This window comes from Caulobacter sp. 10L414 (assembly GCF_056395525.1).
Map to the genome: position 1 here is coordinate 1 of NZ_JBFTJR010000033.1, position 54597 is coordinate 54597.

The 54597-nt window shown below is 68.0% G+C and carries 59 protein-coding genes and 2 pseudogenes (1 of these 61 only partly in view); 12 read left to right on the plus strand and 49 right to left on the minus strand.

Annotated elements, in window-relative coordinates; all coding sequences use genetic code 11:
• Positions 1 to 137: 137 nt before the first annotated feature.
• Positions 138 to 1127, minus strand: a complete 990-nt coding sequence (locus AC1DCG_RS14280; protein ID WP_165262890.1) for an RluA family pseudouridine synthase — start codon at positions 1125 to 1127, stop codon at positions 138 to 140.
• A complete protein-coding gene (gene crcB, locus AC1DCG_RS14285; RefSeq protein WP_477030621.1) occupies positions 1124 to 1507 on the minus strand; it encodes a fluoride efflux transporter CrcB in 384 nt (127 codons plus the stop codon). Before crcB ends, AC1DCG_RS14280 begins: the two co-directional genes overlap by 4 nt.
• A 256-nt stretch (positions 1508 to 1763) precedes the next feature.
• On the opposite strand from crcB, the gene AC1DCG_RS14290 reads away from it, so the two are divergent.
• Positions 1764 to 2996 carry a hypothetical protein gene (locus AC1DCG_RS14290; RefSeq protein WP_165262886.1) on the plus strand — a complete coding sequence of 411 codons (1233 nt, stop codon included), beginning with the start codon at positions 1764 to 1766 and terminating at the stop codon, positions 2994 to 2996.
• Positions 2997 to 3167: 171 nt separating this feature from the next.
• On the opposite strand, the gene AC1DCG_RS14295 is transcribed toward AC1DCG_RS14290, so the two are convergent.
• The 5 genes from AC1DCG_RS14295 to AC1DCG_RS14315 all read right to left on the minus strand — a co-directional run bounded on the left by AC1DCG_RS14295 (position 3168) and on the right by AC1DCG_RS14315 (position 8668).
• Positions 3168 to 3665, minus strand: coding sequence for a CC0125/CC1285 family lipoprotein (locus AC1DCG_RS14295; protein WP_165262884.1), 498 nt, complete (start codon positions 3663 to 3665; stop codon positions 3168 to 3170).
• Positions 3666 to 3703: 38 nt separating this feature from the next.
• A complete protein-coding gene (locus AC1DCG_RS14300; RefSeq protein WP_477036802.1) occupies positions 3704 to 4489 on the minus strand; it encodes an RluA family pseudouridine synthase in 786 nt (261 codons plus the stop codon).
• Between the two features lie 5 nt (positions 4490 to 4494).
• Complete coding sequence (locus tag AC1DCG_RS14305; RefSeq protein WP_477030625.1) at positions 4495 to 5796, minus strand: replication-associated recombination protein A; 1302 nt, start codon at positions 5794 to 5796, stop codon at positions 4495 to 4497.
• Positions 5797 to 5863: 67 nt separating this feature from the next.
• Positions 5864 to 7300, minus strand: coding sequence for a Do family serine endopeptidase (locus tag AC1DCG_RS14310; RefSeq protein WP_165262878.1), 1437 nt, complete (start codon positions 7298 to 7300; stop codon positions 5864 to 5866).
• 102 nt (positions 7301 to 7402) lie between these two features.
• A complete protein-coding gene (locus AC1DCG_RS14315) occupies positions 7403 to 8668 on the minus strand; it encodes a TCR/Tet family MFS transporter (RefSeq protein ID WP_477030627.1) in 1266 nt (421 codons plus the stop codon).
• A 41-nt stretch (positions 8669 to 8709) separates the two neighbouring features.
• Between AC1DCG_RS14315 and AC1DCG_RS14320 the strand changes: the two are divergent.
• A pseudogene (locus AC1DCG_RS14320) lies at positions 8710 to 8830 on the plus strand (hypothetical protein); the annotation flags it as partial.
• Between the two features lie 4 nt (positions 8831 to 8834).
• Here the strand turns inward: AC1DCG_RS14320 and AC1DCG_RS14325 are convergent.
• The 5 genes from AC1DCG_RS14325 to AC1DCG_RS14345 all read right to left on the minus strand — a co-directional run bounded on the left by AC1DCG_RS14325 (position 8835) and on the right by AC1DCG_RS14345 (position 11777).
• A complete protein-coding gene (locus AC1DCG_RS14325) occupies positions 8835 to 9305 on the minus strand; it encodes an SRPBCC domain-containing protein (RefSeq protein ID WP_477036804.1) in 471 nt (156 codons plus the stop codon).
• Positions 9302 to 9625: an ArsR/SmtB family transcription factor gene (locus AC1DCG_RS14330; protein ID WP_477030629.1), complete on the minus strand. Its 324-nt coding sequence runs from the start codon at positions 9623 to 9625 to the stop codon at positions 9302 to 9304. The genes AC1DCG_RS14325 and AC1DCG_RS14330 overlap by 4 nt, the downstream gene beginning before the upstream one ends.
• Positions 9622 to 9963, minus strand: a complete 342-nt coding sequence (locus tag AC1DCG_RS14335) for an MmcQ/YjbR family DNA-binding protein (protein WP_165262870.1) — start codon at positions 9961 to 9963, stop codon at positions 9622 to 9624. The genes AC1DCG_RS14330 and AC1DCG_RS14335 overlap by 4 nt, the downstream gene beginning before the upstream one ends.
• Positions 9960 to 10403: a VOC family protein gene (locus tag AC1DCG_RS14340; protein ID WP_477030630.1), complete on the minus strand. Its 444-nt coding sequence runs from the start codon at positions 10401 to 10403 to the stop codon at positions 9960 to 9962. Before AC1DCG_RS14340 ends, AC1DCG_RS14335 begins: the two co-directional genes overlap by 4 nt.
• 99 nt (positions 10404 to 10502) lie before the next feature.
• The gene (locus tag AC1DCG_RS14345; RefSeq protein ID WP_477030631.1) at positions 10503 to 11777 is read right to left on the minus strand and encodes an alkaline phosphatase family protein; all 1275 of its coding nucleotides are present in this window, start codon (positions 11775 to 11777) and stop codon (positions 10503 to 10505) included.
• Between the two features lie 160 nt (positions 11778 to 11937).
• Between AC1DCG_RS14345 and AC1DCG_RS14350 the strand changes: the two genes are divergently transcribed.
• From AC1DCG_RS14350 to AC1DCG_RS14365, 4 genes and pseudogenes are all read left to right on the plus strand, one after another.
• On the plus strand, positions 11938 to 12840 hold the full coding sequence (locus AC1DCG_RS14350) for an ABC transporter ATP-binding protein (RefSeq protein ID WP_477030632.1): 903 nt from the start codon (positions 11938 to 11940) through the stop codon (positions 12838 to 12840).
• The gene (locus AC1DCG_RS14355; protein ID WP_477036805.1) at positions 12830 to 13639 is read left to right on the plus strand and encodes an ABC-2 transporter permease; all 810 of its coding nucleotides are present in this window, start codon (positions 12830 to 12832) and stop codon (positions 13637 to 13639) included. The genes AC1DCG_RS14350 and AC1DCG_RS14355 overlap by 11 nt, the downstream gene beginning before the upstream one ends.
• Positions 13636 to 14304: a hypothetical protein gene (locus tag AC1DCG_RS14360; protein WP_477030634.1), complete on the plus strand. Its 669-nt coding sequence runs from the start codon at positions 13636 to 13638 to the stop codon at positions 14302 to 14304. Before AC1DCG_RS14355 ends, AC1DCG_RS14360 begins: the two co-directional genes overlap by 4 nt.
• Positions 14305 to 14316: 12 nt before the next feature.
• Positions 14317 to 14454, plus strand: a pseudogene (locus AC1DCG_RS14365) (hypothetical protein); the annotation flags it as partial.
• A 63-nt stretch (positions 14455 to 14517) separates the two neighbouring features.
• Here the strand turns inward: AC1DCG_RS14365 and rplQ are convergent.
• From rplQ to rpsJ, 27 genes are all read right to left on the minus strand, one after another.
• A complete protein-coding gene (gene rplQ / locus AC1DCG_RS14370; RefSeq protein ID WP_101715823.1) occupies positions 14518 to 14931 on the minus strand; it encodes a 50S ribosomal protein L17 in 414 nt (137 codons plus the stop codon).
• A gap of 195 nt (positions 14932 to 15126) precedes the next feature.
• Positions 15127 to 16143 (minus strand): DNA-directed RNA polymerase subunit alpha, encoded by a 1017-nt coding sequence (locus AC1DCG_RS14375; protein ID WP_058348454.1) that lies wholly within the window; start codon positions 16141 to 16143, stop codon positions 15127 to 15129.
• Positions 16144 to 16216: 73 nt separating this feature from the next.
• Positions 16217 to 16606, minus strand: a complete 390-nt coding sequence (gene rpsK / locus AC1DCG_RS14380; protein ID WP_058348453.1) for a 30S ribosomal protein S11 — start codon at positions 16604 to 16606, stop codon at positions 16217 to 16219.
• Between the two features lie 13 nt (positions 16607 to 16619).
• On the minus strand, positions 16620 to 16988 hold the full coding sequence (rpsM, locus tag AC1DCG_RS14385) for a 30S ribosomal protein S13 (protein ID WP_165262858.1): 369 nt from the start codon (positions 16986 to 16988) through the stop codon (positions 16620 to 16622).
• Between the two features lie 172 nt (positions 16989 to 17160).
• Positions 17161 to 17730 carry an adenylate kinase gene (locus AC1DCG_RS14390; protein ID WP_058348451.1) on the minus strand — a complete coding sequence of 190 codons (570 nt, stop codon included), beginning with the start codon at positions 17728 to 17730 and terminating at the stop codon, positions 17161 to 17163.
• A 123-nt stretch (positions 17731 to 17853) separates the two neighbouring features.
• Positions 17854 to 19212 carry a preprotein translocase subunit SecY gene (secY, locus tag AC1DCG_RS14395; RefSeq protein ID WP_165262856.1) on the minus strand — a complete coding sequence of 453 codons (1359 nt, stop codon included), beginning with the start codon at positions 19210 to 19212 and terminating at the stop codon, positions 17854 to 17856.
• 299 nt (positions 19213 to 19511) lie between these two features.
• Positions 19512 to 19997: a 50S ribosomal protein L15 gene (gene rplO, locus AC1DCG_RS14400; RefSeq protein ID WP_477030637.1), complete on the minus strand. Its 486-nt coding sequence runs from the start codon at positions 19995 to 19997 to the stop codon at positions 19512 to 19514.
• A 129-nt stretch (positions 19998 to 20126) separates the two neighbouring features.
• Complete coding sequence (rpmD, locus tag AC1DCG_RS14405) at positions 20127 to 20312, minus strand: 50S ribosomal protein L30 (RefSeq protein ID WP_441946964.1); 186 nt, start codon at positions 20310 to 20312, stop codon at positions 20127 to 20129.
• 3 nt (positions 20313 to 20315) lie between these two features.
• Entirely contained in the window at positions 20316 to 20921 is a 606-nt protein-coding gene (rpsE, locus tag AC1DCG_RS14410) for a 30S ribosomal protein S5 (protein ID WP_058348447.1), read from the minus strand.
• A gap of 10 nt (positions 20922 to 20931) precedes the next feature.
• Complete coding sequence (gene rplR, locus AC1DCG_RS14415) at positions 20932 to 21282, minus strand: 50S ribosomal protein L18 (protein WP_477030638.1); 351 nt, start codon at positions 21280 to 21282, stop codon at positions 20932 to 20934.
• 3 nt (positions 21283 to 21285) lie between these two features.
• Complete coding sequence (gene rplF / locus AC1DCG_RS14420; protein ID WP_165262850.1) at positions 21286 to 21819, minus strand: 50S ribosomal protein L6; 534 nt, start codon at positions 21817 to 21819, stop codon at positions 21286 to 21288.
• A gap of 18 nt (positions 21820 to 21837) precedes the next feature.
• Positions 21838 to 22236, minus strand: a complete 399-nt coding sequence (rpsH, locus tag AC1DCG_RS14425) for a 30S ribosomal protein S8 (protein WP_058348444.1) — start codon at positions 22234 to 22236, stop codon at positions 21838 to 21840.
• A gap of 10 nt (positions 22237 to 22246) precedes the next feature.
• Positions 22247 to 22552: a 30S ribosomal protein S14 gene (gene rpsN, locus AC1DCG_RS14430; protein WP_058348443.1), complete on the minus strand. Its 306-nt coding sequence runs from the start codon at positions 22550 to 22552 to the stop codon at positions 22247 to 22249.
• A 23-nt stretch (positions 22553 to 22575) separates the two neighbouring features.
• A complete protein-coding gene (gene rplE / locus AC1DCG_RS14435) occupies positions 22576 to 23133 on the minus strand; it encodes a 50S ribosomal protein L5 (RefSeq protein WP_109455089.1) in 558 nt (185 codons plus the stop codon).
• Positions 23126 to 23440 (minus strand): 50S ribosomal protein L24, encoded by a 315-nt coding sequence (gene rplX, locus AC1DCG_RS14440; RefSeq protein WP_101719241.1) that lies wholly within the window; start codon positions 23438 to 23440, stop codon positions 23126 to 23128. Before rplX ends, rplE begins: the two co-directional genes overlap by 8 nt.
• Positions 23440 to 23808 carry a 50S ribosomal protein L14 gene (rplN, locus tag AC1DCG_RS14445; protein WP_058348440.1) on the minus strand — a complete coding sequence of 123 codons (369 nt, stop codon included), beginning with the start codon at positions 23806 to 23808 and terminating at the stop codon, positions 23440 to 23442. Before rplN ends, rplX begins: the two co-directional genes overlap by 1 nt.
• A gap of 18 nt (positions 23809 to 23826) precedes the next feature.
• Positions 23827 to 24066, minus strand: a complete 240-nt coding sequence (gene rpsQ / locus AC1DCG_RS14450; protein WP_101715813.1) for a 30S ribosomal protein S17 — start codon at positions 24064 to 24066, stop codon at positions 23827 to 23829.
• Between the two features lie 10 nt (positions 24067 to 24076).
• Positions 24077 to 24268: a 50S ribosomal protein L29 gene (gene rpmC / locus AC1DCG_RS14455; RefSeq protein ID WP_101715812.1), complete on the minus strand. Its 192-nt coding sequence runs from the start codon at positions 24266 to 24268 to the stop codon at positions 24077 to 24079.
• A 5-nt stretch (positions 24269 to 24273) separates the two neighbouring features.
• Positions 24274 to 24705 carry a 50S ribosomal protein L16 gene (gene rplP, locus AC1DCG_RS14460; RefSeq protein ID WP_058348437.1) on the minus strand — a complete coding sequence of 144 codons (432 nt, stop codon included), beginning with the start codon at positions 24703 to 24705 and terminating at the stop codon, positions 24274 to 24276.
• Positions 24706 to 24717: 12 nt separating this feature from the next.
• Positions 24718 to 25467, minus strand: coding sequence for a 30S ribosomal protein S3 (gene rpsC / locus AC1DCG_RS14465; protein WP_058348436.1), 750 nt, complete (start codon positions 25465 to 25467; stop codon positions 24718 to 24720).
• Complete coding sequence (gene rplV, locus AC1DCG_RS14470) at positions 25467 to 25847, minus strand: 50S ribosomal protein L22 (RefSeq protein ID WP_116489696.1); 381 nt, start codon at positions 25845 to 25847, stop codon at positions 25467 to 25469. The genes rpsC and rplV overlap by 1 nt, the downstream gene beginning before the upstream one ends.
• 2 nt (positions 25848 to 25849) lie before the next feature.
• Positions 25850 to 26128, minus strand: coding sequence for a 30S ribosomal protein S19 (gene rpsS / locus AC1DCG_RS14475; protein ID WP_029912294.1), 279 nt, complete (start codon positions 26126 to 26128; stop codon positions 25850 to 25852).
• A gap of 3 nt (positions 26129 to 26131) precedes the next feature.
• On the minus strand, positions 26132 to 26968 hold the full coding sequence (rplB, locus tag AC1DCG_RS14480; protein WP_058348434.1) for a 50S ribosomal protein L2: 837 nt from the start codon (positions 26966 to 26968) through the stop codon (positions 26132 to 26134).
• A 3-nt stretch (positions 26969 to 26971) separates the two neighbouring features.
• Positions 26972 to 27268 (minus strand): 50S ribosomal protein L23, encoded by a 297-nt coding sequence (locus tag AC1DCG_RS14485; RefSeq protein ID WP_058348433.1) that lies wholly within the window; start codon positions 27266 to 27268, stop codon positions 26972 to 26974.
• Positions 27268 to 27906 (minus strand): 50S ribosomal protein L4, encoded by a 639-nt coding sequence (rplD, locus tag AC1DCG_RS14490; RefSeq protein WP_165262846.1) that lies wholly within the window; start codon positions 27904 to 27906, stop codon positions 27268 to 27270. Before rplD ends, AC1DCG_RS14485 begins: the two co-directional genes overlap by 1 nt.
• The gene (gene rplC, locus AC1DCG_RS14495) at positions 27906 to 28670 is read right to left on the minus strand and encodes a 50S ribosomal protein L3 (protein ID WP_165262844.1); all 765 of its coding nucleotides are present in this window, start codon (positions 28668 to 28670) and stop codon (positions 27906 to 27908) included. Before rplC ends, rplD begins: the two co-directional genes overlap by 1 nt.
• Positions 28671 to 28684: 14 nt before the next feature.
• Entirely contained in the window at positions 28685 to 28993 is a 309-nt protein-coding gene (gene rpsJ / locus AC1DCG_RS14500) for a 30S ribosomal protein S10 (protein WP_004616952.1), read from the minus strand.
• 625 nt (positions 28994 to 29618) lie between these two features.
• Between rpsJ and AC1DCG_RS14505 the strand changes: the two genes are divergently transcribed.
• Positions 29619 to 30374, plus strand: coding sequence for a hypothetical protein (locus AC1DCG_RS14505; RefSeq protein WP_165262842.1), 756 nt, complete (start codon positions 29619 to 29621; stop codon positions 30372 to 30374).
• 169 nt (positions 30375 to 30543) lie between these two features.
• Here AC1DCG_RS14505 and AC1DCG_RS14510 read toward each other — a convergent pair whose 3' ends face one another.
• From AC1DCG_RS14510 to fdhD, 5 genes are all read right to left on the minus strand, one after another.
• The gene (locus AC1DCG_RS14510; RefSeq protein WP_477030641.1) at positions 30544 to 31386 is read right to left on the minus strand and encodes a GIN domain-containing protein; all 843 of its coding nucleotides are present in this window, start codon (positions 31384 to 31386) and stop codon (positions 30544 to 30546) included.
• Between the two features lie 103 nt (positions 31387 to 31489).
• A complete protein-coding gene (locus AC1DCG_RS14515) occupies positions 31490 to 32395 on the minus strand; it encodes a transcriptional regulator (protein WP_477036806.1) in 906 nt (301 codons plus the stop codon).
• A 16-nt stretch (positions 32396 to 32411) separates the two neighbouring features.
• Entirely contained in the window at positions 32412 to 33560 is a 1149-nt protein-coding gene (locus AC1DCG_RS14520) for a GNAT family N-acetyltransferase (RefSeq protein ID WP_477036807.1), read from the minus strand.
• Between the two features lie 65 nt (positions 33561 to 33625).
• Positions 33626 to 35935 (minus strand): FdhF/YdeP family oxidoreductase, encoded by a 2310-nt coding sequence (locus AC1DCG_RS14525; protein ID WP_477036808.1) that lies wholly within the window; start codon positions 35933 to 35935, stop codon positions 33626 to 33628.
• Positions 35935 to 36750 (minus strand): formate dehydrogenase accessory sulfurtransferase FdhD, encoded by an 816-nt coding sequence (gene fdhD / locus AC1DCG_RS14530; RefSeq protein WP_477030645.1) that lies wholly within the window; start codon positions 36748 to 36750, stop codon positions 35935 to 35937. Before fdhD ends, AC1DCG_RS14525 begins: the two co-directional genes overlap by 1 nt.
• Positions 36751 to 37095: 345 nt before the next feature.
• Between fdhD and AC1DCG_RS14535 the strand changes: the two genes are divergently transcribed.
• Positions 37096 to 39954, plus strand: a complete 2859-nt coding sequence (locus tag AC1DCG_RS14535; protein WP_165262832.1) for a TonB-dependent receptor plug domain-containing protein — start codon at positions 37096 to 37098, stop codon at positions 39952 to 39954.
• Positions 39955 to 40127: 173 nt separating this feature from the next.
• Here AC1DCG_RS14535 and AC1DCG_RS14540 read toward each other — a convergent pair whose 3' ends face one another.
• From AC1DCG_RS14540 to AC1DCG_RS14560, 5 genes are all read right to left on the minus strand, one after another.
• Entirely contained in the window at positions 40128 to 42203 is a 2076-nt protein-coding gene (locus AC1DCG_RS14540) for a prolyl oligopeptidase family serine peptidase (protein ID WP_477030646.1), read from the minus strand.
• 250 nt (positions 42204 to 42453) lie between these two features.
• Positions 42454 to 44967, minus strand: a complete 2514-nt coding sequence (gene galA / locus AC1DCG_RS14545) for a beta-galactosidase GalA (protein ID WP_477037138.1) — start codon at positions 44965 to 44967, stop codon at positions 42454 to 42456.
• A gap of 132 nt (positions 44968 to 45099) precedes the next feature.
• Positions 45100 to 47808, minus strand: a complete 2709-nt coding sequence (locus tag AC1DCG_RS14550; RefSeq protein ID WP_477037139.1) for a TonB-dependent receptor — start codon at positions 47806 to 47808, stop codon at positions 45100 to 45102.
• Positions 47809 to 48015: 207 nt separating this feature from the next.
• Positions 48016 to 49389 (minus strand): glycoside hydrolase family 53 protein, encoded by a 1374-nt coding sequence (locus tag AC1DCG_RS14555; RefSeq protein ID WP_477041532.1) that lies wholly within the window; start codon positions 49387 to 49389, stop codon positions 48016 to 48018.
• Positions 49390 to 49470: 81 nt separating this feature from the next.
• On the minus strand, positions 49471 to 50361 hold the full coding sequence (locus AC1DCG_RS14560; protein ID WP_477030650.1) for a LysR family transcriptional regulator: 891 nt from the start codon (positions 50359 to 50361) through the stop codon (positions 49471 to 49473).
• A 75-nt stretch (positions 50362 to 50436) separates the two neighbouring features.
• Here AC1DCG_RS14560 and AC1DCG_RS14565 point away from each other — a divergent pair, with 75 nt between their 5' ends.
• From AC1DCG_RS14565 to AC1DCG_RS14580, 4 genes are all read left to right on the plus strand, one after another.
• Complete coding sequence (locus AC1DCG_RS14565; protein WP_477030651.1) at positions 50437 to 51645, plus strand: MFS transporter; 1209 nt, start codon at positions 50437 to 50439, stop codon at positions 51643 to 51645.
• Positions 51642 to 52343 carry an alpha/beta fold hydrolase gene (locus AC1DCG_RS14570; protein WP_477030652.1) on the plus strand — a complete coding sequence of 234 codons (702 nt, stop codon included), beginning with the start codon at positions 51642 to 51644 and terminating at the stop codon, positions 52341 to 52343. The genes AC1DCG_RS14565 and AC1DCG_RS14570 overlap by 4 nt, the downstream gene beginning before the upstream one ends.
• A complete protein-coding gene (locus AC1DCG_RS14575; RefSeq protein WP_477030653.1) occupies positions 52344 to 53054 on the plus strand; it encodes a gamma-glutamylcyclotransferase in 711 nt (236 codons plus the stop codon).
• A gap of 180 nt (positions 53055 to 53234) precedes the next feature.
• Positions 53235 to 54597, plus strand: partial view of an MFS transporter gene (locus AC1DCG_RS14580; RefSeq protein WP_477041533.1) — the 5' portion only. The gene runs 308 nt beyond the window's last position; only the first 1363 of its 1671 coding nucleotides appear in the window; it begins with the start codon at positions 53235 to 53237; the stop codon falls past the right edge of the window.

Genomic DNA, 54597 nt, shown 5'->3' on the forward strand with positions numbered 1-54597 from the left:
CGTCAGCGCGGCGGCGTGCGCCACCAGCAGGCCGGGCATGGCGGTCGGCCGCGCCGCGGCGGCGGCCGTCAGGGCGATCGCCTGCTCGGCCTGGCCCTTGCCGACCAGATCCCAGGCCTGCTGGACGAGGCCTTGGTTCATCGCCGCTTGGTCTGGCGGCGGGCGAACGGGTTCTGTTCGGCCTCGTCCTCGGAGAAGCCGAACTTGGCGAAACCGGCCTGCATCTCGGGGCTGAGCGGCGCTTCGATGTGCAGCATGCCGGCGCTGGGGTGCGGCAACAGGATCGAACGGGCGTGCAGCTGCAGCTTCAGCCCCTCGGACAGCGGCGCGGACTTGTCGTCGCCGTACTTGGGATCGCCCAGGATCGGGTGGCCGATGGCCTTCATGTGGGCGCGCAGCTGGTGGGTGCGGCCGGTGTGCGGACGCAGCGCCATCCACGAGGCGCGCGGGCCCGCGCGGCTGATGGTGACGAACTCGGTCTCGGCCGGCGAGGCGTCCTTGTCCTTGGGATCGGCGGGCACGACGATCTCGCGATCGTTGACGCCGCGCTTGGCCAGGTGCAGCTCGATCACGCCTTCGGTCGGGTGCGGGTTGCCCACGACGATGGCCCAATAGGTCTTCTGCGCCTTGCGCTTGGCGAAGGCGCCCGACAGCTTGGCCGCCGCGCTGGGGCTCTTGCCCAGCAGCAGCACGCCGGAGGTGTCGCGGTCGAGGCGGTGCACCAGGCGCGGGCGATCGACGCCCTCGCCCCAGGCGCTGAGCAGCTTGTCGATGTGCTTGGTGGTCTTGGTGCCGCCCTGCACGGCCAGGCCCGCCGGCTTGTTCAGCGCCAGGACGTCCTCGTCTTCATAGAGCACCAGCGAGCGGGCGTAGGCGATGTCGCGCGGCGACAGCTTGCCCTTGTCGGCCGGATCGGGCGCGTCGGGCAGCGGCGGCACGCGGATCTGGCTGCCGGCGGCCAGCTTGGTGTCGGCCTTGGCGCGCGAGCCGTCGACCCGGACCTGGCCCGAGCGGAACAGCTTGTTGAGCTGGACGTGGTTCAGGTGCGGCCAGCGGCGCTTGAACCAGCGGTCGAGGCGGACCCCGTCCTCGCCCCCGTCGACGTACAGGGTGCGAACTTCCTTCATGCGAACATCCTGCGGGCAAGCATGAGGCCCGCGAAAAGGGCCGACAGCGCGAGGATCACGCTGAGGGCGGTGTAGGTCAGGGCCGAGCCGTAGGCGCGCTTCTCGATCATCAGCGCGGTCTCCAGCGCAAAGGCCGAAAAGGTGGTGAAGCCCCCGAGCACGCCGGTGGCCAGCAGCACGCGGAAGGTCTCCTGCTGGCCGGCCGAACGGAACGCCAGCCAGCCGGTGACGGCTCCCATCAGGAAACCGCCGACGATGTTGACGGTCAGCGTGCCCCAGGGCCAGCCCGGACCGATCCAGCGCAGCGCGGCCATGCCCACCAGATAGCGGGCGACGGAGCCGGCGGCGCCGCCCACGGCGACGAGAAGCACCTTGTTCATGGGCCCCTTATGCGCCGAGCGGCGCCGAACGCCAAGGCCGGGGCGAGCCGGGCGGTCGATGCGTCGCAAGGGCGATGCGCCCGCGCCCGCTCCTCACGATGCCGCAACGCAAAAAATTAACGCCCCGAAACCAGAAAGAGTCTTGCCCGACAAGGTTTTGCCGAAAGGGTAAAGGTCACCTCAACCCTGTTCCTGCACGGCGGGTTAACGGCGGCGGGCGCAACCTATGGGCTCCACTCGCGAATCCCACGGTCAGATGCCCGCCTCCCTGCCCCCCAAGGACGACACGACCGAACGCCTGGCCCTGCCGCCGGCGATGCTGAACCGCCTGGCCGGATCCGATCTGGTCGGCCGCGGCGCGGTCAACGTCATCAGCATCAAGGCCATCCGCCGCTGGGCCGGCGACTGGTGGGACCAGAAGCGCACCGACGTGTGGACCTATGTCGAGCGCAAGCTGAACGAACATCTGGATCGCGCCGACCTGCGCGGCCGGGTCAGCGAGGACGACTTCCTGATCGCCACGCACAACGACCAGGGCCTGTCGGCCCAGGCCGCCAGCATCCGCATCCTCGAGGACGTGCTGACCCACCTGCTGGGCGCGGCCGAACTGAAGGACATCGGCGTGCGCTCGGTGATCGGCATCGAGCCCGGCGGCGTCGTCTGCCGTCCGATCGATCCGTCCGTGGTGCTGGCCGCCCGCGCCCGCCGCGACTCCGAACGCTCGCCCTTCCGCGCCGACATCGACGTCAGCGACGAGATGCGCCGCACCCCGGTGGCCTTCACCACCAGCGGCGGCGCGGCCCTGCGCGTCGACTTCGCGCTGGAGCACGTCATCGGCCTGCGCCGCAATGTCACCACGGCCATCCGCGTCGAGCCGATCGTCACCCACCTGGGCACCGGCCGCTCGATCAGCGGCCGCGCGATCACCAAGCTGGCCGACAAGGACATCGCCTTCATCGACGAGGCGACGCTGCGCTACGGCGCGGCCTTCGCCAAGGCCGCCCAGGGCAACGAGCGCCCCGACCTGGTGCTGCCGGCCTCGTTCCGCACGCTGGGCACCCAGCGCGGCCGCGACCTGCTCACCGGCACCTCGGGCCTGTCGCTGGCCCTGCTGCGCGGCGGCGTGATGATCGAACTGGTGGACGTCACCCGCGGCACGCCCGCCGGCCGCCTGCTGGAAGTGGTGGGCCTGCTGAAGGCCCTGACCCGCGGCGTCATCGCCCGCGTGCCGCCCGACAAGGAAGCCTTCAAGCACCTGCGCGACGCCCGCCTGGCCGGCCTGACGCTGGACGCCTGCGACCTTGGCGGCCCGGCCGAGAAGATCGCCATGGACATCATGGCCTTCGGCCGCGAGGCCCGCGGCCTGGCGCCGATGGTCAGCCTGCAGGGCCTGCCGGCCGAGGGCTATTTCGCCGCCGCCGAGACCGCCGGCCTCAGCCACGCCTCGCTGCGGGCGGCCCACCCCTACGCGGCGCGCAACGCGGCTTAGGGCGTCGCTCGACAAGCAAGAAACTTGTCATCCCGGCCGCAGGAGCGCGTCAGCGATCCGTAGAGCCGGGATCTCGCACGTCAGCAGGTTCGGCCCCCGTGGGAGATCCCGGCGCTCCGCTTCGCTGCGGCCGGGATGACAATCCTAGAATGGCTGGATGACGGCGCCGCCCTAAACGCGGCCCATGCCCTTGCCGATGGTGTTGACGACGCTCTGGGCGTCGTAGGCCTCGCCCGGCGGGCGGGGACCCTTGCCGAACACGACCTCCAGCGTGGTGCTGAGCGCCGGCCCCGGGCCAAGGTTGAAGCTCGTGCCCACGCCCAGGCCCACCGACGAGCGGCGGCCATAGCTGCCCGAACCGCCGCCGACCGAGAAGGTGGGGCCGCCCCCTCCCCCGGTCGACTGGGTGACGCGGTCGGCGACGCGGAACCAGGGATAGCCGTCGGCCAGGGCCAGTTCGGCCGCGCGCAGCAGCGCGTAGTCGGTCACCTGGCCCACCGGCGCGCCGGGGCCGCCGCGGAAGGTCACGCGATAGCGGCCGTCTTCCATCTTGTACTGGGCGAAGCCGACGTCGGTGGCGCTGGCCTGCGGCCGATAGACGGTGGGCTGGGCGGTGGCGCAGGCGCCGAGGATGAGGGCGCTGGCGACGAGAGCGAGCGGGGTCTTCATGGCGTTTCTCCCTTGCCTCTCAAACGGCTCGGCCAAGTTCAGCGTTCCGGCAGCGCCAAGTCCAGTCTTTCCAGCACGGCCTTGAAGTCGTCCGGCAGCGGGGCCTCGATGCGTCGCTCGCCGCCCTCGGGATGGGGGAACACCAGCCGAGCGGCGTGCAGCATCAGCCGCGGCACGGGCGCGCCGGCCAGCGTCAGCGTTCCGCCATAGCGGCTGTCGCCGGCGATCGGCCGGCCGATCGAGGCCATGTGGACGCGCAACTGGTGCATGCGGCCGGTGTCAGGCGACAGCTCGACCAGCGCCGCCTGGGCGTTGGCGGCCAGGGTGCGATAGCGGCTGCGGGCGGTCTCGGCGTCGGGGTGATCGGGCTCGCAGACCCGCATGTAGGCCTCGCGGCCGATCGATTCTCGACGAAGGGGGCTGTCGATCTGGCCGCCGCGCGGCTCGGGCGCGCCGGGCGCGACGATGGCCAGGTAGGTCTTGCGGAAGCGCTTGCCCATCAGGGCCTTGCCCAGGAAAGTCGCCGCCGGCTTGGTGCGCGCGGTGAGGATCACGCCCGAGGTGTCGCGATCCAGGCGATGGATCAGGCGCGGACGCGGCCGGTCGCGCCGGGCCAGGGCCCAGAGCAGGTCGTCCAGCGTGTGAGCCTTGATCCGGCCGCCCTGGCTGGACAGGCCCGCGGGCTTGTTCAGCACGAAGACGCTGTCGTCCTCGTGGATCACCAGCGAGCGCGTGAAGGCCACCTCGTCGGGCGTCAGCTCGATCGGGGTGTCGGAGGCTTTGGGCTTGGGCTGGGCGGGGGGGCGGCGAGGCGGCTTGGACATCGCCGTCACTTACCGCCCCGGCGCAGCTGGCTCCAGTGGTCCAGGCGTTCCTTGACCTTGGCTTCGGCGCCGATGTGCTTGGGCTCGTAGAACTTCGGGCGGGCCATGCCGTCGGGGAAGTAGTTCTGGCCCGACACGCCGCCCTCGACATCGTGGTCGTAGGCGTAGCCGTCGCCATAGCCGAGGGTCTTCATCAGCTTGCTCGGCGCGTTGAGGATATGGGCCGGCGGGGTGAGGCTGCCGGTCTCCTTGGCGGCGCGGCGGGCGGCCTTGTAGGCGGTGTAGACGGCGTTGGACTTGGGCGCGCTGGCCATGTGCACGACGGCCTGGGCCAGGGCCAGCTCGCCTTCCGGGCTGCCCAGGAAGTCGTAGGCGTCCTTGGCCGCCGTGGTCAGCAGCAGGCTCAGCGGATCGGCCGCGCCGATGTCCTCGCTGGCCATGCGCACCAGGCGGCGGGCGATGAACAGCGGGTCCTCGCCGCCCTCCAGCATCCGCGCCAGCCAATAGAGGGCCGCGTCGGGATCGGAGCCCCGCACCGACTTATGCAGGGCCGAGATGAGGTTGTAGTGCTCCTCGCGATCCTTGTCGTAGGCGGGGCGGCGCTTCTGCAGCAGCTGGCCCAGCTGGGTCGGGTTGAGCGGCGTGTCCGTGCCGATCGACAGCAGGGTCTCGGTCAGGGTCAGCAGGTAGCGGCCGTCGCCGTCGGCCATGGCGACCAGGACCTGGCGAGCCTCGGCGTCGACGGGGAGCTTGCGGTTCTCGGCCGCCTCGGCCTTGGCCAGCAGCGCCTCCAGCGACGCCTCGTCCAGGCGCTTGAGCACGAACACCTGACAGCGCGACAGCAAGGCGCCGTTGAGCTCGAACGAGGGGTTCTCGGTGGTGGCGCCGACGAGGGTGACGATCCCCTCCTCCACGAACGGCAGGAAGCCGTCCTGCTGGGCGCGGTTGAAGCGATGGATCTCGTCGACGAACAGCAGCGTCGACTGCCCCGACTGGCGACGCATGCGGGCCTGCTCGAAGGCCTTCTTCAGATCGGCGACGCCCGAGAACACCGCCGAGATCTGCATGAACTCGTAGCCGCCGGCCTTGGCCAGCAGGCGGGCGATGGTGGTCTTGCCGGTGCCGGGCGGCCCCCAGAGGATCATCGAGGCCAGGCGATGGGCGGCCGCCATCCGGCCGATGGGACCGTCGGGGCCGAGCAGGTGCTCCTGGCCCACGACCTCGTCGAGGCTTTGCGGACGCAGGCGGTCGGCCAGCGGCGCGGGCGCATGGGGCGCGATGCCGGCGGCTTGGAAGAGATCGGACATGCCGACACGTTTAGGAGGTTAGCGCTTGCGCGGAAACCCTCTCCCGGAGGGGAGAGGGTTCAAGGCCTCAGGTGCGGAAGCGGGCCGCGATGCGCTGGCCGTTGCGCTCGATGACGATGTTCCAGGTCGCCGCGTCGCCGCGGGTGGCGGCGGCCAGATCGGCCGTGGTGTTGATCGCCCGGCCGTTGACCTCGCGCACGAAGTCGCCCGGGCGCAGGCCGGCGTTCAAGGCGAAGCCCTGGCCGACCTTGGTGACCAGCACGCCCTTGCCGGCGAAGGCGTCGGCGCCGATGTCCTGGGCGGCGGCGGGCGACAGGTTCATCACCGTCGCGCCGTCGAAGGGATTGCGGCCGCTGATCGTGCGTTCGTCCTTAGCCGGAACTTCCGGCGCGGCCTCGGCGCGGATGGTCAGGGTCTGCTCGCGGTCGCCGCGACGGATCAGCACCGGTACGCGGTCGCCGACCTTGTGGGTGCCGATGGCGAAGGCGCCGCCGCCCTCGTCGTTCACCGCCTGGCCGTCGATCGACAGGATGACGTCGCCTTCCTTGATGCCGCCCTTGTCGGCCGAGGCGCCGGCATAGACGTCGGAGACCAGCACGCCGCGCGGGGTGGTCATGCCCAGGCTCTTGGCCAGGTCGCCGGTCACCGGCTGGCCGCGCACGCCCAGCCACGGCCGCACGACGCTGTGGGCGCCGCCCAGGGCCGTCTGCACCACCTGGCGCACCACGGCCGCCGGAATGGCGAAGCCGACGCCGCTGGACGAGCCCGAGCGCGAGATGATGAAGGTGTTCACCCCGATCAGATCACCGTCCATGTCGACCAGCGGGCCGCCGGAATTGCCCGGATTGATGGCCGCGTCGGTCTGGATGTAGCTGCCGAACTCGGCCGCGCCGACGTCGGTGCGGGCCAGGGCCGAGACGATGCCGTTGGTGACGGTCTGGCCGACGCCGAACGGGTTGCCCATGGCCAGCACCAGGTCGCCGACCTCGAGCTGCTCCTGGTCGTCGATGGCGATGGTGGGCAGGCGCTCGCCCTTGGTGTCGATCTTCAGCACCGCCAGGTCCGAGCGCGGGTCGTCGAGCAGCACCGTGGCCGGGAACTCGCGGCGGTCGGCGAGCTGCACGGTGATGTCGCTCATGTTCTCGATGTTGTGGTGATTGGTGATGATCACACCGTCGGCGCGGACGATGGCGCCCGAACCGAGCGAGCCCTGCACCTGGGCGCGCGGCGTGCCGCCCGCCCCGCCCATGAAGAAATCCCAGAACGGGTCGCGCGACTGCTGGCGCTGCACGACGCGACGGCTGGCGACGTTGACGATGGCGGGGGCCGTCTTCTTCACCACCGGGGCGAAGGACGCCTTCATCGAGCCCGGATCGGTGGGCGCCTTGCGGGTGGGCTGGGCGAGTTCCGGGATGGACTGGGCCTGGCTGCGCGAGGCCGGATCCGAGCAGGCGGCCAGGAGGGCCAGGGTCGGAAGCAGGACGCGAAGGGCGGGCTTGGACAAGTCGATGGCTCCGTCAAATCTTGCGGCGCGCCCGGTCTCCGAGAGCCCAGACGCGCGCTCTCGCCCCTTAAACAGCGAAGTTTTCAGGCGCAATCAAGGCGTTCAGCGCGCGGGATCAAGGCCCGGTTCCGCGACCGCCAGCGGACGGGCCCTGCGGGTGCCCAGGATGACCAGCAGGCCGCCCAGGGCCAGGAGGCCGGCGATGACCAGCGGCAGGCCCGGCAGGTGCAGGGTCTGCTCGTGGCGCACGGCGAAGGCCAGCGACAGGCCGTAGAGCGCCGGGCCGATGATCGCCGTCAGCCCCATGATCGCCGAGTTGGCGCCCTGCAGCTGGCCCTGCTCGCTGGGGCCGACGCGCTTGGTCATCATGCCCATCAGGCCGGGCTGGATCAGGGCGGCGAAGGCGCTGACGGCGAGGCCCGAGGCGAAGATCCAGCCGTTGGGCGCGAAGGCGAACACCGCGAACGACACGAAGAAGCAGACAAGACCCAAGATCACCGCGCCGCGCTCCTTCAGGCGGTCGACGATCGGCCCGATCAGCAGGGCCTGGACGATCACCCCCAGCACGCCCGACAGCATCATCAGAAGGCCGATCTGGGCGGTGTCCCAGCCGTAGCGATAGCCGGTGTAGAGCACGAAGACGCTGGGATAGGCGTTGTGGGCCAGCTGCATCAGGAAGCTGACGACGCCCAGGCGCGGCAGGTCGGGGTGCGAGCCCAGGAGCTTCAGCGAACCGACGGGATTGGCCTTGGTCCAGTCGAAGCGCCTGATGCGCTTTTCCGGCGGCAGGGATTCAGGCAGCACCAGCAGGCCGTAGAGCCAGTTCAGCAGGGCCATGGCCGCAGCCACCCAGAACGGCAGGTGCAGGTCGATCTTGCCGAGCAGGCCGCCCAGGGCGGGACCGGCGATGAAGCCTACGCTCCAGGCCGCGCCGATCAGGCCGAAGGCCTTGGCCCGGCCCTTCTCGGGCGTGACGTCGGCGATGTAGGCGCCCGCCGCCGAGAAGCTGGCCGCCGTGGCCCCGTGGATGATCCGCCCGACGAACAGCCACCACAGGGTCGGGGCCAGGGCCATGAAGATGTAGTCGACGCCCAGGCCGAAGATCGAGATCAGGATCACCGGCCGCCGCCCGAAGCGGTCGGACATCATGCCCAGGATCGGCGAGCAGAAGAACTGCATCGCGCCCCACACCATGCCGAAGGCGGCCGTCCACTGGGCGGCGGCGTCGGTGTGGCCGCCGGCCATCTCCTTCACCAGGCTGGGCAGCACGGGGATCATCAGGCCGAGCGACAGCACGTCCATCAGGGCGGTGACGAAGATGAAGCCCAGCGCCGCCTTGCGGGCCGGATGGACGATGGGTTCGGACATGCAACCTCCCGGGGGCGGGATGTTTGACCGCCTGCCGGATAATCGGCAAGGGCGTTGCGTCCTTCGAGGCTCGCCTTCGGCTCGCACCTCAGGATGAGGAGTTCAGTGTAAGCACGACCTCATCCTGAGGCGCCCGCGCAGCGGGCCTCGAAGGGCGCAGGATCCGTCAGCGGACATGCGCGGCCAGCCCCTCCAGCAGTCCGGTCCACCACTGGCCGTGGCGCAGGAGGAACAGCTGGTCGGGAAAGCCGTGGCGGGCCACGTGGTCGGCCGGCACGGTCTCCCAGCCGCGATGCTGCACGGTCACGCGCGTCTCCTCGCCGACGGCCTCGAAGGTCACCTCGACCTCGGTGTCCATGCCGGGCGCGAACGCCGCCTGCCGCCAGCCGAACACCAGCCGCTCGCCGCGCGCCCAGGTCCGCACGTGACCGATCTCGAACACCTTGCCCGAGGCCAGGCGCTCGACGAGGCGCGCGCCCTCCCCCTCGCCTTCGAAGGCCAGCACGCCCGGCGAGCGCGGGGTGAACGAGAACAGCGGATTGGGCCGCCACCAGGCGCCGATCTCGCCGACGAAGGCGTCGAACACCCGCGCCAGCGACGCCTTGATCCGCAGGGCCGCCAGGATGCGGGCGCTCATGCCTCCTCGGCCTCGATGTGGGCCTTCAGCGCCAGAAGTTGGTCGCTCCACAACGCTTCGGCCGCGGCCGCCCAGGCCTTCAGCTCGGTCATCGGCTCGGGTCGCAGCGCGTAGACCCGCACCCGGGCGTCGAACGGCGGATGGCTTTCCTCGACCAGCCGCGCCTCGCGCAGCGCCCGCAGGTGGCGGCTCATGGCCGGCGCCGAAAGGCCCAGCGCCTGCGCCAGCTCGCCCGCGCGGCGCGGACCATCGGCCAGCAGCTCGACCGTGCGCCGGCGATGCGGCTCGGCCAGGGCCGCCAGGGTGCGGTCGACGCTCACGCCCGGGCGTCCAGTTCGGCGAGCAGCCGCTTGCCGGCTTTCAGCCGCCAGGCCTGTTCCAGGGCGCTTTTCAGGGTCGGCTCGTCGACGGCGTCGAGGACGACGTTGGTCGCCCCCTTCAGGCCCCAGCCGCCCTTGACCGGAACGAAGGCGGCCGGCTCAGCGGCGACCAGCATCTCCTGCAGGTCGCGGGTCAGCTGCACCATGCCGAAGCGGGCGTCGGGATAGCCCAGGGTGGCGAAGATCCGCCCGACGCGGAAGTCGGCCGTGCCCATGTGCGCGCCCTCGACGACGCCCGGCAGGGCCAGCGCCAGCCGGCGGAAGTCGTCCGGGCTCACGCCCAGCCCTGGATCTTCAGGCCGGTGGCGGCCTCGGCCTCCTCGCGGGTGACGGCCTTGACCGTCTGGCCGACCGTCCAGATGTGGCCCTCCAGGTCGCGGCAACGATAGCTGCGGTCGCCGTAGAACTGGGTGGCCGGCTCCTGCAGGATCTCGGCCCCGGCCGCGCGGGCGCGCTGGCAATGGGCGTCGACGTCGTCCTCGATGTGGATGTGCACGGTCTGGGTGTTCTTGCCGCCCAGCGAGGCGGGACTGGCGTGATCGGCGCTCCATTCGTTGCCGACCATCACGTGGGCCTCGCCCAGCGCCATCTGCGAGTGGGCCAGATTGCCCTCGCCGTCCTCGATCAGCAGCACCAGTTCGAAGCCGAAAGCCGCCTCCAGCCACTTCAGGGCGGCCTTGGGGTCCTTGTAGCAAAGCGCGGAAGTCAGGCGAGCCATGCGCCTCTCTCCTATTGCGTTGGAACGCAATATTTAACGCATAACGCATTTATCTGAGCAAGCAAAAAGGGCGAGCCTTGCGACCCGCCCTTTCCTGGTTCAGCGCAGAGCGGCCTTCACCGGCGCCAGTTCGCCGTCGACCTTTTCCGGCTTCACGCCGATCACCTTGGCCAGCAGCGGGTAGACGTCGACATTGTCGAACACCGGCAGGGTCTTGCCCGACTTGAAGGCCGGACCGTGGGCCACGAACACCGCCTGCATCAGCGGATCGGCGTTGTCGAAGCCATGGGCGCCGCCGTCGCGCATCTCCCCGCCCTCGCCTTCGCGCTTCTTCTGCGAGGCGGCGGTGGTGATGTACCAGCCGGTCTGCGCCGAACAGACGATCGGGCCGATGCGGCGGTTCGTGCCGTAGTGCAGGCGGGCCGGAATCTTGCCCTTCTCCCAGCAGCTCATGTGCGGATGCGGCTTGACCAGAGCGGCCGTGACCGCCTTCTCCTCGCCGGCCTTGGGATAGATGCTGGCGATGGCCCCGAGACCCACATAGCGCAGCTTGGAAAGGTCGACGCTGTCGTCGAGCACCACGCGCTGGCTGGCCGGCAGCGGAGCCATGCCGTGGTCGGCGACGATGATCAGGTTGGTGCGGTCATAGAGGCCGCGGGCCTTCAGCCCCTCGACCAGACGGGCGATCGCCACGTCGACCTCGGCCGAGGCCTTGCGCACCTCGGGCGAGTCCGGCCCGTACTTGTGGCCGGCGCTGTCGACGATGTCGAAATAGAGCGTGGCCAGGCCAAGTGGCGCGTCCCTGGTCTCGTCCAGCCACGACAGCAGGGTGTCGACGCGGTCGTTGGACGGCTTCTTCTGGTCGAACACCGCCCATTTGGTGGGCCGCACGCCGGCGATCTCGGCTTCCGAGCCCGGCCAGAACATGGTGCCGGCGCGCACGCCCTGCTTCTCGGCCGTGGACCAGATCGGCGTGGCCATGCTCCACCAGCGGGTGTCGGTGACGGCGTCGCGGTTGGAGAGCGTGAAGGTCACGCCCGGGATCTGCGGGTCCTCCATCGTGTTGCTGACGATGCCGTTGTGGTCAGGGCGCATGCCGGTGACCAGGGCGTAGTGATTGGGGAAGGTCAGCGACGGGAACGACGGGCGCATGGCCGCGCGCACGCCGTCATCGGCCAGGGCCTTCATGGCCGGGGTGTCGCCGCGGTCGAGGTAGTCGGCGCGGAAACCGTCGATCGAGATCAGGATGGTCAGCGGCGCCTTGCCCTGGGCGGCTTGTGCGGGCGGTCCCTCGGCGACGGGACGCGGCGCCGTGGCGCAGCCGGAAAGGACGGCGATCGCCAGGAATGCGGCGAAGCGGGAAAGAACGGTCATGGCCGGGCCCTGAAGCAAAGAGTTCCGCCCCTATAGGACAGCTCGGCGACAATTCGTATTGCAGCCGCCAAACAACTTGGCCGACCTGCGTTCCATCGCCCATAGTCGCGACAAGTTCATAAGGGAGTCGTCCGATGTCGCCGAGCCGGGCCTGCGCCGCATGAGTTTCGCGCTCGAGGCCGAAGGGCTGACCAAGACCTATGGCGCCGTGCGGGCGCTGGACAACCTGACCCTGAGGATCCCCGCCGGCGGGGTGTTCGGCGTGCTGGGCCCCAACGGCGCGGGCAAGAGCACCCTGTTCCGCATCGCCATGGGCCTGGTGCGGCCGTCGTCCGGCGTCGCGCGCCTGTCGGGATCGCCCGCCGGCCACGCCTCGTCGCTGCGCCGGGTGGGCGCGATGATCGAGACGCCGCGCTACCCGCCCTACCTGACTGCCCGCGACGCGCTGAAGATGCTGGCCCTGCAGAGCGGCGCCCGCGACGTCGACATCGACGGCTGGCTGGACCGGGTGGGCCTGACGGCCGCGGCCGACCGCAAGACCTCGACCTATTCGGTGGGCATGAAGCAGCGGCTGGGACTGGCGGCGGTGTTCTTCACCCGCCCGACCCTGGCCATCCTGGACGAGCCGACCAGCGGCATGGACCCGGCCGGCATCCAGGAGATCCGCGAACTGATCCGCCGCCTGGCCGCCGAGGAAGGCGCGACCATCATCCTGGCCAGCCATCAGCTGGACGAAGTGCGGCGCGTCTGCGACCGGGTGGCGATCCTGGCCAAGGGCAAGCTGGTGGCCGAAGGGCCGGTCGAGACCCTGGCCGGTCGCAAGCCCGCCCTGCGCATCGTCGCCAGCCCCCTCCCCCAGGTCCTGCAGATCCTCGGCGAGCAGGGCTGCGCTGACGGCCCCGACGCCGCGCTGGCCCAGATCGAGCGCCACGAGGCCCCCGCCCTGATCCGCGCCCTGGTGGGCGCCGGCGTCGACATCCACGAGGCCCGCTGGCGCGAGGCCGACCTGGAGAGCGCCTATCTCGACATCCTGCAAGCCAAGGAGCCGGCCGATGCTCGCTGACGCCATCTCCGCCGAACGCTTCCGCCTGCTCAAGGATCGCGGGACGCTGTTCTGGGGCGTGCTCTTCGCCCCGATCGCGGGCCTCGTCCTCAACATCGGCGGCGAGCTTTTCGCGCGCAGCCTGATGAAAGGCGCCCCGCCGATCCCCGTCGACATCGTCGGGCGCATGGTCAAGGCCCTGGCCGGCGGCGCCTCGCCGGTCGTGGGGCTGTTCGTGCTGATCCTGTCGACCGCGGTGCTGGCCGGCGACTATCGCTGGGAGACCTGGCGGCTGCTGACCCCGCGCAACGGCCGCGTGAACCTGCTGCTGGCCAAGCTGGCGACGGTGGCGGGCGCGGTGGCGATCAGCCTCGTGCTCTACACCCTGGCCGCGGCCGTGGGCGGCCTGTTCAGCGCCGCCACCAGCGGCGGACCGTTCGTCGGCTACCCGGGCGGCTCGCCCCTCGTCGACCTGGCCGGGACCTTCGCGATCAGCTGGCTGCAGCTGATGGTGCTGGTCGCCCTGTCGGCCGTGGTGGGCGTCGTCACGCGCTCGACCATGGGCGCGCTGATCGTCGGGCTGGTGTTCGCCGCCGCCCAGTCGATCGTCGCCAGCCAGATGCACGAGCCCAGCCTCAAGGCCCTGGCCATACCGGCCTTCTCCGGCGACCTGCTGAAGACCGTCCTGCTCATGCCGCGCAGCGTCACCGACGAGCCCGCCCCCTGGGCCCTGGCGCTCGGCTTCCTGCTGGCCTGGCTGGTCGGCCTGTCGGCCGCGGCCCTGGCGCTCTTCCAGCGGCAGGACCTGACCCGCGAATGATGAGGTTGTCTCCGCTGCGCGCCGCCTGCTTTTCCGGGGCGGCCGCCTTGCTGGCCGTCGCCGGCGGCGCCTGCGCCGCCCAGCCCGACTTCACGCTGTCGCCGGAGCTGCAGGCCAGCATCGAGAAGGCGGCCATCGCCCGCGAGGCGGCCCTGGCCGAGGCGCGCAGGCTGCCCGCCCCGACGCCGCCGCCCTCGCCCACCCAGCGCAAGCCCGCGGCCTGCCGCATGACCTCGATCCCCGATGTCGCGCTGTGTCACGAGACGGTGCGCCTGCAGGGCAAGTGGACCGAGCGCGACGTCCGCTACGTGCGCGGCGCCGGCGGGGTGGGCTGGCTCGACTTCCAGGGGACCTACGAGGTCGTCGCCGGCCGCTACCGCCTGGCCTCCGACGCCCAGGGCGAGGCCCTGCGCCTGTGCTGGGAACGCGACGCCCTGACCTGCGAGACGGTGCTGGGCCCACGCATCGACCAGTACGGCGGCGACGAGCGCCATGTCGTCATCGCCCGCCGCGACGCGCCCGACGACGCCGTCGGCTACTACTACGTCCAGGCGGCCAAGGACGGCCCCGGAACGGTGCATGGCCCCCTGACGGCCGGCGCCTTCGCGCGCGAAAAGCTGAAACTGGCCCTGCCCGAGTTCGACGGCATCATCGTCAGCCGCTGACGGACCTTCCCCCTGTCCCAGAGGGAGAGGGTCGGGGTGAGGGGTTACGGCGTCAGACGGAGCGCCGGCACATCGTCCAGCCTCGTAACCTCTCACCCTCCCACCGCTTCGCGGCGGGCCCCTCCCTCTCTCAAAGAGAGAGGGGTCGTGCTCCAGACAGCAAAAAGGCCCCGGATCGCTCCGGGGCCTTCTCGTTTCAGCCTGGGCTGAAGATTAGTCTTCGGCTTCGTTGGCGTAGACCGGACCCGAGTCCTTGCCCTTTTCCGAGACGTCGCGGTCGACGAACTCGATGACGGCCATCGGGGCGTTGTCGCCGTAGCGGAAGCCGGCCTTCAGGACGCGGATGTAGCCGCCCTGACGGTCCTTGTAGCGCGGGCCGAGCACGGCGAAGAGCTTGCCGACTTGCTCGACGTCGCGGACCGAGCTGATGGCCTGACGACGAGCGTGCAGGTCGCCGCGCTTGGCCAGGGTGACCAGCTTTTCGACGATCGGGCGCAGTTCCTTGGCCTTCGGCAGGGTGGTGACGATCTGCTCGTGCTTGATCAGCGAAGCCGACATGTTGGCGAACATGGCGGTGCGGTGAGCCGAGGTGCGGCCGAGTTTGCGGTGGGCGTAGCCGTGACGCATTTCTTTATCTCCTGGGCTCTAAGCCCGAGCGGCGCGAATGAGGCGCCTGTTGGTCACCAATCCCAGCCTCGTCCCGGCCGAGTTCAGAGCGATGCGCCGGGGCCCTCCACCGCATGGCGGCTTCAAAAGGCCCAGGCCGCCTTCCGGTCCCGAGGGATCGAAAGGCGGCCCGGATTCAGCGCGAAAGTCTCGATCTTAGATCTGGTCGTCGAACTTCTTGGCCAGGTCTTCGATGTTTTCCGGCGGCCAGTTCGGCACGTCCATGCCGAGGTGCAGACCCATGCCGGCGAGCACTTCCTTGATTTCGTTCAGCGACTTGCGACCGAAGTTCGGGGTGCGGAGCATCTCGGCTTCGGTCTTCTGGATCAGGTCGCCGATGTAGACGATGTTGTCGTTCTTCAGGCAGTTGGCCGAACGGACCGACAGTTCCAGCTCGTCGACCTTCTTGAGCAGAGCCGGGTTGAACGGCAGCTCGGGCTTCGTTTCGTCCGCGGCCTTGGCCTTGGGCTCTTCGAAGGTGATGAAGATCTGCAGCTGGTCTTGCAGGATGCGAGCGGCGTAGGCCACGGCGTCCACCGGGGTGACGGCGCCGTTGGTCTCGACTTCCAGGGTCAGCTTGTCACGGTCCAGACGCTGGCCTTCGCGGGTCGGCTCGACCTTGTAGGCCACGCGCTTCACCGGCGAGTACAGGGCGTCGACGGCGATCAGGCCGATCGGCGCGTCTTCCGGACGGTTCTGGTCGGCCGGGACGTAGCCCTTGCCGGTGTTGACCGTGAATTCCATGCGCACCGAACCGCCCTCGTCCAGCGTGCAGAGCACGTGGTCGGGGTTGAGGATCTCGATGTCGGCCGGGGTTTCGATCTGGCCAGCGGTGACCGGACCGGCGCCCGAGGCGCGCAGGGTCATGCGCTTGGGGCCCTCGGCGTGCATGCGCACGGCGAGTTGCTTGATATTCAGAACGATGTCGACGACGTCTTCACGAACGCCCTCGAGCGAGGAGAACTCGTGCACCACGCCATCGATCTGGATGGCGGTGACGGCGGCGCCTTGCAGCGACGAGAGGAGAACGCGACGCAGGGCGTTGCCGAGCGTCACACCGAAACCACGCTCGAGCGGCTCAGCAACGATGCGAGCCTTGCGGCTGGCGTCGGCGCCGGTTTCGATCTGCGGCTTCTCAGGACGGATCAGCTCGTTCCAGTTTCTTTCGATCACGTGGTGTCCCTTGAACGCGACTCGCCGGCCGCGTTTGACGCAGCCGGCGAAGGAGAATTGGATCTAAAAAATACTAGACGCGACGGCGCTTGGGCGGACGGCAGCCGTTGTGCGGGATCGGCGTGACGTCGCGGATCGTCGTGATGGTCATGCCGACGGCCTGCAGAGCGCGCAGAGCCGATTCACGACCCGAGCCCGGACCCGAAACGTTGACTTCCAGGGTCTTCACGCCGTGTTCCGCAGCCTTCTTGCCCGCGTCTTCGGCGGCCATCTGAGCGGCGTACGGGGTCGACTTGCGCGAGCCCTTGAAGCCCATCATGCCGGCGCTCGACCAGGAGATGGTGTTCCCCTGAGCGTCCGTGATGGTGATCATGGTGTTGTTGAACGAGGCGTTCACATGCGCCACGCCCGAGGTGATGTTCTTGCGTTCGCGCTTTTTAACGCGACCCGGTTCCTTGGCCATCGGTCAGGCTACCTTACTTCTTCTTGCCGGCGATCGGCTTGGCCGGACCCTTGCGGGTACGAGCGTTCGTGTGGGTGCGCTGGCCGCGGACCGGCAGGCCCTTGCGGTGACGCAGGCCGCGGTAGCAGGCCAGGTCCATCAGACGCTTGATGTTCATCGAGTTTTCGCGACGCAGGTCGCCTTCCACGGTGAAATCACGGTCGATCGTTTCACGGATCTGAAGGACTTCCGCGTCGGTCAGTTGATTGACGCGACGGGCGTCCTCGATGCCCACCTTCGTGACGATGTCACGAGCGGACTTCGGGCCGATGCCGTGAATGTACTGAAGCGCGATGACAACGCGCTTGTTCGTCGGGATGTTGACGCCTGCGATACGGGCCACGTCTAATGTTCTCCTAGTCACGCACCAAAGACGCGAACGGCGCGCTCGGCCCGATCCGAAGACCCAGACCGACGCGCACAGATCGCGCCCTTTCGCGGAAGCGCCCCGTTATAGGGATCGTTGCGCATCCGTCAATGGCGGAATCAGTTCTGGGAACGGATTCCATTAAAACTTACGCCACGACCGTGAGGGTCGCGTCGATCGAAGCGGCGACGGCTTCCACCGCCCCCATGCCATCCACTTCCACCAGCTTGCCCTGCTCGCGGTAGTACGGGAGCAGCGGCGCGGTGTCGGCGTTGTAGCGGGCCAGACGGTTCACGAAGGTCTCGGGGTTGTCGTCCGACCGCCCCTGCTCCGCGTATCGCTTGGTGATCCGCTCGATCAAGGCGGGCTCGTCTACTTCGAGTCGCACGACGGAGTCGATCTTCTGGCCGCGCTTGGCCAGCATGACGTCCAGCGCCTGCGCCTGCGCCACGGTGCGCGGGAAGCCGTCGAAGATCGCGCCGCCGGCCGCTTCGGCCTCGGGCAGGCGTTCCTCGATGAGAGCGATGACGATTTCGTCGGTGACCAGGTCGCCGCGATCCAGCACGCCCTTGACCTTCTGCCCGAGCTCCGAGCCCGAGGCGATCGCGGCGCGCAGCATGTCGCCGGTCGACAGCTGGACCATGCCGCGCTGCTCGACCAGTCGCTTGGCCTGGGTGCCCTTGCCCGCCCCGGGAGGGCCAAACAGGATCAAGTTCATAAAAGCCCCTTCACGCGTTTCCCAGGGTCTGACGCCCCTCACCGAGGGCAGACCTAGAATGCGTTCAAAGAAAACGGAAGCCGGATTGTGACAATCCGGCTTCCGGGTGGTTTCACGCTTGCGTCAGCGACCGCCGCGGCCGCCGCGCAACTTCGACTTCTTGATCAGGCCCTCGTACTGGTGCGCCAGCAGATGGGACTGGATCTGCGCCACGGTGTCCATGGTCACCGTCACCACGATCAGGATCGAGGTGCCGCCCAGGGCGAAGTTCTTGTTGCCAAGAGCGCCCATCAGCAGTTCGGGGAACAGACAGACGGCGGTGATGTAGGCCGCGCCGATCACGGTCAGGCGGGTCAGCACGTAGTCGAGGTACTCGGCGGTGCGCTTGCCCGGACGGATGCCCGGCAGGAAGCCGCCGTACTTGCGCAGGTTCTCGGCCGTCTCGTCCGGATTGAACACCACCGAGGTGTAGAAGAACGAGAAGAAGATGATCAGGCCCGCGTAGCTGAGCATGAACAGCGGCTGACCATGCTGCATGGCGCCGACCACGGTCGGCAGCCACTGGCCCCAGCTCGGCAGGTTGGCCGGGTTGAGGAACTGCATGGCGGTCGTCGGCAGAAGCAGCAGCGACGAGGCGAAGATCGGCGGGATGACGCCCGCGGTGTTGATCTTCAGCGGCAGGAACGAGCTGTCGCCGCCGACCATGCGGTTGCCTTGCTGGCGCTTGGGATAGTGCACCAGCAGGCGACGCTGCGAGCGCTCCATGAACACGATGGCGAAGATCACCGCCACGGCGAGCACGAAGATCACCATCAGCGGGAAGTAGTTGCCGGTGTTCTGGGCCGTGACGAACAGCTGGCCAAGACCGCGCGGCAGGGCCGCGACGATGCCGGCGAAGATGATCAGGGACACGCCGTTACCCACGCCGCGGCTGGTGATCTGCTCGCCCAGCCACATCAGGAACAGGGTGCCGCCGGTCAGCGAGACCACGGTCGACAGGACGAAGAACCAGCCCGGCAGTTCCGAATAGACCAGGTTCGGCTGGCTCTGCAGGCCGACGGCGATCGAGAACGACTGCACCAGGGCCAGGATGACGGCCAGGTAGCGGGTGTACTGGTTGAGGGTCTTGCGGCCGGCTTCGCCGCCTTCCTTCTTCAGCTTTTCCCACGGCGGATACACCGAGCCCATCAGCTGCACGATGATCGAGGCGCTGATGTAGGGCATCACGTTCAGCGAGAAGATCGCCATGCGCTCGACGGCGCCGCCCGAGAACATGTTGAACATGCCCAGGATGCCCTTCGACTGGCCGGCGAAGGCGCTGGCGAAGGCTTCCGGGTTGATGCCCGGGATCGGCACGTAGGTGCCCAGGCGGAACACCACCAGGGCGATGAGCGTAAACCAGATGCGCTTGTGAAGTTCGGTGGCCTTCTGGAAGGACCCGAAGTTCATGTTGGCTGCGAGCTGTTCGGCGGCCGAGGCCATTCAATTCCCCACGACGAGAGCGCGGCCGGATCGTCGAAGGCGACGACGCGGAGCGCGCTCCAAGTATTGTACGGGGCCTGGCCGGAGATCGGCGGAATCGCCGACGCTCTTGGCTTAGGCCCCAGTGCGGAGCCACACATAGGTGAGGCTCGCCGTGATGTCACGGCGAGCCTCGTAAGATCGTCATCCCGATGGGGCTTTATGGCGGGGATTGGCGCCCAAAGGCCCCTGCCCCGCCCGGCTCCCGCGCCGCCCGGATCCCCTAGGAACGCTGGGCGGCTCGGGATGACACTGTGGTCTTAGGCTTCGGCTTGCGCCTTGGCCTTCTTGGTCACGGTGACCGAACCACCAGCGGCCTCGACGGCCTTGATGGCGGCTTCGGTGGCCGAGTAGACGGTCAGCTTCAGGGCCGACTTGATTTCGCCCTTGCCCAGCAGCTTCACGCCGTCGAGTTCACGACGGATGACGCCGGCGGCGACCAGGTCGGCGACGCTGACGTCAGCGCCGGCCTTCAGCTTGCCGGCTTCGACGGCTTGCTCCAGGCGCCACAGGTTCACTTCAGCGAACTCCAGGCGGAAGGGGTTGTTGAAGCCGCGCTTCGGCATGCGCATGTGCAGCGGCATTTGACCGCCTTCGAAGCCGTTGATGGCGACGCCCGAGCGCGCCTTCTGGCCCTTCACACCGCGACCGCCGGTCTTGCCCTTGCCCGAACCCGGGCCGCGGCCGACGCGCATGCGGCCCTTGGTGGAGCCGGGAGCCGGAGCCAGTTCGTTCAGCTTGGTCATATGTGCCTCTCCTTGGAGATCTGCGCCCGGCCGCATGGCCGGACTCGGCTGCCCTTTCGGGCGGTTGTTCAAACGAAAACCACCCCGGCTTTCACCGGGGTGGCGATTTCGGTTCGTCCAGTAACAGACTTACTCGACGATTTCCAGCAGGTGCTGGACCTTGCGGATCATGCCGCGGACCGACGGGGTGTCTTCCAGCGTGGACATGCGGCCCAGCTTGTTGAGACCCAGACCGGCGAGCGTGGCGCGCTGGTCCTTTTCACGACGGATCGGCGAACCGGTCTGGCGCAGGGTGACGGTTTTAGCTTCAGCCATGACTTAGCCCTCGATGGCTTCCGGCGACGAAGCGCCGTCGGCGCGACGGCCGAGGATGTCGCCAACCTTCTTGCCGCGCTTGGCGGCGATCTGGCGGGGCGACGACTGCACCTTGAGGGCTTCGAACGTGGCGCGCACCATGTTGTACGGGTTCGAGGAACCCGTCGACTTGGCCACGACGTCCTGGACGCCCAGGGTTTCGAGAACCGCGCGCATCGGACCACCGGCGATGACGCCCGTGCCCGGAGGGGCAGCGCGCATCATGACCTTACCAGCGCCCCAACGGCCAGCGCCGTCGTGGTGCAGGGTGCGCGACTCGCGGAGCGGGACGCGGATCATGGTCTTCTTGGCTTCTTCGGTCGCCTTGCGGATGGCTTCCGGCACTTCACGCGCCTTGCCATGACCGAAGCCGACGCGGCCCTTTTGGTCGCCAACGACCATCAGAGCGGCGAAGCTGAAGCGACGGCCGCCCTTCACGGTGGCGGCGACGCGGTTGATGTGGACGAGCTTTTCGACGATGTCGCTGTCGACCCGCTCTTCGGGGGCGTTGCGGTCGCGACGGTCACGGCGTTGACCGCCTTCACCGCGCTGTTGGTCACCACGAGCCATTGTGTTTCCCTTAGAAGTTCAGGCCGGCTTCGCGCGCGGCGTCGGCCAGGGCTTTCACCCGTCCGTGGAAGATGTAGCCGCCACGATCGAAGACGACGTCCTTGACGCCCTTTTCGATCGCGCGCTCGGCGACGAGCTTGCCGACGGCGGCCGCAGCGTCCTTATCCGCGCCCTTGCCTTCGGCTTCCAGGGTGGAAGCCGACGCCAGGGTCACGCCGCGTTCATCGTCGATGATCTGGGCGTAGATGTTCTTGGACGAGCGGAAGACCGACAGACGCGGACGGCCGTTGGCCAGCAACTTGAGGCGGGTCCGGTTGCGCTGAGCGCGCTTGGCCGCCGATTCACGAGGAGAGAGCGCCATGGCTTACTTCTTCTTGCCTTCCTTGCGGCGAACCTTCTCGCCAGCATAGCGCACGCCCTTGCCCTTGTACGGCTCAGGCGGACGAATGCGGCGGATCTTCGCGGCAATCTCGCCGACCGCCTGCTTGTCGATGCCGGCGATCTTGATTTCGGTTTGCTTCGGCACAGCGAAGGTGACGCCGGCCGGAGCCTCAACGTCCACGTCGTGGCTGAAACCGAGTTGGAGGCTCAGGGCGGTGCCCTTCATGGCGGCGCGGTAACCGACGCCGACCAGCTCGAGGTTTTCCTCGAAGCCGGCGGTGACGCCGTGCACCATGTTGGCCACCAGAGTGCGGGACAGACCCCACATGCCCTTGGCGCGCTTGGTGTCGACGCGCGGAGCCAGCAGGAGCTCGGAGCCCTCTTGCTTGACTTCGACTTCGTCGGCGATCGTCCACGACAGCTGACCCTTCGGGCCCTTCACCGTGACCGTCTGACCCGCGAGCGTGACTTGCACGCCCGAGGGGATTGCGACGGCTTTCTTACCGATACGTGACATGCTCTTTCCCTCCCGCGCCTAGTAGACGCGGCAGAGGACTTCGCCGCCGACGTTAGCGTCGCGCGCGGCGGTGTCCGACATGACGCCCTTCGGCGTCGACAGGATCGAGATGCCCAGGCCGTTCTTGATCGGCTTGAGGTCCTTGATCGACGAATAGACGCGACGGCCAGGCTTGGACACGCGGCTGATCTCGGCGATCACGGGCTCACCGTCGAAGTACTTGAGCTCGATCTCGAATTCGGGGAACGCGCCGGGCTTCTCGACGAGCGAGTAGCCGCGGATGTAGCCCTCGTCGGCCAGCACGTCGAGGACGCGGGCGCGCAGCTTGGAAGCCGGCGTCGAGACCTTGTTGCGCTTGCGCAGGGCGGCGTTCTTGATGCGAGCGATCATGTCGCTCAGGGGGTCGTTCATCGACATCTGATCGTCCTCACCAGCTCGACTTGACGAGGCCGGGGATCAGGCCTTGCGAACCGAGTTCGCGAAGGGCCACACGGCTCATCTTAAGCTTGCGGTAGTAGGCGCGCGGACGGCCCGTGACTTCGCAGCGGTTGCGAATGCGGATCGGCGAGCTGCTGCGGGGCAGCTTCGCCAGCTTGAGGCGAGCCTCGAAGCGTTCCTCGAGCGGCAGGGTCTCGTCGTTGGCGATCGCCTTAAGCGCGGCGCGCTTTTCGGCGTACTGCTTCACGAGAGCCTTGACGGCTTCGTTGCGGTTGACGGCGCTTTTCTTGGCCATGGTTTCTTTCCCTTCCCGCTCTCTTAGTTGACGAACGGGAACTGGAATTCCTTCAGGAGAGCCTTGGCTTCCTGGTCGGACTTCGCAGTGGTGCAGACGATGATGTCCATGCCCCAGATCTGCTCGATCTGGTCATAGTTGATTTCCGGGAACACCAGGTGCTCCTTCAGGCCCATGGCGTAGTTGCCACGGCCGTCGAAGCTCTTGCCGTTCAGACCACGGAAGTCCTTCACGCGCGGCAGCGCGATCGTGACCAGGCGGTCGAGGAATTCAAACATCCGGTCCTTGCGCAGGGTGACCTTGGCGCCGACCACCATGCCTTCACGCAGCTTGAAGCCGGCGATCGACTTGCGGGCGCGGGTCGCGACGGGCTTTTGGCCGGCGATCGCTTCCAGTTCCTTCAGAGCCAGCTGGGCCTTCTTGGAGTCGGCCACGGCTTCGCCGATACCCATGTTCAGGACGATCTTGTCCAGCTTGGGGATCTGCATCTCGTTGGTGTAGCCGAACTGCTCCTTCATCGCGGCGCGGATGCGCTCGCGATAGACGGTCTTCAGCCGGGGCTCGTAAGCTTGATCAGCCATTGATCACCTCGCCGGTCGTCTTGGCGACGCGCACCTTCTTGTCGCCTTCGATCTTGAAGCCGACGCGGGTGGGCTTGCCGTTGGAGTCCACGACGGCGACGTTCGAGACGTGCAGCGCGGCTTCCTTGTGCTTGATGCCGCCCTGGGGGTCGGCTTGGGTCGGCTTGGTGTGGCGGGCGACCATGTTCACGCCCTCCACGACAACCCGGTTTTCCTTCGGCAGGACTTGGGTCACAGCGCCTTGCTTGCCCTTGTCCTTGCCGGCGAGAACGACGACGCGGTCGCCCTTCTTGATCTTAGCAGCCATTACAGCACCTCCGGCGCGAGGGAGATGATCTTCATGTGGTTCTTGGCGCGCAGTTCGCGGGGAACCGGGCCGAAGATCCGCGTGCCGACCGGCTCGCTCTGCTTGTTGACGATGACGGCCGCGTTCTTGTCGAAGCGGATCATCGAACCGTCTTTGCGCTTCAGGCCTTGGTTCACGCGAACCACGACGGCGCGCAGAACGTCACCCTTCTTCACGCGACCGCGCGGGATGGCTTCCTTCACGGAGACGACGATGACGTCGCCCACGCTGGCGTAGCGACGGCCAGCGCCGCCCAACACCTTGATGCACATGACCCGGCGAGCGCCAGAGTTGTCGGCGACGTCCAGGTTAGTTTGCATCTGGATCATGGTTTAGACCTTCCAGACTTAGGCCGAAGCCTTGGGAAGCACTTCCCAGGTCTTCAGCTTGGACTTCGGAGCGCACTCAACGATGCGAATGGTTTCGCCCGTCTTGTACACATTGGCTTCGTCGTGCGCGTGGTACTTCTTAGAGCGGCGCACGATCTTCTTCAGAAGGGGGTGAACGATGGTGCGTTCCACCTTCACCACAACGGTCTTGTCACCCTTATCGGAGACGACGACCCCTTCGAGGATACGCTTGGGCATATCGTTCTCCTTACGCCGCGGCCTTGGCGCGCAGCACGGTCTTGATCCGCGCGATATCCTTGCGGATTTCGTTGACGCGGTGGGTCTTCTCGACCTGACCCGTGGCGGCCTGGAAGCGCAGGTTGAACTGCTCTTTCTTCAGGTTGATCAGGGTTTCGGCGAGTTGATCGGGGGTCAGGCCCCGGATGTCGGCGATCTTCATGAGCCTCAAGCCTCCACGGCCACGCCCGCGTCGAGGCGGGTGACCACACGGGTGCGGATCGGCAGCTTCGCCGCGCCGAGGCGCAGCGCTTCACGCGCGATATCGTCCGGCACGCCGTCGATTTCGAACATGATGCGGCCGGGGGCCACGCGAGCGGCCCAGTAATCGACGGCGCCCTTGCCCTTACCCATCCGGACTTCGGCCGGCTTGCCGGTGACCGGCACGTCCGGGAAGATACGGATCCAGACGCGGCCTTGACGCTTCATCTGGCGGGTGATGGCGCGACGAGCAGCTTCGATCTGGCGAGCCGTGATGCGCTCCGGCTCAACGGCCTTGAGGCCGTAGGAGCCGAAGTTCAGCAGGGTGCCGCCCTTCGAGGCGCCGTGGATACGGCCCTTGAACTGCTTGCGGAACTTGGTTTTCTTCGGTGACAGCATAGCGCTCTATCCTTAGTCCCGATTGCGGCGGCCGCGGTCGCCGCGGTCCGGGCGATCGCCGCGCTCACGTCCACCGCCTTCACCGGCCGGGCCGGATTCGGAAGCGAGACGCTTGTCCAGCGCCATCGGGTCATGCTCCAGCACTTCGCCTTTGAAGATCCAGGTCTTCACGCCGATGATGCCGTAGGTGGTCTTGGCTTCAGCGAAACCGTAGTCGATGTCCGCGCGCAGGGTGTGCAGCGGAACGCGACCTTCGCGGTACCATTCCATGCGGGCGATTTCGGCGCCGCCGAGGCGGCCCGAGACGTTGATCCGGACGCCCTTGGCGCCGAGACGCACGGCCGACTGGATCGAACGCTTCATCGCACGACGGAAGGCGATCCGGCGCTCGAGTTGCTGAGCGATGGACTCGGCGACCAGCTGAGCGTCGGTTTCCGGCTTGCGGATCTCGACGATGTTCAGGTGGACTTCGCCTTCGGTCATCACCGAGAGGTCCTTGCGGAGCTTCTCGATGTCAGCGCCCTTCTTGCCGATAATGACGCCCGGACGGGCGGCATAGATCGTGATGCGGCACTTCTTGTGCGGACGCTCGATGATGATGCGCGAGACGCCAGCTTGGTACAGGCGCTTCTTCAGGGCGGCGCGGATCGCGAGGTCCTGGTGCAGCATCTTGCCGTACTGGTCGCCGTCGGAGAACCAACGGCTGTCCCAGGTGCGGTTCACGCCGAGCCGCAGCCCGACCGGATTGACTTTCTGACCCATTAGGCGGCCTCACCCAGTTCGCGGACCACGATCGTGATCTCGGAGAACGGCTTTTCCACGCGCGTCGCACGACCGCGGGCGCGGGGCGAGAAGCGCTTCATCACCAGGTTCTTGCCCACATAGGCCTCGGCGACGACCAGCGAGTCGATGTCGAGGTTGTGGTTGTTCTCGGCGTTCGAGATCGCCGAGTACAGCGCCTTGCGGACGTCCTGGGCGATACGCTTGTGGCTGAATTCGAGCTCGTTCAGAGCGCGCTGGACGTTCAGGCCACGGATGGACTGAGCGACCAGGTTCAGCTTGCGCGGGCTGGTGCGCAGGGTGCGCACCTTAGCCATCGCCTCAACGCCTTCCAGGCGGCGAGCTTGCTTTTGCTTGGCCATGATTACTTCCTCTTGGCCTTCTTGTCGGCGGCGTGGCCCGGGAAGTTACGCGTGGGAGCGAACTCGCCGAACTTCATGCCGACCATGTCTTCCGACACGGAGACCGGGACGTGCTTCTGGCCGTTGTGGACGCCGAAGGTCAGGCCGACGAATTGCGGCATGATCGTCGAGCGACGCGACCAGGTCTTGATGACGTCCTTGCGGCCCGACGACAGAGCAGCGTCGGCCTTCTTCAGGAGGTACCCGTCGACAAACGGGCCTTTCCAGACTGAGCGGGTCATGGCTTAGCGGCCCTTCTTCGCTTTGTGGCGCGAACGGATGATGAACTTATCCGTGGCCTTGTTGACGCGGGTCTTGGCGCCCTTGGTCGGCTTACCAGCCGGGGTCACCGGGTGGCGACCGCCCGAGGTGCGGCCTTCACCACCACCGTGGGGGTGGTCGACCGGGTTCATGGCGACGCCGCGGACGTGCGGGCGACGACCCATGTGACGAACACGACCGGCCTTGCCGAGGTTTTCGTTCATGTGGTCGGGGTTCGAAACCGCGCCGACGGTGGCCATGCAGGTGTCGAGGACCATGCGCAGCTCGCCCGAGTTCAGGCGGATCTGGGCGTAGCCGGCGTCACGACCGACCAGCTGGGCGTAGGCGCCAGCCGAACGGGCGATCTGACCGCCCTTGGCGGGCTTCAGCTCGACGTTGTGGATGATCGTGCCGATCGGCAGGGTGCGCAGCGGCGAGGCGTTGCCCGGCTTCACGTCGACCTTCTCGGCGGTGACGACTTCGTCGCCGGCCTTGAGGCGTTGCGGGGCCAGGATGTAGGCCAGCTCGCCGTCCTGATACTTGATCAGGGCGATGAACGCGGTGCGGTTCGGATCGTATTCGAGACGAACGACCGTGGCCGTGCCTTGCTTACGACGCTTGAAGTCCACCAGGCGGTACAGGCGCTTGGCGCCGCCGCCGCGGAAGCGAACGGCGATACGGCCGTTGCCGCCACGACCGCCCGACTTCGAGAGGCCCTCAACGAGCTTCTTTTCCGGACGGCCCTTGTGGAGCTCGCTGCGATCGATCAGCACCAGGCCGCGCTGGCCGGGGCTGGTCGGGTTAAAGTGCTTCAAGGCCATGTCTTAGAGCCCCGTCGTGATGTCGATCGACTGGCCTTCGGCCAGGGTCACGATCGCTTTCTTGACGTCGGTGCGGCGACCGACGATGCCACGGAAGCGCTTGGTCTTGCCCTTGGCGACCAGGGTGTTGACCTTGGTGACCTTGACCTTGAACAGCTCTTCGACTGCGGCGGCGATTTCGTCCTTCGACGCATCGGCGGCCACCTTGAAGACAACCTTGTTCTGCTCGCTGAGCAGGGTCGTCTTTTCGGTGATCACCGGCGACAGGATCGTGTCGTAGTGGCGGGCGGTAGCGGCCATTACGCGGCTTCCTTCTCAGCGAAACGAGCCGAGATCGCTTCGACCGCGTCCTTGGTCAGGACCAGGGTCTTGCGACGCAGCACGTCGTAGACGTTCAGGCCGGCGTTCGGCAGCACGTCCACGTTCGGAATGTTGCGGGCGGCGAGCTTGAAGTTCGCGTCCACTTCCGGACCGGCGATGACCAGGGCGTTCTTCAGACCGATCTTGTCGAAGTTGGCGCGCAGGGCGGCCGTCTTCGCTTCGGTCAGAACGGCGCTGTCGAGAACGACGAGCGAACCGGCCTTGGCCTTCGACGACAGGGCGTGACGCAGAGCCAGAGCCCGGATCTTCTTGGGAAGATCGAAGGCGTGGCTGCGGACGACCGGGCCGTGGGCCTTGGCGCCGCCGACGAACTGAGCCGCACGGCGCGAACCGTGACGAGCGCCGCCGGTGCCCTTCTGCTTGTACATCTTCTTGCTCGTACGAGAGACCTCGTTACGAACCTGAATCTTGTGGTTGCCCGAGCGGCGCTTGGCCAGCTGCCAGGTAACGACGCGCTGCAGGATGTCGCCGCGGATGTCTTCGATGCCGAAGATGGCGTCGTCGAGATCCACGGAGCCGGCCTTGCCGCCGTCAAGTTTGATGACGTCGAGTTTCATTAGCCTTCGCCCTCTTCGGTCGTCGCCGCGGGGGCCTCTTCAGCGGGGGTTTCAGCAGCCGGAGCAGCTTCGCCAGCCTTACGGAAGGCGCCCGGACGCGGCAGGTCGGCCGGAGCGGCCTTCTTCACGGCGTCGCGGATCTTCACGTAGCTGCCTTCGTGGCCCGGGACGGCGCCCTTGACCAGGATCAGGCCGCGCTCGACGTCGACCTTCCAGACGGTGACGTTGAGGGTGGTGACGGTTTCTTGACCGAGGTGACCAGCCATCTTCTTGCCCGGGAACGTACGACCCGGATCCTGGCGGTTACCGGTCGAACCGTGCGAGCGGTGCGAGACCGAGACACCGTGGGTGGCGCGGAGACCGCCGAAGTTCCAGCGCTTCATGGCGCCGGCAAAACCCTTACCGACGGTGACGCCTTGGATGTCGACCTTCTGGCCGGCGACGTAGTGGTCGGCGGTGAATTCCGCACCCACTTCGATCAGGGCCGATTCCTCGACGCGGAATTCGGCGACGACCCGCTTGGGCTCGACCGAGTTCTTGCCGAAGTGGCCGCGCTCGGCCTTCGAGGTGTTCTTGGGCTTCTTGGCGCCGGCGCCGAGTTGCAGGGCGGTGTAACCGTCCTTCTCGACAGTGCGCTGAGCCACGACCTGGCAACCGTCGAGCGACAGGACGGTGACCGGCACGTGCTGGCCAGCTTCGTCGAAGAAGCGGGTCATGCCGAGCTTCTTGGCGATCAGGCCGGTGCGGTTAGCGGGGAGAGTCATCAGTTCGGCCCTCCTTACAGCTTGATTTCGACGTCAACGCCGGCCGACAGGTCGAGCTTCATCAGCGCGTCCACGGTCTGCGGAGTCGGGTCAACGATGTCGAGGACGCGCTTGTGCGTACGGATCTCGAACTGCTCGCGCGACTTCTTGTCGACGTGCGGCGAACGGTTGACGGTGAATTTTTCGATAAGCGTGGGCAGGGGGATGGGGCCCCGCACCGTCGCACCCGTGCGCTTGGCCGTATTGACGATCTCGCGCGTGGAATGATCCAACACGCGGTGATCGAAGGCCTTGAGCCGGATGCGGATGTTCTGACGATCCATATCGCTCGGTTTCCTAGTGGGCTGCGCCCGCGTCTCGAACCATTTCAAAGACCAACCCGGACTCCTCTTTCGAGAACTCCGAACGCAGCGTCCGCAAAACAAATTGGCCCGCGCAATCGCTTGCGAGGGCCGGTGATCCGCAACCACGCCGTCCTCCGAGGAGAACCCTCCTCTGGATGAGAAGGACGCCTGGTTACGGGTCGCTTGCGAACCGCGTTTGAGCCCTAGAGCTCACAGCCGGTCCAACAGAGGGGCGCTTTTACGTGCCTGAATCGGTTTCGTCAAGCGGTCCCGCAGGGCTTTCGCGACGGCTTGTTTAACAAGGCGTAAAGCCCCCGCGCCGGACACAACGGCTTAACACTTATGGCCAAAACGCGGCTGACCAAAAAGCAATGTTCACCGACTTATCGGCGATGCACACAATCTTTGTGCGCGACCCGCGCGTATAGAAACCGAATTCGTTCCTGCAAGTGTAGTATTTGCGCACCATAACGCCTCGAACGGTCTGGCAGAGCCTTGCGGCCGTCATCGAACCTTCATAGATCCGCCCCGCTCGACGGAAGGGAGGCCCTCCCCAAAACGACCGCCCGCCGTCGAGACCACATGAGTAAGGGGATTACCCACTATGAAGACCCAACTGTTCGCCGCCGCCGCCGTGCTGGCCGTCGCCGTCTCGGCTCCCGCTTTCGCCCAGAACATCGGTTCGGTCGGCGCCGCCGTCGACTACACCAACGTCGACACCAGCGTCGGCGACGCTGACGGCACCTCGGTCGTCATCGACGGCTCGGTCGCCATCCCGACCGGTTCGTGGACGATCACCGCCAGCGGCGACGTCTCGATCGCCGACAGCGACGTCTCGCAGCGTACCGTCGCTTCGGGCGCTGCTCACGCCACGACCGTGATCGGCAACGGCCTGCGCATCGGCGGCTTCACCGCCCTGTCGCGTCCGTCGAACGACACCCTGTGGGCCGTCGGCGGCGAAGCCCAGAAGTACCTCGGCAACGTGACCCTGACGGGTCTGGCCGCCTACGGTCAGTCGAACGACCTCGACGCCGACCTGTGGACCGTCCGCGCCGGCGCCAACTACTTCGTCTCGGACGACTTCCGTCTGGACGCCGGCCTCGGCTGGTCGAACGTCGACGGTCTCGTCGACGCCGACATCTGGGACATCAACGTCGGTGGTGAATACAAGTTCGCCAACACCGGCTGGTCGACCTTCGCCAAGTACACCCACAGCGAAGCCGACGACCTGGCCGACCTGAAGTCGGACGCCGTGAAGGTTGGCCTGCGCTACACCTTCGGCGGCAGCCTGAAGGCCCGCAACGCCGCCGGCGCCGACCTGGCCACCGGCAGCGACCTGTTCGGCTTCCTGGCCCGCTAAGCCGGAAGCTTCGTGATCTTCCGGCCCCGGCCGGAGGATCACGGGCAGCGTTTCCTGGATCCCCCTCCCCTCCTGCAGGGGCGGGCCCTGGCGAAAGCAAGACGCCCCCGGAGCGCAAGCTCCGGGGGCGTTCTCTTTATATATATGTGCGTGCGCCGATCGGCGCGGCTTACGGGCCGATATGGATCGTGCCCGAGCCCATCGCCGACTTCTTGACCGCGCCATTGACCTTGGCCACGCGGATGTCGCCCGACCCGGCCACCGACAGCGAAACACGATCGGCCTCGCCGCCGAAGGTCACGCCGCCGGACCCCATGATGCTGACGTCGAGATCGCGGGCCCGGCCCGTTGCGACCTTGACGCCGCCCGAGCCGGCGATGCTGACGTCGATGTCGCCGCCGCGCACCGCCGCGGCCTTCACATCGCCCGAACCGGCGATCGAGACCTCGAGGTCGGAGACGTCCTGCAGGCTGATGTCGCCGGCGCCGGCCAGGTTGATCTCGGCCTTGGCGGCGCTGCCGGCCTTGGTGTCGCCCGACCCCGCCAGGCTGATCTCGAGCTTGCCCCTGGTGTTGGCCACCGTCCAATCGCCGCAGCCGGCGTTGGCCAGCTCGACGCTGTCGCTGCGGCCGATGCTGCCGTAGACCGCGCCGGAAGCGCCGACCGAGACGTTCAGCGGCACGCGGATGGCCACCTGCGGCATGTCCTGCCAGCGCACCTCGCCCAGGTCGCGCACCTTCACCGTGACATTGTCGCCCCGGCCGTTGCAGCTCCGGATGCGCTTGAGGCGCAGGTCCCCGTCGATGATCGTCTGGCCGCCGACCTTGCGCACCTCCAGCGGCAGGCGGCCGTTGGTGGTCAGGAACTCGACCTTCACGTCGCTGCGGGCTTCGGGAATGATGGTGACGCGGGCGACCGCGTCCTTGATCTTCACCGACGGTTCGGCGGCCGCCGCCGCGCCGGCCAGGCCCAGAACGGCCGCGCCGGCGGCCAGGCTGATGATTGCGCGCATCTTTTTAGTCCCCTCGGATGGCTTTGCGTTGAGGGAACGCTAGTCGGGCGGGCCGCGCCGCACGACTTAATTCGAGGTCATGACGCTGTTGTCACGAACCCCGTCAGGCGGCCTTCTGCGCGTCGCCGATCTCGAAGCTGCGCTCGAAGGCCTTGATCTTGTCCTCGACCAGACCCATCCGCTTGAGGCCGAGCGAGGCCGCCCACAGGCCAGCGCGCGCCGCCATCGGCGTCTTGTCCATCGCCGCCACGGGCAGGCCCCAGCGGCGCAGCACGCCGTTGGCGAAGTGGGCGCCGTTGGTCAGGCGCGAGCCCCAGGTCTGGTAATCCACCGACAGCGAGACGTTGAAGGCGCCCTGGTTCTCGATCCGGTGCGGCGCATGCAGCGGCCAGCTGGCGGCCATGCCCGGCTCCAGGTCGAACACCGCCGCGGCCGCGTCCATGTCGCGCCGGTACGGCAGGTCCTCGGTCTGCTGCTTGAGCAGGATGTTCTCCATGCCCTGCTGGGGCATGTGCGCCTCGTCGGCAGGATAGATCCAGATCCGCTTGCGGCCGCGCAGGTGGAACAGGATGACGCCCGGCGCGTCGGCGTGGAACGGCACCTTGGCGCCGGGGGCCGACAGGATCAGCTGGCCGTTCAGCTGGACGGGCGAGAAACCCTTGGCCTCGCCCGCGATCTCGGCGAAGGCCTGCTTCATCAGCGGCGTCAGGGCCGGATACCAGGCCTCGGCCCGGCGCAGCTGCACCCAGATGCGCCCCTGCTTGACGCCTTCCAGCACCTCGCGCCCCGGCAGGCGGCCGCGAGCGCCCGTGCGCATAGTCGCCTGGCCTTCGGCGTCGAAGTCGAACAGGTTGATGTCGTAGAGCTCGGCCGGATAGGCGTCGAGCAGGCGCGCCAGGGCCTCGTCGTCGAACAGGCCGGTTTCGGCGAGGTTATGGCGGAAGGTGATCGGGGCCTTGCGGAAGCCCTTGACCTGGTCGTCCGACCAGGGCGCGACGAGACGGGTCATAAGCCTTACTCCTCCCTCAGTCGGCCAGCAGGCCGAGGCTCAAGCCAAGTCCGATGCCCACGCCGATTCCGGCCCCGACGGCCGGATGACGCCGGCCAAGGCCGGTGACGAAACTGGCGCCGCCCTTGACCTGGCCGATGAGGCCCGGCTCGCAGGCGGCGATGCGATCGAGACGACGCGCCAGGCGGCGGCCGACCTCGTCGATGCGATCCGCGCCCGGGGCCCCGCGCAGGTGGGTCATCAGCGACGGCCGCATGGCCACCGCGCCCTCCAGCACCGGCTCCATCGGCACGGCGAAATCTTCCTTGTAGGCTTCCTCGCTGGGCCCGAAGTCGACACGGGCGATCCCGCGCTCGGCGGCCGCTCGCAAGGTCTCCAGCGTCATCAGCGCGCCGGGCGAGTAGCGCGAGAAGGCCGGGTCGTAGATCGGGAACCACAGGTGATGGCGATCGCCGGCGGTCAGGCCAAGCTCGGCCGCCACGATGGTTCCGCCGGCGCGCAGCACGGCCAGGCGCAGGCCGAAGTCCGGCGCGTCGCACTCGGCCAGCCGGTTCAGCAGATCGATGGTCCAGCCGCAGGCGAAGATGTCGTGCTGGTGCGTGCGGCGAATCTGGGCGCGCTTCTGGGCGACCAGCCAGGCCAGCAGGTCCAGGGCGGGCCGCTCGAAGGTGAAGACCATCTGGCCGTGATCGCGCTCCAGGGCGCGGGCCCGGCGGCGCTTATCCTTCAGGAAGGCGGCGCTGCGGGTGGCCTGATAGGCCTCGAAGCCGCCCGACAGGTCGGCGGCCATGGCGTAGCGAACGGAAAGCTCGGGCAGAGGTTCGGGCGAGAGCAGGCCGCTGACCCGCATGCGCTCGGCGCCCAGCAGGGCCAGCACGGCGGGCAGCGAAACGCCCGGTTCGGCGACCAGGCCGTGGAAGTCGCTCATCGGCGCGCCCAGCGGCTGGATCGACGAGCCGCGCCGCTGGAACGGCAGGAAGCCGACGACGCGGCCGCCCTGCTCCAGAACAGCCACGCGCGAGCCCGGCGCGCAGGCCGCGGCCGCCTCGGCGTAGCGGAGATCGAAATAGGGTCCGGCCAGCATCGGCTCGGCGGCGCGCAAGGCGGCCCACCGCGCACGCTCGGCGGCGTTGAGGTCGGCGACCTCGATGACCCGCGCCTGCAATCCCGTATCCAGCACCCTGCTCCCGTCCTCGCGGACTACGCCGGGCGTGGATCAACGGCCCTCCGTCAGGCGCCGTGTAGGGTTAACCGCACCGGCGCCGACTTGTAGGCCGGCGTACCACTACGCCGGTCGTGATCCTCTAGTGCTACTAGAGCATTGGTTTCCGGATAGTATGCGGCCACGCACCCGCGCGGAATTTTTCGCGCGACGGCCGTGAAGCCGCGCACAACTCGCGCTCCGGTTTCATCGAAGGCCGCGACCAGGTCGATGCGCTGCCCCTCCTCCACGCCCAGCGCCGCCAGGTCGTCGGGATTGACGAACACCACGTCGCGCCGGCCGAACACGCCGCGATAGCGGTCGTTCTCGCCATAGATGGTGGTGTTGTACTGGTCGTGGCTGCGCAGGGTTGTCAGCAGCATCACCGAGGCGTCGCCCCGGCGTGGATCGTCTAGCCCGGTGTGCGGCAGGAAGTTGGCCTTGCCCGAGGCGGTGTTCCACTTGCGCTCGGCCGGGGGCACCGGCAGGCGGAAGCCGCCCGGCTGGCGCACGCGCGTGTTGTAGTCGGTGAACTGGGTCGGAAAGACCTGTTCGATCAGGTCGCGGATCTTGTCGTAGTCGGCGGTCAGCCCTTCCCAGTCGACGGGATCGTCGGCGCCCAGGGCCGCGCGGGCGACGCCCGCGACAATGGCCGGCTCGGACATCAGGTGCTCGGAGGCCGGCGCGTTGAGGCCGCGCGAGGCGTGCACCATCGACATCGAGTCCTCGACCGTCACCGACTGGCGCACCCCGCCCTGCAGATCCATCTCGGTGCGGCCCAGGCACGGCAGCAGCAGCGCCTCGCGCCCGACCAGCAGGTGGGTGCGATTGGGCTTGGTGGCGATGTGGGCGGCGAAGTCGACCTTGCGCATGGCCGCGTGGGTGCGCACCGGATCCGGCGCAGCGACCGCGAAGTTGCCGCCCAGGCCGACGAACACCTTGGTGCGCCCCTCCCCCATAGCCTCGATGGCCTCGACCACCGTGTGGCCATGGTCGCGCGGCGGCGTAAAACCGAACACCCTGCCCAGCGAGTCCAGAAGCGCCGCCGACGGCTTTTCCCAGATGCCGACCGTGCGGTCGCCCTGGACGTTGGAGTGGCCCCGCAGCGGGCAGATCCCCGCCCCCGCCCGGCCGATGTTGCCGCGCAGCAGCAGCAGGTTCACCAGCTGCTGGACGGTGCTGGACGAATTGCGGTGCTGGGTCAGGCCCATGCCGTAGCAGAGGATCACAGCGCTGGACCGGGCGTAGATGGCCGCGGCCTCCTCGATCTCGGCGCGCGACAGGCCGCCGACGGCGACGATCTCGTCCCAGGACAGCGCGTCGAGATGGGCGGCCAGGGCTTCGAAACCCGCGGTGTGCTCGGCGATGAAGTCGTCGTCGAGCACCGCCGGCTCGTTCGCCGCGCGGGCCGCGCGGTCGAAGGCCAGGACGGCCTTCATCAGGCCCTGCACCGCGGCCGCGTCGCCGCCGACCGACACCTGATAATAGCGCGAGGCGATCGGGGTCGACGACAGGGTCGCCATCTCGACCGGGTCCTGCGGCGAGGCGAAGCGCTCCAGCGCCCGCTCGACCAGCGGGTTGAAGGCCATGATCGTCGCGCCCCTGCGCGAGGCCTCGCGCAGGGTGGCCATCATCCGCGGGTGATTGGTGCCGGGGTTGTGGCCGAAGCACAGGATCAGGTCGGCGTGGTCGAAGTCCTCCAGGCTGACCGAACCCTTGCCCATGCCGATCGAGTCCGGCAGGCCGACGCTGGTCGGCTCGTGGCACATGTTCGAGCAGTCGGGGAAATTGTTGGTGCCGACCTTGCGCCCGAGCAACTGGAACAGGAACGCCGCCTCGTTGCTGGCCCGGCCCGAGGCGTAGAACTCAGCCTCGTGGGGGCTTTCCAGCGCCTGGATCGCCGCGCCGGTGCGGGCGAAGGCCTCGCTCCACGAGATCGGCAGATAGCGGTCGCTGGCCGCGTCATAGGCCATGGGGTGGGTCAGGCGGCCCAGGTCCTCGATGGCGTGATCGCTCCAGGTCAGCATCTCGCTGACGGTGTGGGCCGCAAAGACCTCGGGGCTAGCCCGCTTGGCGGTGGCCTCCCAGGCCACGGCCTTGGCGCCGTTCTCGCAGAACTCGAACGACGAGGTGTGCTTGGGATCGGGCCAGGCGCAGCCGGGGCAGTCGAAGCCCTCGGGCTGGTTGGCCCGCATCAGGGTCTTGCCGCCTTCGACGATGGTCTCCTGGTCGGCCAGGGCCCCGGCCACGGCCTTCAGCGCGCCCCAGCCGCCGGCCGGCGCGTCATAGGGCTTCACGCCCGGGATCTTGCCCGAGGCGGGATTGGAATCGTCGGCCATCACGCAACCTCCAGCGCCACCTCGACCAGGCGGTCGGGACGGGAAAACACCATGTGGCCGTCGGCCCGGGCCAGGGCGACCAGGGTCAGGCCGGACTCCTCGGCCCGGCGCACGGCCAAGTCGGTGGGAGCCGAGACAGCGACGATCATGCCCGCCCCCATGCGCACGGCCTTCTCGACCATCTCGAACGAGCAGCGGCTGGTGACCAGCACGAAGCCGGCGCCGGCGTCGCGGCCCTGGCGCGCCATCGCCCCGGCCAGCTTGTCGAGCGCGTTGTGACGGCCGACGTCCTCGGTCAGCAGCAGCACCTGCCCGTCCGCATCGCAGAACGCCGCCGCATGGGTGGCGCGGGTGCTGCGGCCCAGGGCCTGGGCGGCTTCGAGATTGGCCAGGGCCGCGGGCACCGCCTCATGCGAGACGCGCACGCCCTCGACGGCCTGCGGCAGCGGCCGCACCGCGTCGGCCAGGCGCTGCACGCCGCACAGGCCGCAGCTGGAACGGCCTTCCAGGTTGCGAGGCCGGGCCTTTCGGCGAACCACGCCCTCGGACAGGCGCACGTCGACGAGGATCCCGAGATCCTCGGTCCGCGCCTCCACCGAGACGATCTCGGCGGCGCGGGCGACCCCTTCGGTGATCGTGAAACCCCGCGCCAGGTCTTCGACGTCGGCGGGCGTGGCCATCAGCACGGTGTGTGGGCGAGCGTCGAACGACAGGCCCACGGCGACCTCCTGGGGGGTCCAGCGCTGGGTCGTCGCGGCGCGTCCCGGGGCGCGCCATTCCAGGGCGGATCGGAGGCGGGCGGAAGCATCGGACATGACGCGAAGACTACAGTTTGGGCGCCGCCGCCGCCATGGCGAAAGACGAACACGGGGTGTGGCCGCCGGGCCACGCGCTCCTTTTGCGACAAGACGAACACAAAACGCCGTTTTGCTTCAAAGAGAGCGCGACAGATTTCCCGCTGATATCCCGATCCGCCGAAAGACGCCGGTATACGATTGTAGCCAAATCATATTCCGCCGTTCCTGTAATTCATCGGAACGTTACAGAACTTTCACCTCACAATCACGAAACAAAGCCCGCCCATCCCTGCCCCACGGCGAAATTTTATTCCGCCTCCATGGCCTTGGCCGCGACGCCTTGGCGATTACTGGGGACTTTGAATGGCTAGAAATACCTATCTGCTGGGCGCTTCCGCGCTCGTCATCGCCATGACGACCGCGCCGATGCTGGCGCAGGCCCAGACGACCGACGACGCCTCCGCCGTCGAAGAAGTGGTGGTCACCGGCTCGCGCATCGCGCGCCGCGACTACGTCTCCAACAGCCCGATCGTCACGATGGGCCAGGAAGCGATCGAGAAGACCGGTTCGGTCACCGTCGACACCCTGCTCAACCAGATGCCCCAGTTCGTGCCGGCCGTGTCGTCGACCTCGAACAACCCGTCGAACGGCGGTCAGGCCAACATCGACCTGCGCGGTCTGGGGACTCAGCGCACGATGGTGCTGATCGACGGCCACCGCGTGGTTCCGTCCAACTCGGACGGCACCGTCGACGTCAACATCATCCCGTCGGCCCTGATCCAGAACATCGAGGTGATCTCGGGCGGCGCCTCGGCGACCTACGGCTCGGACGCCCTGTCGGGCGTGGTCAACTTCAAGCTCAACAAGAACTTCACCGGCCTGCAGATGGACGCCCAGTACGGCGTCACCGAGCAGGGCGACGGCAAGGAAAGCTCACTGAGCCTGACTGCCGGCGGCAAGTACGCCGAGGACAAGGGCCACGCCGTGTTCTCGGTCAGCTACTCGCAACGCGGCGAGGTCTACAACGCCGCCCGCGACTTCGCGAAGATCTCCGGCGCGTCGTCGACCACGCCGTACGGCCGCTATGACGCCACCGGCACCAACCTGCCGACCCAGGCCGCCATCGACGCCGTGTTCGCCAAGTACGGCTACGCCGCCGGCACCGTGAAGGCCTCGTCGAACCTGGGCTTCAACAACGACGGCACGCTGTTCTACAACGGCGTCAACTACACCGGCTCGGACGCGATCGACTACTCGACGATCCCGGTCAACGGCACCTACAACACCGGCGCCCTGAACCTGCTGCAACTGCCGCTGACCCGCTACTCGGCCTATGCGGCCACCGAGTACGAGGTCAACGAGCACGCCGAGGTCTACGGCTCGTTCAACTTCACCCACTACGACTCGCGCACCATCCTGGCGCCGTCGCCGGCCGCCACCACGACGGGCTTCACCGTGCCGGTGACCAACCCGTTCATCCCCGACGACCTGTCGACCATCCTGGCCAGCCGCGCCGACCCGACGGCCGACTTCCTGCTGCGCAAGCGTTTCACCGACGTCGGCGCCCGGATCTCGGAAACCACCTTCAACGTCTTCCAGCTGGCGGGCGGCGTGCGCGGCACGACCGGCTTCAAGGACTGGACCTACGACCTCTACGCCTCGTTCGGGCGTTCGGAGCAGAACGAGACCCAGTCGGGCAACGTCAGCCACTCGGCGGTCCAGACCCTGCTGGACGCGGCCGACGGCGGCGCCAGCATCTGCACCGGCGGCTACGACCCCTTCGGCAACAACGCCCTGTCGGACTCGTGCCGTTCGTACATCTCGCGCACGACCAAGAACTGGACCGCCGCCGAACAGCGCATGGTCGAGCTGAACTTCCAGGGCGGCCTGTTCAACCTGCCGGCCGGTGAAGTGCGCGGCGCCTGGGGCGCGGACTACAAGTTCGACAGCTTCCAGTACGTGCCCGACAGCCTGCTCTCGACCGGCGACGTCGTCGGCTTCAACGCCGCCGACGCGATCAACGCTTCGAGCGACGTCTACGAACTGTACGGCGAAATCCTGGTGCCGGTCCTGAAGGACCTGCCGTTCATCAAGTCGCTGAACCTCGACGCCGGCTACCGCATGTCGGACTACGAGACCATCGGCACCGTCGGCGCCTACAAGGTCGACGGCGACTGGGAGGTCGTCGACGGCTTCCGCATCCGCGGCGGCTACCAGCGCGCCGTGCGCGCGCCGTCGATCGGCGAGCTCTACTCGCCGCAGAACCAGGGCTATCCGTCGATCAGCGAAGACCCCTGCGCCTATGACAGCAGCTACCGGACCGGCTCCAACGCCGCCGCCGTCCGCACGCTCTGCCTGTCGCAAGGCGTGCCGTCGGCGATCATCGACAGCTACACCTACCCCAACAGCCAAGTGAACGCCCTGACCGGCGGCAACCCGGACCTGAAGGAAGAGACCGCCGACACCTACAACGTCGGCTTCGTCTGGAGCCCGCGCTTCGAGAACCCGCTGTTCGAGCGCCTGTCGCTGTCGGTCGACTACTACTCGATCGACATCAAGGACGCGATCGGCACCATCGACGCGGCCACCGTGCTGGACAAGTGCTACAACGGCGACGCCAATAGCGCCTACTACTGCAGCCTGTTCTCGCGCAACAGCTCGACGGGCGAGATCGACACCCTCACCCTGACCAACCTGAACCTGGCCCGCTACAAGACCACGGGCGTCGACTTCCAGGCGGACTGGGCCTTCGGCCTGGGCGCGGTCGGCCTCGACGACAAGTACGGTTCGCTGAAGTTCAACGTGGTGGGCAACTACCTCGACAGCTTCAAGGTCCAGAGCCTGGCGGGCGAAGCCTTCCAGGAGCTGAAGGGCACGATCGGCAACACCTCGATCAGCTCGGTCGCCGTCTCCCACCCCGAGTGGAAGTTCGCGGCCTCGGCCAGCTGGGTGCTGGGTCCGGTGGACCTGGGCGTGCGCTGGCGCCACATCGGCGATATGGTCGACGCCGCCGACGCTTCGGAGAAGATCGACGCCGTCGACTACCTCGACCTGAACGGCAGCTGGCAGATCAACGACACCTACGCGATCCGCGGCGGCGTCACGAACCTGACCGACAAGCAGCCGCCGTACTTCACCTCGTACGTGCAGGCCAACACCGACCCGTCGACCTACGACGTGCTCGGCCGCCGCTTCTACGTGGCGATCAAGGCCAAGTTCTAAGCCTTCGGGTCCAGGACGAGATCAGGCGGCGGGGTCGAAAGGCCCCGCCGCTTTTTCTTTGGGCGATCCCCCTCAGTCGCTCCGCGACAGCTCCCCCAGAGGGGGAGCATCGTGGCGCTTAAGATCCTCCCCCTTTGGGGGAGGTGGTCCGAAGGGCCGGAGGGGGTTTTTCGTCACTTCGGCGGCGACTGGAACTTCTCGAACCAGGCCAGGATCGCCGAGGCCTTGGCGGCCGACTGCGAGGGGCGGACGGCCAGGCCGCCGTGGCTGGCGCCGGGCACCTTGACCAGCGCCGTCGGCACGCCGCGCAGCTGCAGGGCCTGGTAGTACTGTTCGGACTCGGCCACCGGCGTGCGCAGGTCCTGGTCGCCGACCACGACCAGGGTCGGCGTCTTGACGTTGCCCACCAGCGACAGCGGCGAGCGCGCCCAATAGCCTTGCGGATCCTCCCACGGCATCTTGCCGAACCAGTACGAGGCCATGAAGCTGTAGGCGTCGGTGGTCAGCACCTGGCTGGACCAGTTGATCACCGGCTTCTGGGTGGCGGCCGCGGCGAAGCGGTTGGTCTTGCCGACGATCCAGGCCGTCAGGGCGCCGCCGCCCGAACCGCCGGTCACATAGAGCCGGTCGGTGTCGACGAAGCCCTTGGCGATGGCCGCGTCCACCGCGCTCATCAGGTCGTCGTAGTCGTGGCTGGGATAGTTGCGGTCGATCTCGTTGGCGAAGGCCTCGCCGTACGACGTCGAGCCGCGCGGGTTGGCGTAGACCACCACGTAGCCGGCCGCCGCATAGAGCTGGTTGTCGGTCGAGAAGCTGGGGCCATAGGCCGAGAACGGCCCGCCGTGGATCTCGAGGATCAGCGGGTACTTCTTGGCGGGATCGAAGTTGGGCGGAGTGACGATCCAGGCGCCGATGTCCTTGCCGTCGAAGGACGACTTCACCGGCAGGGCCTCGACCTTGCCCAGGGTCTTGGCGCCCAGGAGGTCGGCGTTCAGGGCGGTCAGGCGCCTGGCCTCGCCGCCCTTCCTGGCGATGGCGATGTCGGAGGGACGGCTGGTCGAGCCCTGGGTGAAGGCCACCGCGCCGTCGCGCGCCACGCTGAACGCGCCGCCGCTGTAGGGACGGTCAAGGCCGGCGCCGGTCAGGCCCGTCACCACCGTTTCCACCTTGCCCGACAGGTCTGCGCGGGCGACGCGGACCGAGCCGTTCTCGTCGTAGGAAACGTAGAGGCCGCGGCCGTCGGCCGACCAGACCGGGTTGTCGATCGAGCGATCAAGGTCGCCGGTCAGCACCCTGCTGTTTCCGCCGTCGATGTCCATCACGTAGAGGCGGGTGTTCTCGTAGCCCCGACGGCGGGCGTCGTCATAGCCGACATAGGCCACCTGACGGCCGTCGGGCGACACCACCGGGTTGGCGTCGGGACCGACGCGCGTGGTCAAGGCCTTCAGCGCGCCGTCGGCCAAGGTCAGGCGCCAGATCTCGGCCTCGGCCGGATTGCGCTCCCAGCCCTCGGCGCGGTTGGCCGAGAACAGCAGGTAGCGGCCGTCCTTGGTGAAGGACAGCGGACCCCGGTCGTCGAACTTGCCGAAGGTCAGCTGGCGCGGCGCGCCGCCTTCGGACGAGATCGTATAGATCTTGGAGAAGCCGGCCTTCAGCGTGCCCTCGCCGTCGCCACGGAAGGTGACGCGGGTCTCGACGGTCAGCGGCGGCGCCCACTTGGCGTTCTCGGGCTTGCCCTCGGGGGCCGAGCCCAGCTTGGCGCCGTCGTCGGCGGTCAGCATCGTGAAGGCGATGGTCTTGCCGTCGGGCGACCAGGTCAGGTCGCTGGGGGCCTCGACCAGCGTGGCCAGGCGCGCGGTGCGGCCGGTGGCGACCCACTGCACATAGAGCTGCGCGCCCGCGTCGGGCGTCACCAGCACATAGGCCAGACGCTGGCCGTCCGGCGACCAGCGCGGTGACATGGCCGAGCCCTGCCCCGCCACCAGCGGCGTCTGGGCCCCGGTCTTCGTATCGACCAGCCAGATCGAACGCACGGCGCGGTCGACCATGATGTCGTTGGACGCCCGGACATAGGCGATCAGGTCGCCGTCGGGTCGGATCTGCGGATCGGAGGCGACTTCCAGGCCGAACAGGTCGCGGCCGGTGAACAGGGCCTGGGGCGCCTCGCGAACGGCGGCGACGCCGGCCATCGGGCTCGCCGCCGCCAGGGCCAGCAGCGAAACGAGCAGCAGTTTGGTGGGGCGGCGCATGGACGATCCTGGCGAAGCTTTCGAAAGAAGGGGTGGATACTGCCGCGCTCGCGGCCAGCGTCCACCCCTAATTCCGGTCCTCTTGGAAGGATCTTGCGCGGGAGATCAGATCCCGCCCCTCCCCTTGTCATCCCGGCCGAAGGCGCAAGGCGCCGTAGAGCCGGGATCTCCCACGTTTCAGGATATGGCCCCCGTGGGAGATCCCGGCGCTCCGCTTCGCTACGGCCGGGATGACAATGGAGATGGAAGCCTACCCCGCCTTCAGCGCCAGCGACGCCGGCTTCAGGCCGTGCGCCGAGGCCAGGACGCGCACTTCGCCGGCCTGGCCGCGCTTGGTGCGGACGATGGCCTGGGCCAGGCCGTTGAAGACCTTCCGCGAGCTTGCGACATCGCTCTCGTGGCTGGTCGGGTTGCCGTTGCCGACCCCGATCACCTCGCCCGGGCCGGTCACCGCGAAGGTGACCAGGTCCTCGGCCTTGGGCACGACGCGGCCCTTGGCGTCGACCACCTCGACCTTGAGGATGCCGACGTCCTGGCCGTCGGCCGCCAGGGCCGAACGGTCGGTCGTCAGGCGCACGGCGGCGGCGGGACCGGCGGTCTCGCGGCGCTGACGCAGGATCACCTTGCCGTCCTTGTAGCCGTGGGCCTCGATCACGCCCGGCGCGTAAGGCACCGACCATTCGACGTGGTGGTTGGCCTTCACCTCGCGCACGCCCTGGCTCTTGCCGTTCAAGAAGAGCTCGACCTTGTCGCAGTTGCTGTGAACCCAGACGGCGACCGGCTTTCCTTCCTGGCCTTCCCAGTTCCAGTGCGGGAACAGGTGCAGCAGCGGCTCCTTCCGCCACCAGGCGCGGTAGTAATAGTAGTTGTCCTTCGGGAAGCCGCAGGTGTCGAGCGCGCCGAAGTGCGAGCTGATGCTGGGCCAGCGGTTGAAGGGGGTCGGCTCGCCGCGATAGTCGAAGCCGGTCCAGATGAAGCCGCCGGCCATCCACGGACGGTCTGCCGCGTGGCTCCACCACTTCTCGGCCGTGGTCGCCCACCAGGGGTGGTCGGTGTCGTAGGCCGGGACGTAGCTCTTGGCGTCGCTGCGCAGGTACTCGCCGCGCGTGGTGACCGTGCTGCCGCTCTCGCTGCCGATGATCGGCAGGTTCGGGAAGCGGGCGTGGAAGTCGTCCATCTTCTCGTGGCGGTAGTTGAAGCCGATGACGTCGAGCTCGGCGGTGATGCCGTCGCCAAAGCCTGAGTCCATGGCCGCGGTGACGCCGCGGGTCGGGTCCAGGCGATTGACCAGGCGCTTCATGGTCTTGGCCACCTTGCGGCCGCGCGCCGTGCCCTGCTGCGGCTCTTCGTTGCCGATCGACCACAGGATGATGCAAGGGTGGTTGCGGTCGCGGCGGATCAGCCGCTCCATCTCGTCCAGCGAGGTCGGGTCGCTGGACATCCGGCGCGTCTCGGCGATGAACAGCATGCCCAGGCGGTCGCAGGCGTCCATCAGCTCGGGCGTGGCCGGGTTGTGCGAGGCGCGATAGGCGTTGCAGCCCATCGACTGCAGCTGCTCGATCCGCCAGACCTGCAGGGTGTCGGGGATGCCCGCGCCGACGCCGGCGTGGTCCTGGTGGTTGCAGGTCCCCTGCAGCTTGACGTGCTTGTCGTTGAGGAACAGGCCTTCCTTGGGGTCGAAGCGCACCGAGCGCACGCCGAACGGCGTGGCGTAGCGGTCGACCACCGCGCCGCCGACCTTCACCTCGGTGACCAGGGTGTAGAGGTGCGGGTTCTCCAGCGACCACAGCACCGGATTGGCCAGGGTCACGGTCTGCGACAGCGACTGGCGCTGCCAGCCCGGCAGGCGGCCGGCCGCCGGGGCGACGGCCAGGGCCGGCTTGCCCGCGCCGTCGAGCACGGTGTGGACCAGCTCGAACGCGACGGCCTCGTCGCCCTCGTTGGCCAGATCCGTCTCGATCTCCAGCGTGCCGTCGACCTTGGACTTCACGAACACGCCCCACTGGGGCACGTGCACCGGCGCGGTCTTGACCAGCCAGACGTGACGATAGATGCCCGCGCCCTCGTAGAACCAGCCTTCGCCCAGGCTGGCGTCGACGCGCACGGTGATCAGGTTGTCGCCGCCGACATTGGCGATGTCGGTGATGTCGACGCGGAAGCTGGCGTAGCCGCTTTCCTCGTGCTCGAGGACGTAGCCGTTCACCATCACCACGGCGTCGCGCATCACGCCGTCGAACTCGATCGACAGGCGCGTGCCCGGCTCGACGGCCGGGAGGGCGAAGGTCTTGCGGTACCAGCCGATGCTGTTCTGCGGGAACTCGCGGCCGATGGCCTTGTAGCCGTGGGCGGCGCGCAGGTCCTCGTCGTCGGGCTTGCCGCTGGGCTTGTAGTCGGGATTGTTTTCGAACGGCAGGGTGACGGCCCAGTCGTGCGGCACGGTCACCGGCGTCCAGGCGCTGTCGTCGAAGGTCTTCTGGGCGGCGGCGGCCACCCACCAGTTGGGCGCGTCGGCGCCGGCCTTGGCGTAGGTGCGCTGATTGGCGCCGTAGCCGAAATCACGGGCAGGGTCCTGGGCGTGGCCCAGGTGGAACTTCCAGTCGAAGTCCAGGCTGGTGCGCTCGCGCGGGCCCAGGTCGACGACGACGGGCGCGGCCTTCCTGGCGGGAGCTGCGGCGGGCTTTGCGGCGCGGGCGGAAGACGCGGCGGCGAAGGCGGCGACGCCTGCGGTGGCGGCCAGGGCTTGCCGGCGGCTGAACTCGACCATCGGGGACCTCTCGTAAGCAAAAGAAAGGGGAGGAAACCGGCGAGGTTTCCTCCCCCAGCAAAGGATCGTCGGGGAGGAGTGACGTCCTAGGAATAGACCCCCTCGCCGAAGCGAGGGGGAGGATAGACGGATTTAGAACTTCACCGTGACGTCCATCAGGAAGCGACGACCATAGATGTCGTAGCGGCCCAGGCGGTTCTCGTCGCCGTCGCGGTAGGTGCGCATGGCGCGGTTGGTCAGGTTGTTGGCCTGGAAGCGCACGCCGACCATGTCGTTGATCTGGTACGAGGTGCTGAAGTCCAGGGTCTTTTCAGTGCCCAAGGTCTGCAGTTCCGAGCCGTTCCAGCCGTAAATCACGGTCATCGGGCTGTGGTACTTGTAGCCCAGGCGCGCTTCGATCGGACCGTTGGAGTACCACAGGTCGACCGTCGCGGTGTGCTTGGCCAGGCCCGTCAGCGACAGCGGCTTGGTCGACGGCGTCATCTCGTTCAGGTCGGAGTCGACGAAGGCGTAGTTCGAATAGATCCCGAACTTGTCGAAGCCCGACGGCAGGAAGAAGAACGGCGTCTGGAAGGTCGCCTCGACGCCCTGGATGTAGCCGCCGCCGCCGTTGACCGGCGTGGCCACGGCGTAGGTGGTGCCATTGTAGGTCTCGGGCGTCTGGGTCCAGCCGATGTAGGTGTCGACGTCCTTGTAGTAGTAGGCCAGGGCCACCAGGGCTTCCGGACGGAAGTACCACTCGCCCGACAGGTCGAACTGGACGGCCTTGAACGGCTTCAGGTTCGGGTTGCCGCCCGAGCCGGTGTACGGCGCCCAGGTGCTGAGGGTCTTGCTGGCGCGCAGTTCGTCCAGCGGCGGACGGGCCACGACCTGGGCCAGGCCCACGCGCACGACCTTGCCATCGCCGAAGTCGAACTTGGCGTTCGCCGAGGGCAGGACGTCGGTGTAGTCGTTGTCGACCGTCACGGCCGAGAAGGTGTTGGCGCCGGCGTTCTGGCGATAGCCGTCGCTGCTGGTCTTGGTGGTGACCACGCGCACGCCGACGTTACCCGTCAGCCACGAGCCGGCGAAGCTGTCGGCGGCGAAGTTCAGCTTGGCGTAGGCCTCGCCGACCTTCTCGTTGACCTTCCAGCGCTGGGCCAGGTTGTCGCGGGCGTTGGCGTAGTTGAACGCGTTGTCGCCGTAAATCGCGCGGGCCACGGCGTCCAGGTCGCCGGTGATGATCCCCGGAACGTTGAAGCCGCCGATGTTGTACGAGCTGAGCAGGTTGGCCGGCACGGTGGTCGACTGCAGGCAGTTGCCCCACTCGTCCTGCAGGCTGGCGTCGTAGATGTTGCTCAGGTTGCCCGGGTTGGCGCAGACGAACCACTGGCCCTGGCTGTGGTCCTTGGTGCGGTCCGAAACGCGGAAGCCGAACTGCAGGCTCTTGAACGTGCCGCTCAGGTCGCGGGTGAAGTCCAGGGCGCCGGCGACGAGTTCGTCGTTCAGCTGCTCCAGCCCGTCGTTCTGGCCGCCGTTGTTGCCGGCCGAGCCGCTCTGCACCGTCTGGGCCAGCGAGATCGGATCCTGCGAGGCGGTCACGAACGGCTTGGCGCCGGCGCGGACGTCGTAGCTCAGCGACGAGGGCCAGCTGTCCATGCGGACGGCGCGCCAGTTGTTCTCGCGCTCGGCCTTCGAGTACGAGATGTCGCCGGCGATGGTCCACAGGTCCTTGTTCCACTTGCCGTTCAGGCCGGTGGCGAACAGGGTCTTGTCTTCGGTGTAGCGAGCCAGGATCGAGGTGATCGAGCCGTACGGCAGGGTCGCGGCGACGACGGTGTTGTTTTCCAGCACGTAGGACGCGCCGGCGCCGTTGTAGTCGCCCCAGTTGCCGTTGTCCCAGTTGCCGCGGTTGCGGGCGTAGACGGCCTGGTCCTGGTCTTCGCGGATCTTGATGTTCGAGTAGAGGGCGTCGAACTTCAGTTCGAAGTTGTCGGTCGGCTTCCACTGCAGGCCGGTCGAGACGCCGTCACGCTTCTGCTCGAGCTTCTTGACTTCCAGCTGCAGGCCCCACGGGGTGGCGTCGGTCTTGCCGTCGCCGTTCAGGTCGCCGCTGAAGTCGCTGGCGCCGACGGGGGTGCGGATGTTGGAGTCGTTCCAGCCCCAGCCTTGGAACGACACGTAGCCGTTCTTCTGCTTCTGCGAGGTCAGGCCCAGCACCATGGCCAGGTCGTCGTTGAACTTGTGCACGAACGAGCCGCTGGCGCGGTAGCCGGTCTGGCCGTAGTCCGGGATGTCCTTGCCGCCGTCATAATAGACTGGGCCGGCGCGCAGCACGACCGACGGACCGCGGTAGTCCAGCGGGTCGATCGTCTGGATGTTGATGGTGGCCGCGACGCCGCCGGCGATCAGGTCGGCCGACTGCGACTTGTAGACCTGTACGCCCTGGACGACTTCCGAGGGATAGACTTCCCAGCGGACGTTGCGGTCGGGCTCGGACGAGGCGACTTCACGGTTGTTGATGGTGCCCAGCACGAGGCGGGCGCCGAGGCCGCGGACCACCGCCTGGCTGTCGTTGCCGCGGTCGCGCGTGGCGTTCACGCCGGGCAGGCGGGCGATCGACTCGGCGATCGTCACGTCGGGCAGCTGGCCGATGTCCTTGGCCGAGATCGCCTCGACCACCTTGTCGGAACCTTGCTTCACGCCCAGGGCGTCGCGCAGGCTCTTGCGCACGCCGGTGACGACGACTTCTTCGACCTGGGTGTCGGCAGCGGGAGCGGCGTCCTGCGCCCAGGCGGCGGACGAAACGGCGAGCAGGCTCAGACCGCTGGCGGCGGCGAGCAGCATGGATTGTCGGGTCATCTAGTTCCCCCAATTAGGACGCGACGCCTTCTGCGGGCGTGGCTGTCTTCTGGTTTTGTGGAGAGGACCGGCGTCAAACGGCCGGATCAGTGAGGCGCGACGGTCCGCGCCGAAAGGAGAGCCGCGCCTCTGACGGGCGCTGGCGCGCCGGCTCTGCGGACCGGCACGCCAGTGCTATTTATCATATCAATCACATCTGACAAGTCGTCAGGGCTGGGCGGGCAACCGCACGGCGCTGGGCTTGGCCGAGATGGTCGCGCTGACGGCCGAAGCCTCGCCCACCGCTTCCGCCGTCGGGGCGGTCGCGACGGTCACCGCGGCGCCCGGCATCAGGCGCGTGCGGTAGACGAAGTCGGCGCCTTCGCGAACCATCGGGCGCGGCCCGGCCCCACCCAGGAAGTCGCCGTCGATGAACCCCGCGGGCTTGTCGCCGGCCGCCACCTTGAAGGTCGTCTCGACCGGCATGACGTAGGTGGTCGACAGCCACTTGATCCCCTGGACCGGCTGGCCCTTGAAGTCGAACAGGGTCGAGTTCTCCCAGTTCGAGCCGGTGCCCCAGCGGGTCTTGCACTTGGTCGAGACCCAGGCCGGCTCCCAGTAGAAGACGCCCGTGCCGCCGTTGGCGAACACCAGCTGGGTCAGGTCGATCAGGTACTTCTTCTGGCCTTCCTGAGTGGCGGGATAGCCCGGGATCAGAGAGTCTTCGCCCAACAGGTTGGGCGAGCTGTCGGCGCCTTCGGTGGTGAAGGGATAGGACGTCTCGACCACCACCACGTCGGCCGCATAGGTGTGGCGCAGGCGGTTGATGGACTCGCCCAGCTGCGCCATCGAGCGCTTGGACCACTTGCTGTAGTAGCTGATGCCGATCATGTCGTAGTCGGTGACGCCGGCCTTGGCCGCGGCCGCGAACCAGTCCTCGACGGTGTCGGGCTGGGCGATGTGCAGCATCACCCGCGGGTTCTTCGAGCCCTTGGCGCCGGCGTCGCGCACGGCCTTGATGCCGGCGTTGAACAGCAGCGCGTTGCGCTCCCAGTTGATCGGGTCCTTGGCCTTTTCCAGCGTCGAGACGATCTCGCCGTTGGTCTCGTTGCCCACCTGCACCAGGTCGGGCATCAGGCCCTGGGCGTCGAGCTTGGTCAGGGTGTCGTAGGTGAAGGCGTAGAGGGCCTTGGCTTGGTCGGGCGTCGACAGCTTCTCCCAGGCCTTGGGGGCCAGTTGCTTCTCACCGTCGGCCCAGTCGTCCGAATAGTGGAAGTCGAGCAGCACCTGCAGGCCGGCGGCCTTGGCGCGCTTGATGCTCTTGGTGACGTCGGCGATGTTGGAATAGTTCGTCCACTGCGGGTCGTTCCACAGGCGGATGYGGGCGATGTTCGAGCCGGCGTCCTTGAAGAACTGGTACTGCTCGACGGTCTTGCCGCCGGAACGGTAGACGGCCCCGCAGTCGTCCATCTCGTTGGCGTACGAGATGTCGACGCCCAGATAGGTCTTCGGTCCTTTGGCGGGTTCGGCCGCGACGGCGGCGGTGGAGGCCATCAGGCCGGCGATAAGCCCCAGGCCCAGCTTCCGAAGTTGTCCCGACATGGCGAATGCTCCCGTTCTGTCTTCCCGGCTGCGATGAAGGCCCGGCCGGGGTTTTCGGGGCGGAATATCTTCGTATTGATATTACAAATCAACCCTCGAGCCGAGCGCGATCCTGACAAAGTTTTGCAGGGCGGGTGACGGTGTTTTCCCAGTAACCAGGCTGAGTTGCGCGATCGGCGTTCCGCCGGCGATGGGCCGGAAGACCACGCCGTCGAGCGCCAGGCGGGCCATCGAGACCGGCACTATCGACACGCCCAGCTCTGCCGCGACCAGAGCCACCAGAGACAGCATCTGCGGCGCCGGCTGGCCCAGGACCGGCTCGAAGCCGGCCCGCCGGCAGGCCTCGACCGCGGCGTCGAAGACCGTGGGCCCCAGGCCGCGCGGCGTCAGGATGAAGGCCTCGGCCCGCAGGTCGTGCAAGTCGACCTTCTCGCCCGAAGCCGCCGGATGCGAGGCGGGCAGCACGGCCACCATCTCCTCGCCGTCCAGGTCGTGCACCCGCAGGCCCGCAAGATCAACGGCCCCGGGTCGCAGGAAGGCCGCGTCCAATGCGCCCTGCGTGACCTCTGCCGCCAGATGGGTGCTGTTGGTCTCGGCCAGCGACAGCTCCACGTCCGGATAGCGCCGGCGATAGGCGCGCACCGAGGCCTGCACCGCGCGATTGAGCACCGCCGAGCCGGTAAAGCCCAGGCGCAGCGAGCCGCTCTCGCCCCGCGCCGCCTTCCTCGCCAGGAGAGCCGCGGACCTGGCCTGATCGGGCATGTTGCATACGGCGGCGTGAAACGCCCTTCCCGCCTCGGTCAACTCGGCCCCGGTCGGCAGGCGCTTGAACAGGGTCACGCCCAGTTCGGCCTCCAGGTCCTTGATCTGCTGGCTCAGCGGCGGCTGGCCGATGCCGATCCTGGCCGCCGCCCGCGTGAAGTGCCCTTCCTCGGCGACGGCCAGGAAGTAGCGGATGTGACGCAGCTCCACATCATCTCCAAAAGCTATCGAAAATCCGATCGCCATATATTGGACTGTCAAAAGGCGCAGTTCTAGATCACCGTCATGACCGCCTGCGCCACCATCGCCGCCTCGCCCGCCAGGGATGCGGGCCGCCTGCGCCGGATGTCGCTGGCACTGTTCCTCGGCGGCTTCTCGACCTTCAGCCTGCTCTATTGCGTGCAGCCCCTGCTGCCGACCTTCGCCCGCTCCTTCGGCCTGTCGCCCGCCCAGAGCGCCATGGCCCTGTCGCTGAGCACCGCCACCCTGGCGATCGCCATCCTGATGGCCGGCGGCGCGGCCCAGCGGCTGAACCTCAAGACGCTGATGTTCGGCTCGATGGTGCTGGCCGCCGCCTGCAACCTCGCCGCCGCCCTGGCGCCGAGCTGGCCGCTGCTGCTGGTCGCCCGCGCCGCCGAGGGCCTGCTGCTCGGCGGCGTGCCGGCCGTGGCCATGACCTATCTTGCCGAGGAAACCGAAGCCTCCGACCTGGCCGCCGCCATGGGCCTCTACGTCGCCGGCACGGCGTTCGGCGGCATGGCCGGCCGCGTCGGCATGGGCCTGCTGCTGGCGACCTTCGACTGGCGCATGGCCATGGCGGCCATCGGCGCCATCGACCTTGTCGCCGCCCTCGCCTTCTTCGCGCTGCTGCCCAAGCCCCGCCACGTACGCGCCCCCGCGCCCGAACACCTGTCCGACCGGCTCAGGACATGGGGCCAGGCCTGGCGACGCCCCGGCCTGCCGGCCCTGTTCGGCCTGGGCTTCTGCCTGACCGGCGTGTTCGTGGCCCTGTTCAACTATGTCGAGTTCCGCCTGGAAGGCGCGCCCTACCACCTCAGCCAGACGCAGGTCGGCCTGATCTTCCTGGTCTACGCCTTCGGCGTGTGGTCCTCGTCGACCGCGGGGCGGCTGGCCGAGCGCCACGGCCGTCGCCGCCTGCTGCTGGTCGGCCTCGCCGTCATCCTGGCCGGGATCGTCCTGACCCTGCCGGCCAGCCTGGTTTCCGTCATCGCCGGGATCGCGCTGGTCACCACCGGCTTCTTCATCGCCCACGCGGTGGCCAGCGGCTGGGTCGGGCGGCTGGCCGGACCGGCCAAGAGCCAGTCGGCGGCGCTGTACCTGCTGTTCTATTATGCCGGCTCGAGCCTGGCCGGCGCCGTCGGCGGCTGGTTCTGGCGACACGGCGCCTGGCCCGCCGTCGCCGGCTTCACCGCCGCTCTCGTCCTGGCCGGCGTCGCCCTGGCCCTGCGCATTCCCCGGGAAGACCCGTCATGACCGACCGCCAAGCCCTCGTCTTCCTGCCCGGCCTGCTGTGCGACGCCCGCCTGTGGCGCGACCAGGCGGCGGACCTTTCGGATATCGCCGACCCGATCATCACCGACCTGACCCTGGACGACAGCGTCGCGGCCATGGCCCGGCGCGTGCTGGCCGCCGCCCCCGAGCGCTTCGCCCTGGCCGGCCTCTCCATGGGCGGCTACGTCGCCTTCGAGATCCTGCGCCAGGCGCCGGAACGGGTCGCGCGCCTTGCCCTGCTGGCCACCAGCGCCGCGCCCGACACGCCCGCCCGCGCCGAGAACCGCCGCCGCGCCATGGCCGCGCTGGAGGTCGGCCGGTTTCTGGGCGTCACCCAGCGCATGCTGCCGCAACTGCTGCACGCCTCGCGCCTGGACGAGCCGCTGGGCGCCGAGGTCAAGGAAATGGCCGCCCGCGTCGGCGGCCCGGCCTTCCTGCGCCAGCAGCGCGCCATCCTCGGCCGGCCCGACTCCTGCCCGCTGCTGCCGTCGATCGCCATGCCGACCCTGGTGGCCGTCGGCGACTCCGACCAGCTGACCCCGCCCGCCGAGTCCCGCGCGATCCACGAGGCGATCCGCGGCTCGCGCCTGCACGTCTTCGAAGACTGCGGCCACCTGCCGGCCATGGAACGCCCCGACGAGACGACCGCGCTGCTCCGTGCCTGGCTGACGGAGGCCTGAGTGATCCAGATCGACCGCCTCGACCACTTCGTGCTGACCGTCGCCTCCGTCGAGGCCAGCGCGGCCTTCTACGAGCGCGTGCTGGGCGCCGAGCGTGTCACGACGCCCGGCAAGCCCACGGCCGTTCGCTTCGGCCGCTGGAAGATCAACCTGCACCCGGCCCACGCGCCCTTCACGCCCAAGGCGGCGCGAACCATCACCGGCGCAGGCGACTTCTGCCTGATCACGCGCCGGCCGCTCGAAGAAGCGCTCGCCCATCTTTCCGACTGCGGCGTCGCTGTCGAACTCGGCCCGGTCGACCGCAACGGCGCGCTGGGTCCCATGACCTCGATCTATTTCCGCGACCCCGACAAGAACCTGATCGAGATCAGCCGCTACGCCGACCGCCCCGCCCAACGCCTGGCGGTCTATGGCTCGCTCGCCCCCGGACGCCCCAACCACCATCACCTGGCGCCGCTCGGCGGGCGCTGGACCACCGGCGTCGTGCGCGGCCGCTTGGTCGCCGAAGGCTGGGGTGCGGCCATCGGCTTTCCCGGCCTCGTTCAAGATCCAGGCGGCGAGGCGATCGCGGTGCAGGTGCTGGAGAGCGAGGCGCTGGAAGCGCACTGGTCCCGGCTCGACGCCTTCGAGGGCGCCGGCTACCGCAGGGTAAGCGTCACGGTCGAAACCGAGGCCGGTCCCGTCGAAGCCTGGATCTACGTCCTGGCTTGACCTCTGCGCGGGCTCGTCATGCCACCGGTGGCAGCATCGACCGGCTCAATCCCCGAAAATCGTCGTTCGCAACCCTGCGTTCCACGAAAGTTCCCCTTTACGTAAGTCGCGAGGCGCCTGCCATCATCCCCCGCAACGATCAGCCGCGCAAAGCGGCGACGCTTTGAGGAGGATACGAGTATGGCGGACGCCGTAGCGACGTCAGGCGCAAAGAACGGAGAGACCGTTCAGCGCAAGGACGCCTTGGTCATCGGCGCGGCGTCGGTGGGCACGGTCTTCGAGTGGTACGACTTCTACCTGTACGGCTCGCTGGCCACCTACATCACCCACCACTTCTTCTCGGGCGTGAACGAGACCACGGGCTACATCTTCGCCCTTCTGGCCTTCGCCGCCGGGTTCGCCGTGCGTCCGTTCGGGGCGCTGGTGTTCGGACGCCTGGGCGACCTGTGGGGCCGCAAGAACACCTTCCTCGTCACCATGCTGCTGATGGGCCTGTCGACCTTCGTGGTCGGCCTGCTGCCCAGCTACGAGCAGATCGGCGTCGCCGCCCCCATCGCGCTGKTCTTGATGCGCCTGCTGCAGGGCCTGGCGCTGGGCGGCGAGTACGGCGGCGCGGCCACCTACGTCGCCGAGCACGCCCCGCACGGGCGTCGCGGCTTCTACACCAGCTTCATCCAGATCACCGCGACCTTCGGCCTGTTCCTGAGCCTGGTGGTGATCCTGGCCACGCGCTCGACCGTCGGCGAAGACGCCTTCCAGGCCTTCGGCTGGCGCATCCCGTTCCTGATCTCGATCGCCCTCCTGGGCGTGTCGCTGTGGATCCGCCTGCAGCTGTCGGAAAGCCCCTCGTTCCAGAAGATGGTCAGCGAAGGCAAGGGCACCAAGCAGCCGCTGAAGGACAGCTTCGCCCGCTGGGGCAACCTGAAGATCGTGATCCTGGCCCTGGTGGGCCTGACCGCCGGCCAGGCCGTGGTCTGGTACACCGGCCAGTTCTACGCGTTGTTCTTCCTGGAGAAGATGCTCAAGGTCGACGGCGCTGTGGCCAACACCCTGGTGGCCGTCGCCCTGCTGATCGGCACGCCGTTCTTCGTGGTCTGCGGCTGGCTGTCGGACAAGATCGGCCGCAAGCCGATCATCATGCTGGGCTGCGCGCTCGCCGCCCTCACCTACTTCCCGCTGTTCAAGACCCTGACCAGCGCCGCCAACCCCCAGCTGGCCGCCGCCACAGCCTCGGCGCCGGTCACGGTGATCGCCGATCCGGCCGACTGCTCGTTCCAGTTCGATCCCGTCGGCAAGACGGTGTTCAACACCTCCTGCGACCTGGCCAAGTCGTACCTGGCCAAGGCCGGCGTCAGCTATGAGAACCAGCCCGTCGCCGCCGGCGAGATCGCCGAGGTCCGCATCGGCGAGACCACCCTGCCCTCGTTCCGCGGCGAGACCCTGTCGAAGGAGCAGTTCGCCGTCGAGAAGAAGGCCTGGGAAGCCAAGCTGGCGCAGGCCCTGAAGACCGCCGGCTATCCCGAGAAGGCCGACCCGGCCAAGA

Bases quoted from the DNA above. Each gene is read 5' to 3' on its own strand.
- AC1DCG_RS14280 (WP_165262890.1), bottom strand. From the start codon at position 1,127: ATGAAGGAAGTTCGCACCCTGTACGTCGACGGGGGCGAGGACGGGGTC.
- crcB (WP_477030621.1), bottom strand. From the start codon at position 1,507: ATGAACAAGGTGCTTCTCGTCGCCGTGGGCGGCGCCGCCGGCTCCGTC.
- AC1DCG_RS14290 (WP_165262886.1), top strand. From the start codon at position 1,764: ATGCCCGCCTCCCTGCCCCCCAAGGACGACACGACCGAACGCCTGGCC.
- AC1DCG_RS14295 (WP_165262884.1), bottom strand. From the start codon at position 3,665: ATGAAGACCCCGCTCGCTCTCGTCGCCAGCGCCCTCATCCTCGGCGCC.
- AC1DCG_RS14300 (WP_477036802.1), bottom strand. From the start codon at position 4,489: ATGTCCAAGCCGCCTCGCCGCCCCCCCGCCCAGCCCAAGCCCAAAGCC.
- AC1DCG_RS14305 (WP_477030625.1), bottom strand. From the start codon at position 5,796: ATGTCCGATCTCTTCCAAGCCGCCGGCATCGCGCCCCATGCGCCCGCG.
- AC1DCG_RS14315 (WP_477030627.1), bottom strand. From the start codon at position 8,668: ATGTCCGAACCCATCGTCCATCCGGCCCGCAAGGCGGCGCTGGGCTTC.
- AC1DCG_RS14325 (WP_477036804.1), bottom strand. From the start codon at position 9,305: ATGAGCGCCCGCATCCTGGCGGCCCTGCGGATCAAGGCGTCGCTGGCG.
- AC1DCG_RS14340 (WP_477030630.1), bottom strand. From the start codon at position 10,403: ATGGCTCGCCTGACTTCCGCGCTTTGCTACAAGGACCCCAAGGCCGCC.
- AC1DCG_RS14345 (WP_477030631.1), bottom strand. From the start codon at position 11,777: ATGACCGTTCTTTCCCGCTTCGCCGCATTCCTGGCGATCGCCGTCCTT.
- AC1DCG_RS14350 (WP_477030632.1), top strand. From the start codon at position 11,938: ATGAGTTTCGCGCTCGAGGCCGAAGGGCTGACCAAGACCTATGGCGCC.
- AC1DCG_RS14355 (WP_477036805.1), top strand. From the start codon at position 12,830: ATGCTCGCTGACGCCATCTCCGCCGAACGCTTCCGCCTGCTCAAGGAT.
- AC1DCG_RS14360 (WP_477030634.1), top strand. From the start codon at position 13,636: ATGATGAGGTTGTCTCCGCTGCGCGCCGCCTGCTTTTCCGGGGCGGCC.
- rplQ (WP_101715823.1), bottom strand. From the start codon at position 14,931: ATGCGTCACGGCTACGCCCACCGCAAACTCGGCCGCACCTCGGCTCAC.
- rpsK (WP_058348453.1), bottom strand. From the start codon at position 16,606: ATGGCCAAGGAACCGGGTCGCGTTAAAAAGCGCGAACGCAAGAACATC.
- AC1DCG_RS14390 (WP_058348451.1), bottom strand. From the start codon at position 17,730: ATGAACTTGATCCTGTTTGGCCCTCCCGGGGCGGGCAAGGGCACCCAG.
- secY (WP_165262856.1), bottom strand. From the start codon at position 19,212: ATGGCCTCGGCCGCCGAACAGCTCGCAGCCAACATGAACTTCGGGTCC.
- rplO (WP_477030637.1), bottom strand. From the start codon at position 19,997: ATGACCAAGCTGAACGAACTGGCTCCGGCTCCCGGCTCCACCAAGGGC.
- rpmD (WP_441946964.1), bottom strand. From the start codon at position 20,312: ATGGCTGAAGCTAAAACCGTCACCCTGCGCCAGACCGGTTCGCCGATC.
- rpsE (WP_058348447.1), bottom strand. From the start codon at position 20,921: ATGGCTCGTGGTGACCAACAGCGCGGTGAAGGCGGTCAACGCCGTGAC.
- rplR (WP_477030638.1), bottom strand. From the start codon at position 21,282: ATGGCGCTCTCTCCTCGTGAATCGGCGGCCAAGCGCGCTCAGCGCAAC.
- rplF (WP_165262850.1), bottom strand. From the start codon at position 21,819: ATGTCACGTATCGGTAAGAAAGCCGTCGCAATCCCCTCGGGCGTGCAA.
- rpsH (WP_058348444.1), bottom strand. From the start codon at position 22,236: ATGTCGATGAACGACCCCCTGAGCGACATGATCGCTCGCATCAAGAAC.
- rpsN (WP_058348443.1), bottom strand. From the start codon at position 22,552: ATGGCCAAGAAAAGCGCCGTCAACCGCAACGAAGCCGTCAAGGCTCTC.
- rplE (WP_109455089.1), bottom strand. From the start codon at position 23,133: ATGGCTGATCAAGCTTACGAGCCCCGGCTGAAGACCGTCTATCGCGAG.
- rplX (WP_101719241.1), bottom strand. From the start codon at position 23,440: ATGGCTGCTAAGATCAAGAAGGGCGACCGCGTCGTCGTTCTCGCCGGC.
- rplN (WP_058348440.1), bottom strand. From the start codon at position 23,808: ATGATCCAGATGCAAACTAACCTGGACGTCGCCGACAACTCTGGCGCT.
- rpsQ (WP_101715813.1), bottom strand. From the start codon at position 24,066: ATGCCCAAGCGTATCCTCGAAGGGGTCGTCGTCTCCGATAAGGGTGAC.
- rpmC (WP_101715812.1), bottom strand. From the start codon at position 24,268: ATGAAGATCGCCGACATCCGGGGCCTGACCCCCGATCAACTCGCCGAA.
- rplP (WP_058348437.1), bottom strand. From the start codon at position 24,705: ATGCTGTCACCGAAGAAAACCAAGTTCCGCAAGCAGTTCAAGGGCCGT.
- rpsC (WP_058348436.1), bottom strand. From the start codon at position 25,467: ATGGGTCAGAAAGTCAATCCGGTCGGGCTGCGGCTCGGCGTGAACCGC.
- rplV (WP_116489696.1), bottom strand. From the start codon at position 25,847: ATGGCCAAGCAAAAGCAAGCTCGCCGCCTGGAAGGCGTTGAGGCGATG.
- rpsS (WP_029912294.1), bottom strand. From the start codon at position 26,128: ATGACCCGCTCAGTCTGGAAAGGCCCGTTTGTCGACGGGTACCTCCTG.
- rplB (WP_058348434.1), bottom strand. From the start codon at position 26,968: ATGGCCTTGAAGCACTTTAACCCGACCAGCCCCGGCCAGCGCGGCCTG.
- AC1DCG_RS14485 (WP_058348433.1), bottom strand. From the start codon at position 27,268: ATGGCCGCTACCGCCCGCCACTACGACACGATCCTGTCGCCGGTGATC.
- rplD (WP_165262846.1), bottom strand. From the start codon at position 27,906: ATGAAACTCGACGTCATCAAACTTGACGGCGGCAAGGCCGGCTCCGTG.
- rplC (WP_165262844.1), bottom strand. From the start codon at position 28,670: ATGACTCTCCCCGCTAACCGCACCGGCCTGATCGCCAAGAAGCTCGGC.
- rpsJ (WP_004616952.1), bottom strand. From the start codon at position 28,993: ATGGATCGTCAGAACATCCGCATCCGGCTCAAGGCCTTCGATCACCGC.
- AC1DCG_RS14505 (WP_165262842.1), top strand. From the start codon at position 29,619: ATGAAGACCCAACTGTTCGCCGCCGCCGCCGTGCTGGCCGTCGCCGTC.
- AC1DCG_RS14510 (WP_477030641.1), bottom strand. From the start codon at position 31,386: ATGCGCGCAATCATCAGCCTGGCCGCCGGCGCGGCCGTTCTGGGCCTG.
- AC1DCG_RS14515 (WP_477036806.1), bottom strand. From the start codon at position 32,395: ATGACCCGTCTCGTCGCGCCCTGGTCGGACGACCAGGTCAAGGGCTTC.
- AC1DCG_RS14525 (WP_477036808.1), bottom strand. From the start codon at position 35,935: ATGGCCGACGATTCCAATCCCGCCTCGGGCAAGATCCCGGGCGTGAAG.
- fdhD (WP_477030645.1), bottom strand. From the start codon at position 36,750: ATGTCCGATGCTTCCGCCCGCCTCCGATCCGCCCTGGAATGGCGCGCC.
- AC1DCG_RS14535 (WP_165262832.1), top strand. From the start codon at position 37,096: ATGGCTAGAAATACCTATCTGCTGGGCGCTTCCGCGCTCGTCATCGCC.
- AC1DCG_RS14540 (WP_477030646.1), bottom strand. From the start codon at position 42,203: ATGCGCCGCCCCACCAAACTGCTGCTCGTTTCGCTGCTGGCCCTGGCG.
- galA (WP_477037138.1), bottom strand. From the start codon at position 44,967: ATGGTCGAGTTCAGCCGCCGGCAAGCCCTGGCCGCCACCGCAGGCGTC.
- AC1DCG_RS14550 (WP_477037139.1), bottom strand. From the start codon at position 47,808: ATGACCCGACAATCCATGCTGCTCGCCGCCGCCAGCGGTCTGAGCCTG.
- AC1DCG_RS14565 (WP_477030651.1), top strand. From the start codon at position 50,437: ATGACCGCCTGCGCCACCATCGCCGCCTCGCCCGCCAGGGATGCGGGC.
- AC1DCG_RS14570 (WP_477030652.1), top strand. From the start codon at position 51,642: ATGACCGACCGCCAAGCCCTCGTCTTCCTGCCCGGCCTGCTGTGCGAC.